Genomic DNA, 57,671 nt, shown 5'->3' on the forward strand with positions numbered 1-57,671 from the left:
ATAATCTCCCAATCTCTGTAGTTCATAGCTATTTTTGTCCTCTCTTTAACCAGATAGAGTTACTACTTTTCTTTTATTTTAATATAGGCGTCACAATCTTTGTTAAAAATATTAGGATAGAGTTTGTTGCGAAGTAATCTTCTTTTGTTCTACAGGGGAGGAAGAACCGGTTTAATGGTTTATCTAACACTATTAATTCTGATATTCAAATAAATAATAGAAAGAAATAAAAATTAAGTATTTCACTAAATGCTATAGTTCTAATACAGTTAATTTATTGTAGATGTTTTGTTTACGATAAATGGATTTTTAAACTGAGAAAAAGATTTTGAAATCGGATTCATAATTACGGAGCTTAAAAACATGTGCCATTATGCTTTTCTTGCTCATTGTTTGACAAATATGCTCTACCTTAGCTTTCGGTCTTTTCCAACAGCTAGGTGAGCAAATAACAATCAACGTCAAAATTAAATACTAAATGGTGGGCGAAAACAAAGTAAATAAAAGTTAATAGTAATGCCTTATTATTAAAAAATGTTAAAGGAGGGACACTTTTGATGATAGAGAAAAAAGTAATTGTCCAGCTTCAAAACGGCCTTCAGGCAAAAGCTGCTACACACTTTGTGCAGAAAGCATCTAACTTTGAAAGTGATATTACAATTGTTTTAAAAAATGGAAGATTTATTGTTGCAAAAAGCATAATGGGAGTTATGGCCTCTGCCATTAAGAAGGGAGAAGAATTTACATTGGTTGCTGACGGGAGTGAAGAACAAAAAAGTGTAACCATCTTAGAAACTTTTCTTTTGAATAAGGAATAACAGGGGCATAGATTCTACAGAATTTCAGATGCCTCCTTGATTTATAGAATAAGAACGTTTTCTTATTCTATTGGGTAAGGAGATATTTTTCATCATAAGGAAGGGTGGCTTTTTATGAAAGCAATTGTTGTAACTCAATTTGGAGGTCCAGACGTATTAACCTATACCGACATTGAGCAGCCTCAGGTTGATCCAGGTCAAGTGCTCATCAAAGTGGAAGCCTGCAGTGTGAACTTCAGTGATATTAAAATACGGCGGGGATCTAAAGGAAATGGCAAGGTGCCTTACGTGCCAGGAATTGATGCAGCAGGAGTCATTACAAAAGTAGGCGAAAATGTAAAGGGGTTCACCATCGGGCAAAGAGTAATAGCCTTTCCAAAAGGCGGAGCTTATGCTGAGTATGCAGTGGCGCCTGCAAATCTTACCTTCCCTATTTCAGAAAAGATTGATTTTTTGACGGCTGCATCGGCACCCATTGCTTCTTTTACGGCTTACCAGCTTTTAGCGGACGTTGCACGAATTCAGGCAGGGGAAACAGTCTTGGTACATGCAGCTGGCGGAGGTGTAGGGACAACGGCCATTCAATTAGCAAAGCTGCTAGGTGCAGGAAAGGTGATCGGTACCGTAAGCAGGGATGAAAAAGCAGACGTTGTTTTAGAAGCTGGAGCTGACCATGTCATTAATACATCAACAGAAGACTTTGCCAAAAAAACGCTCGAATTTACAAACGGTGCAGGAGTTGACATTGTTTTAGATTCCATTGCAGGAGACGTGACCGAAAAAAGCCTGGACTGCCTGGCCATGTTCGGAAGAATTGCACACTTTGGCAATGCCGGAGGAAAGAGCGGGTTGATCCAAACAAAAGACCTTCATGCGAGCTGCCGGTCTATACGCGGATTCAGCTTTGGGACTGTAAGAAAGCACAAGCCGGAACGCGTACAGCCTGTTGCCTCACAAATTATTCGTTATCTGGAAGAAGAGCGTTTAAACATGGTTGTTGGTCATACCTATAAACTGGCTGACGCAGCCAAAAGCCATGCGTTAATCGAAGAAAGAAAAAGCAAAGGGAAAATTATTTTAATTCCTCCTCATTCTGAATTAAATCAATCTCTAGAGCTTTAATAGTTTTCAAGGTTTAAGAAATTAATAAAAAGAGACCTAAAGAAATAGTGGACCGACAAAAACTTGAGAAATATAAATAAGCTATGTCTTTATGTTCCAATCATAAGAGAGAAGAATGGTAGAGATACAAAGATGACGAATCTTAAACAAGCTGCACTACAAATGCATTTAAGAAAAAAAGGGGAAAATTGAAATTCATTCTAAAGTCACCGTACAAAATATGAGTGATTTAAGTTTAGCTTATTCACCAGGCGTTGCAGAACCTTGTTTATAAATAAAAAAGGAGGACGACAAAATATATGACTATACAATGAAAGGAAACCTCGTAGCTGTTTGTGTCTAATGGTACAGCGGTGCTGGGCCATGGAAATATTGGCCCGAAAGCGTCCATGCCAGTAATGGAAGGAAAGGCTTTACTGTTTAAAGCATTTGCCGATGTAGATGCGTTCCCTATTTGATTGGACACAACAGACACTGATAAAATGATAGAAACTGTAAAGGTACTGGAACTGTCTTTTGGCAGTGTGAATCTGGAAGATATTGTAGCTCCTCAATGTTTTGACATTGAAGCCGGCTGCAGGAAATGTGTGAAATTCCTATATTTCATGATGTTCAGCATGGCACCGCGATACGGCTAGAATTCGTTCTTTTTGGCCTACTTATAAACAAGAGAGTATAAAGTTTGAATACTCTCTTGTTTTTTATTTAGAAATTGAATGGGCTGCTCTGTACGCCAGTAAGTTCATTTTTTCATTTTCATCATGATACGAGAAATAGCTGCCAGGGTTTTTCGTGAAACCTGCTATTTCCTTACTTGAGATAGTAAAATGATGATTCTGCAATTCTTCTTCCAAAAAGTAAGGTTGGAATGCCTTCAGGTTTGGTGTCGGATAGATGGATTGAATATTTTTTAATGACTTTGAATTCGCTTCATAAAAAACAGCATTCCCTATTATGCAGGAATTATTTTTTAGATATTGTTTTAAAATTTGAACAGGTGATTCCTTGTAAATTAAAGAGTACTGAGAAAAGGAGATACTATCAATAAAAATATCTATTGAATGATGTGTCAGTGGTAAGTGTAAATCGCTATTGACAATGTAAAGAACTGATAAATCCGGGTGAAGTTTTTCAATGCTTTGCTTTAATGTTTTAATCCATTCAAGAGAGTAGCACGTAAAAATATATGACGTATTTTTTTTAGAAAGGGAAGAGAGATATGTTGGTAACATCATTGAAATTTCAATGTTTGTTTCTAATACAATTTTATTTTCAATTAGTTGTTGTGTTAATTCGTTATACATCCATAATTTACTCTTTTCTAGTAAACTAATAAAATTAGGATTCCATTTTTTAAGATCAATTTCATAAATGGAATATTTAAAAGGGGACGCCTTCAGGTTGCTTGTGAACAGAATGCCTTTTTTGATTTCCGATTGATAGCCGCAGCTGCAAAACAGATTCCCTTCAAAGATCTGATTTCCCAGTATGGAAGCATTTTGTAAACTTAATCCACTTTGGCAATACGGGCAAGAAAGAATGGGGACAAAAAGCAATGGAACACCCTTATTCCTATTATCCTGTTCGAAATTCTCATATGTCTCGTTATTTATCTTTGTATCAATCGAATGAATCGCATTTAAAATTTGATTCTTCTCCTCGATTAATTGCATCTTTTTTTCAACGAGCAAGTTTCTAAAGTAGCTCATATTTCTATAATTCCCATTGTTCGTTATTCGTTTAAAAGATAAGATTTTATGAATTTCTTTTAACGAAAAACGATACAACTTAAGTTCATTAATCAAAGCCATGTCTTCAAGACAGATTGTATTCATCTGAAATTGTGTGTTTATTTTTTCGGGAATCAAAAGTCCTTTTTCAATATAATGTCTTACTGTATCAATCTAAACATCAAAGTTTTTGGCGAACTGTCCAATCTTCATAAAGATTCCTCCTGCTGATTCCGTTAAAGCAAAACGCGAACAATATATGTCCATCTATTAATAGCTTTAAAGCCTTGGTATTACTGAGTTTCTCAGTTGCCAAGGCTTTTTTTATTTTAATGAAAATGAAAGGGAAATGGCTGGCTGACCACATTTCAAACTATTTCATATTCAACTGGGCATAATCCGTGTATTTTAATATCCGTCTACACTTGTGATAACTACAGATAAGAAGGCAGGTAAAGCAACTTTCACTAAATTGTTTACAGCATAATCAATAGCCCTTACTCGTATTGAGTAGGTTTTTTTTTTTTTTTTTTTTGAAGCCTTGTTAAAGGTGTTGTTGAATTTCTTTATGAACTAAAAGGCGCAGATTAGTGGAATAAGAAAAGGCATTAAAAAAGCAAGCAAACAAAAAAATAGCATCTGAGTACTATAACGAATAAAAAGGCTCTGCTAACTGCAGAGCCTTTTGTTTAACATCATATTATTGATTTTAGCTATTAAATAATTGAAGCAATATTTTGTATGTTTTTTAAAGTTTCTAAGAATCTTTTATATTGTTCTTTGCCTATATCATTGATAATTCTTTCTTGTATTTGGAGCCAAATTGGATTTGCTTCTTTCAGTTTATTTATACCTAAATCGGTTATTGTTATAATTTTCGCTCTAGAATCATATTTATCTTTTGTAATGTTAACCAATCCATTTTTTTTTAAATTATTCACATTACGAGTAGCTGTTGTTTGATCAAGGAGCATAATTTCTCCTAATTTACTTATCGAAACGCCTTTGTGGCGGACGATGTTAACTAGCATAGAGTATTGAGTGATTTTTAAACCGGTAGATTGTAAAAATTTATCATATAACTGAGTAACTACTCTTGACGTTTTTCTAAGATTTGAACCAACACAAATTTGCAATAGATCTATATCATTATGTTCTCTACTCACAGAAATGTTCTCCTTTTATAGTTCATTCTTGACAGATTAAATAATACTTACTAACATTATATATGTATATACATGTATTTTAAAGTATTTTGTTAATGATATTGTTTATATTCGTATGTACTAATTAAAATGAAGGGAGGAAAACAATGTAGAGAAACTTTCGTATGATACATGTATATACATGTAAATTGAAGTGCTTTTTTAGTGGTTTGAGCATTGAAATTAGTTTATCACTTTAGGAGGAATCAAGTATGGGAAAGAGTCGTTATGAAAAGGGCTTAGACAAATTAATGGAATTTACTGTGAAAGATAACGAAGTAGCATCTACTCATTTGAAAATTACTGAAAACTTTAAAGATATAGCACCAGATGTAAGTAAATATATGATTGAGTTTACATATGGTGACATTTATACTCGTCCGGGGCTAGATAACAAGCAACGTGCCTTGGTCACAATTTCGTCTCTTGTAACCCTAGGAACGGAGCCACAGCTTGAATTGCATATTAATGCAGGATTAACAGCCGGATTGACTCCTGAAGAGATTATTGAAGTATTCATACAATTACTTTCATACACAGGTTTTCCTCGTGTTCTTAATGCAATAGAAGTAGCTAGAAAAGTATTCACTCAACGAGGTTTATCTGTTGAAACTCCAAATCATGATGATCTTGTCTAAGCACTACATGCTTTTTTAATAATTTTTAATTTTTGATAGTAGGTGGGGATAAAAGTGCCATTAAATGCAGGAGATATAATTACTTTTGAACGGACTTTTACAGTAGATGATGTTCATTTGTTTACAAGGGTTTCAGGTGATGAAGGTTCTCATCATCTCAACCCTGATGAACACGGAAGATTTATAATCCAGGGGTTATTGACTGCAACATTGCCTACAAAAGTAGGAGGAGATTATAACGTACTCGCTCGCACTATGAATTTTGAATTTTTAAGACCTGTTTTTACTGGGGATACAATAATTTGTGAAGTAACCATTGAAAAATTTGAAAACCAAGATAAAAGGACATCTATTGATGCATCATTTCTATGTATAAACCAGAATAACAAAGAAGTATTAAAAGGAAACTTTGCGGGAGTCATACTATAAACCTTAAATTTTTTTCTACAAGAATTTTTTTATATAGATAGGGAAACTTCGTACTATTGCTTTATTGTTCTTATAGCTGACTTAGATATTAAATTGTAATAGGAGTAATGTTATGAAGAGTGAGGAATTCGAATTGGATAGCCCCAAAAATTTGAAAGATTTAATCCGCACTTTCTCTGAGGAAAAAGAGGCACCAAGAATCGACCCTTACCTTTCAATTCAAATCGATAACATTGTAATGGTATTGAATGATCTGGGTCAATCCGAAGTTATATTTGAAAAGAACATAAGGAAGTTATTGGATTTGATAAATAGTGACGAAGTAAAAAGGTTTAAACTAGGGGTGGAGATTCTAGGAAAGATACTTGGTTTTGAAGCAATCCAGCCGAAGGGTGATGCAGTACTAGATGGAGTCTGGCGTCTAAGAGATAGATATTTAGGATTTGAAACTAATGTAGAGGGAATTTGTATAGCCCCTTTAGAAAGTGAAGCGTGCAGACGAATACATGGACATAAGAAATGGATACAGGAAAATGTACCCTTCCCAGATGGAGCAACTATTGATTTTATCATAATAAGCAAAAAAAATATGACTAGTGAGGACTCGTTGTCTCATGCAAACGACTTATTTCACATAAATACATCTGTTATTAGAGAAATAGCATTAAAGACAACAATTATGTTAAGGTGGATCCTATCAGTTTTTAGAAAAAACCAGAGACAAAAACAGGAGGATCAAATATATAAAATAATAACCTCGGAAAAGTTGACTTACCGAGACATTGAGGAATATTTTAAAACATAGCTCCTCGATGAGTTGTATTAATTAGATAAATAAAGATGTATAAAATTTAGGTAAAAAGAAATTAAATTAAATTCTTTTATACTATAGTAAATATAAATTTTCTTCTATTGTACTATAGGGGGCAATACTTGATTAGTGGTATTGCCTATTCTTATATCACATAGGGATCAGCATTCCTGTAATAACTGAATAACATTTTAGAGTTTGTGAATTAATGTACTTAAACTAACGGGTGCGCTACATTAAAACCTGTTTTCAAAGAAAATGGAACTGTTACTGCCGGAAATAGCAGTGGAAGAAATGATGGAGCAGCAACAGTAGTTCTAATGTCAGAGGAAGCCGCAATAAAACTTGGGAAAAAAACGAAAGCAAAAGTGATAGCTCAGGCTGCTTCTGGTGTAGATCCGAACTATATGGGTATTGGTCCGGTTCCGGCTACATTAAAGGCACTGAAAATGGCTAATTTACGTTTAGAAGACATCGATATAATTGAACTAAATGAAGCTTTTTCTGCACAATCTCTTGCGGTTATTAAAGAATTAAAAATGGATATAAATAAGGTGAATCCTAATGGTGGGGCTATTGCTATGGGACATCCAATTGGAGCAACAGGAGCGATATTAGTAACAAAGGCTCTCCATGAATTAGAACGGACAGGAAAACGTTATGGTCTAATCACGTTATGTATCGCAGGAGGATTAGGCAGTACAACAATCATTGAAAATACACAAATATAAAGAGAATGCCCTTTCAGCTTCAGCAACGAGTTTAGATATAACTATGGGAAGTCATAACGTAGTGATTGTAATTAAAAGACCAGTAACAGGCATTGCCATCAGTATAAGTCCAACGCCTTCAGGAGGATAATCGTTAAGCTAAAGAAGGGTAAGAAAAAATCTAAATCTTTTCTGCTTCTCTTTTTATAAATAACGATTAACAGAAAGATTGCAAAGTCATGCAACAAGTATTAATTTTTACATCTATTTTGGTGCCAATCGTAGCAGTGATGGTTCAGGTGGTTAAACAGACGGTTAATTTGAGGAGGTTCAGTTGCCTTTCCATTCACAGATATTGATATTGTATGAAGGTTATGGGCCTGGGCTTTCGCTGGACTAGGTTGAACTGGCTTTTATGAGTTAATTGCCAAGAGAAGAACTTCAAAAAAAGCTGCCCATTGGGTAGCTTTTTATTTTAATGCACTGTAAAACGTATATTGTATGCTTTTACAATTAACGTGGCAAGCTATTTAATGGTTATAAAGTAAAGAAGGAGTGAAGTATGCTTTTTCATATTTTTGTTGGTTTTATACTTCCTTGGGTCCTAGGGTTATATTTGTTTAGAAATCAAACAAGGCTTTTCATTATTTTTTATCCGTTTGGTTCAGCGACAAGTTTTCTAATAAATGAAATTGGATTTGCTTATTTTTGGAAGATGGATAAAGAAACTGGTGCAATTTTATATGATTTAGGCTTTTATCCTATAGCGTGTTGCTTATTTATTGCCAGCATACATTTTGAAAAAATGTCTGTTATAACAAACTTTTTAGTTTTTATATTAGGTACAAATTTCTTTGAATTAGTAATAGTCCTACTTGGTAAGTTAGAATATCGGAATGGGTGGAATATATATTGGTCTGCAGTCAGTTATTTACTGGCCTATTTAACAGTTTATGGTTATTATAAAATAGTACAGAAGTATTTTGCATTAAAAACACCCTAATGATTTAGGGAAATGATGAAACGCTTTAGGGCGTTTTTTTTGTTACCCAAATTGAGAAAAAAAAGGTGACGATGGAAATTGACGGTTGCATTGTAAACGTTATTGGATCGTTCAATTATAAACATGTTCAGGTATTAATTCAGTTGTGAAAGGATGGTAATGGGAAGCTAAAACTAAGGCTGCCATTGTCACTGTCCAAAGAGGTGTAAAAGGGAATCTTACATGGATCCTATAGGCTGCACTTTATTTGGAATGATTTAACCCTGGATCACTTGATTTTATCTTTGGAAAAGGTAATGAGTCGGCTTTATATAAGTTTCAGAAGGCACGTAGAATTTCTGCAGATACGAAAGCCGGTAAAGGCACCTCCACTGAATTGTTTGCTGCATAATAAAAAGCCCTTACTCGCTTTGAGTAGGGGCGTTTTATTTATATCTCTGTTTAAAGTACATTCACTTAACAAGTGCATATGATAATTTCAAAAACTGTGAAGGGTTGAGAAAGATGTATTATGTTCCTTATATCTATCCCTATCAATATCAAAATCCATATTACGTTAACGTACCAATGTATAACTATGTAAGAAATCCTGATTATTGGAGTGTTAATAATGCTAACCAATTGGGTTATTTACAATCATCAAACGGAAGAAATAATATGGAGGTAAAAGATCATGGACCAAAACCATTTGTGGTGAATATCAATGACGCTACGAAACAAAACAATACCTACCGTACCGCTTTATGGACAGGAAAACACTTGCAAGTTACATTAATGAGTCTTAAAGTTGGTGAAGATATTGGTTTAGAAATTCACCCTGACGTTGACCAATTTTTACGTATTGAACAAGGTCAAGGGGTTGTTCAAATGGGTAATAGACAGGATAATTTAAACTTCGTAAAAAACGTCTATGATGATTTTGCAATAATGATACCTGCTGGTACATGGCATAATGTAACCAATACAGGGAATATTCCGCTAAAACTTTATTCGATATATGCTCCTCCTAACCATCCATTTGGCACTGTTCATGTTACCAAAGCAGATGCAATGGCTGCAGAAGAAGGTCATCGGATATGGCAATAGATTAACTCTTAAAAAATACCCTTCTCCTTAACTTGGAAGGGATTTTTTTCTGATTTTAATGGGGACGTTCGTTCGTATGTAATGGATGTAAAGGATGGATTTTTCAGATGGGGACAATTCGTGTCAGAGATGGCAAGCAGCATTGATTATGCCAGAACATAAAGCCATAAATAAAAAAATAGCTGAGGTTGAGGGGAATTCAAAAGATTTGCAAGGATACTGTGTGTATATTCATCCTGTCACAAATTACGTATTCAAAAAAAAGATAGTTCCTTTCAGTATATTCAGTTTGGTGAATGCATTATTAGTGTAATCGTTGAGGAATAATAAAAGCCCTTACTCACTTGAGTAGGGGCTATTGTTAAGTTCCGTTAAAGGGTGTAGTTGAATTTTTGATTGCAAAAAACAAAAAATCTTCAAATTTTTTATTTGTATATTAAGAATTTTTTTGGGGATATGGCTGTATATAGAATCCATCTGTTTCTGACCATTCTCCATATAGGATATTCTCAAATGTTTTATAATTTCTTTTCTGAAGCTCTTCCAGAAGCCACTCTTTTGATTTTTTCATGGATTGAAGTTCTTCCTCTTTTATTTTGCCTTTCTCAATTACTAATATAGAAGGGGCTTCATCATCAGGATTGAGACCAAGCATATCTGGTGTGACGCTTCCTGCCTTAGTATAAAGATTTACACTGATCTCCCCAGCAGGCTCAAGATATAAATCACGCACTTCCCGGAGAGTAAACACACCCTGTTTCCGCAGCATGGTACGAATCTGTTCAAGATCCAGGTGATTTTTTTCCATTTGCTTTATATCAAATTTGCCATTGCGAATGATTAAAGAAGGGCGTCCTTTGAGCAGTTTCTTCATGCCATCTCTTTTTAGAGCGCAAACCTCTATGATATATATGGAAATTCCCCAAAGGCAAATTGCAAATAGAATCTGCCAAATCGACACTTTTTGGTCGTAAATACCTTCTTCTAGAATGCCGCCTAATACTAAAGCGTAAATAAAATCAAAAGGGGTCACCTGAGACATTTCTTTTTTTCCAAGAAGTCTTGTCACTGCCAGGAGACCAACCAGCCCAATTATCAGCTTCATTGCTATTTCCAGATAAATCATTATATCACCTCATTTTCTTTCTTTTCTTTCTCTCTCTCTCTCTCTCCCCTTTAAACGATCATCTAAACCAAATAGTCTTTCGAATACAAAAAACCCCTTCTCAATCGAGAGGGGCTTTTAAAATTATCTATATATTTCTTGAAGAAGACTTAGATTCTAATACAATAAAATACATAAGAAGAAGTGGAGGAGTAACTGAAGTTTTAACAATAATAACTATAAAAATCGATGTGAAATAGTCCGGTAATAGTAAAGTCTCTTGAAGACCAGTCGCAGTTATGATTAAAGCTACTTCATCTCTAGAAACCATGCCTGAGCCATTTATTAATGAGGAGTTACCTGGGAAGCCAGTTAGCTTAGCCCCTTATGCTACCCCGATTAATTTAGTTAAAGTAGCGACCAAAGATAAAATAATAATAAATCCTACTTGCTTTTTGCCCCCCCACTAAATGAAACATTCAAACCTTTGCTTAGAAAAATGAAGAACCTTGAAAACCTTGGCATCATTCGCCAAATACCCATGAACAGAAAAAAGGATATGATGCAAACAGCCAATGCCATCATCATCAATCTGTTAAAGGTAAAATGTCCGGCAAGGACCCTGTGATAGGGTCCAAGAAGTGTCTGGCCAATTATTTTAATCTGTTATATTCCTCATCTGTTACTGGTTCCATCCATTCCGGCGTACCTGCAGTAATTGCAATGTGTTCAAACCAGCTGTCTTTTGTAGCACCATGCCAGTGTTTTACACCATCATGGGTGACAATAACATCTCCGGCTTCTAAGAATTGAGCAAGTTTTCCTTCTTCTTGGTACCAACCTTCGCCACCAGTCACTAATAAAAGTTGAAACCCATTACGATGAATATGCCAGTTATTTCTACAACCTGGTTCAAAGGTTACGTTCCCAACACCAACATTTACTTTGGGATCTGCAATTAATGTCTTAAGATAACTTTGTCCGACAAAATATTGAGCAAATGCTTCATTTTTTTCGCCCACCGGGAAAATAACGCCATTTTTTACTTCTTCATGCTTTGCCATTTTACTACCTCCAATAACTTCATTTTTTTATAATAACCAACTTGAACAGTTGGTCGAATTATCACATTAATGGCTACATCAGATAGTTGCTCAATAGGAAAGGCAATTGCACCAGCAATGCGGTCAGCATCAATTGCGGATGGTTTCATCCAACACAGCTAAACACTTAATGTTTCTTGAACTGTATTTTTACCAATCCATTAGTTTTCCACCTCTGAAAAATTTTCCGTTTGGTCCTTCAGATCCGATTGTTGCTAACCATAAGAAAGACTCAGCTGCTTGCTTAGGTGTCGTTGGGGCAGATGGTCCACCCATCTCTGAGCTTACCCATCCTGGATCGACAGCGTTTATTTTAATATCACCTTTGACTTCTCCAGCAAGCAATTGTGTCAATCCGTTTAAGGCAAGCTTAGATAACTTATATGCTCCCACTCCTGGATATGACAATTGGCTCATCACGCCATATTCTGAGGAAACATTAATAATTCTGCCATAGCCGTGTTTTTCCATGATGGGAATAAAGGAACGGATTACATGGTAAACTCCAAAAAAATTGGTTTCCATTGTTTTCTCCAGAATGGAAGGGTCCATAGCCACTAACTTTTTATCCTCATCCAAATACACGCCTGCATTATTAATCAATACATCTAATCTTCCATATCGCTCATTTACAGTGATCGCGGCCTGAAGAATGCTTTCTTGATTGTCTACATCCATTACCAGAAAAGATACGTCTAAATCTGACTTCTTAAGTTTATTGGCAATTTTATGACCCATTATTGGATCTCGACTTGTCAAGATGACCATAAAACCTTCCAAAGCCAATTGTTTGACCAGCTCATATCCAATTCCTCGATTACCGCCAGTGACAAGTGCAACTTTTGTATCCTTTAACATTTTCCAATATCCTCCCTTTTTTGCCTGCTAATCATAGGCAAGCGTAGGTTATTGCACAATCTAGAAAAATGAAGGAATCAACCCTATTCCCCGAAGAATGTTTAAAAATATCATTTATCACGCTTTGTAGTAATTATTATTAGTTACATGACTAAGTATAAGGGTTAGAGTGGACTCTAATTCAAGGGGAGAATTTATAAATAATAAATAATTTTTTCTATTGGCTTATTGTTAACCTTGGCTGTTTTCGTAAAGATTGTTGTTTTTAAAACGAAACGATTTAAGGTTGATTGAAGCGCAAGTGCGAGACTCCTGCGGGAGCAGCGGGACAGGTGAGACCCCACAGGCGTTTACGCCGAGAGAGGCTCACCGCCAGCCCCGCGGAAAGCGAGCATCTGGAGGGGAAATTAACCACACCGCTTTACTTGGTAAATAGCAACAAAGTATGCGAAAACAGCCTTAACTTTAGATTTGGTCACTTTGTATCGTTAAATGAAGTGGGAGTAGAGCACATGCTGTGGTTTTGGAATAGCATTGCTTTATTGGCACAGTAAATATCATAAATAGAGCAACCGATCCTACAAATTAGGTTTGAAGGATCGGTTGTTCTATGTTAATTAAAATTCCCAATTTTATCGTTTTTATGAATATCTTCCGTTCCAGCCTCCAAGGCAGTTTTATAATAGTTACATTTAAGGTTTATTAGTTCCATAGTTTTGTTCATTTCTTCCAACTGTGCTTCTACAGCAGCTTTACGTTCTAAGAACATGTCATATCTTTGCTGTAGGGTGGAATCCCCATCAGTACACCAATCGATGAAATTTTTAATTTCTTTAATAGGCATCCCGGTGGATTTAAGACATTCAATGATTTTTAAAGCGTTAATGTCGGATTCCTTAAACAGTCGTGTTCCGTTAGGTGTTCGTTCTACAAAAGGCAAAAGTCCCTCCTTGTCGTAGTAACGTAAGGTATATGTTGTAAGGTTCAATTCTTTTGCAGCTTCACTAATAGAATATTTGTTCATTGTTTTCACTCCTATTCTCCTCGAGCATAAATTTCGAGTTAACTCTAAGGTGTGAAACGATTTTATCATGGGTATTGCTGAGTGTCAAAATCACCTTTAAATGAATTTTAAATACATAAATGTGTTATAGTCCTAAATTGCTAGCTGAATTGTCACCTGAACGAATGATAAAAAATATAAGTAAATGACTTGACTTAGAGTTAACTATAAGGATTAACATTGTTTTGCAAGAGAAAAGTGGAGGGATAGAAATGAAGGAAAGAGAGCTTTCAAACCTAATTTTTCATTTCTCCTCTAGTTACAAAGCATTCTCTTGAAAAATATATTTAATTGGAGGTTTTTAGATGGTAACTGCCAAAGCAAGAGCTGTCGACGGTCCTGACAGACCTTTTCGAGCAGCAGAAATTAAAAGACGTGACCTAGATTTACATGATGTTTTAATTGAGATTAAATTTGCAGGCATATGTCACTCAGACATCCATTCAGCGCACGGCGAATGGGGACCCGTTAACTATCCACTTGTCCCGGGACACGAGATTGCGGGAATCGTTACCGATGTAGGAACTGAGGTAACAAAGTATAAAGTCGGTGACCGAGTAGGGGTCGGATGTATGGTTGACTCCTGTGGAAAATGTGAGAACTGCCTTAAAGGGGAAGAACAATACTGCCTAAAAGGACATGTTCCAACTTACGCTGGTGTCGACAAATATGGTGAGCCTACACAAGGTGGTTATTCTACACATATCGTCGTAACCGAGGACTTTGTTGTAAGAATTCCTGATAACATTGAACTCGACGTCGCAGCACCACTACTTTGCGCAGGCATTACAACCTACTCACCATTAAACCATTGGGGAGCTGGTCCAGGCAAGAAAGTAGCGGTTGTTGGTTTGGGAGGTCTTGGCCATATGGCAGTCAAGATGGCACATGCTATGGGTGCAGATGTTACCGTTCTATCACAAACAATGAATAAAAAAGAGGACGGCTTGCAGTTTGGAGCAGACAACTACTATGCTACTAGCGACCGAGATACATTTGAGCAGCTTGCAGGATCTTTTGATTTAATCATCAACACAGTAAGTGCAAAGATCGATCTTGATGCGTATTTCTCCTTACTCACCCTCGATGGCACTATGGTGAATGTCGGTGCTCCTGGAGAGCCATTGTCCCTAAACGTGATATCACTTATCGCTCATCGTCGTTCATTTGCAGGTTCCGCGATTGGCGGCATTCGTGAAACTCAGGAAATGTTGGATTTCTGTGCAAAACATCATATTGCTCCTAAGATTGAAGTAATCTCTGCTGATCAAATTGATGAAGCATATGAGCGTGTCTTAGCATCAGATGTAAAGTATCGATTTGTTATTGACACTAGTACAATCTAAGTTGCTAAATTACTATCTAAACTGCCTGTAACGGTTGTTTGTAGTATCTCTAAAAAAATATTGAAGAAGAAGGCGATGGAAAAAATGTCACAGGCAGATAACTATATTTTTGAGTTAAGTAATAAAGTTACAAGAAAATCTGTTTCATACAAAAACAGGTTTGGAATCAAAATTGCAGCAGATCTTTACATGCCAAAGGATTCTGATGAGACAAAGAAACATGCAGGTATTATTATAGGTGCGCCTTATGGCGGTGTAAAAGAGCAGGGGTCTGGTATTTATGCCCAAAACATGGCAGAGCGTGGTTTTATAGCACTTACATTTGACCCATCGTACAACGGATACAGTGACGGTGAACCACGACACATTTCTTCTCCAGATCTATTCGTAGAAGATTTCAGTGCAGCCGTTGATTATTTAGGTACACGTCCATTTGTAGATAAGAATCAAATTGGAGCAATAGGTATGTGTGGTAGTGGTGGTTTTGCGATCAGTGCAGCTCAGGTAGATAGGCGCATCAAGGCTATAGCCACGGTGAGCATGTATGATATATCCCGTGTAGCAGCAAACGGCTGGAAGGATTCATTTACTGAAGAAGATCGCAACAGTATACTGGATGCAATAGCCGAGCAACGTTACGTGGATTTTGACTCAGGCCAGCCAACGCTCGCCCAGCGAGGAGCACCTATTGGATTTGACGAAAATACAGACCCTATTGGTCGCGAGTTTGGCGAGTTCTATTCTACGCCTCGTGGGTATCACCCGAACTCAATTACTCAATTTACCGTAACAAGCAGCATGTCATTTATGAACTTCCCTCTGCTTACACACATTAAATCGATTTCGCCGCGCCCGATTTTGTTTATCATTGGCGAGCACGCTCATTCACGATACTTTAGTGAAGATGCTTACGAATTGGCTGAGGAACCAAAAGAGCTGTACATCGTTCCAAATGCAGGACATGTTGATTTGTACGACAAGACAGATTTCATTCCTTTCGACATGTTGGAATCATTCTTTACCGAGAATTTAAAGTAATAAACTTAAACAAACGGGGGCGTTGGATCAGAAGGATCATGCCCCTGTTTGTTTAGGTTTCTCCTGGCACAAAATCAGTTTAATTTAAGTATATTTCTTCAAAAAGTTAATGAAGAAAGCGGATTTTCTTATCGGGAACCTTGTAATTGAACAAATTCATAATAGCAAGTAGTTTAGGACTTCTTAAGATAAGTTATATTGCTGTTATTATTGCAGCTTCCTCATTTAGCGGTATACCCCGTGTCAAACAAAATGCAATGCCAAAGGAGCTGTGTATAAATGGATAATAAGACTTCTAACAATTCTTTTAGGACTGCCTTGTTGTTAGCGATATTTTCAGCAATAGGGCCATTTACCGTTGATATGTATCTCTCATCGCTGCCCCAAATGATGAATGATTTTAATACAACGGCCTCTTTCATTCAGGCGAGCCTAACTGCCAGTTTGTCAGGGTTAGGTCTGGGGCAGCTTGTTGCAGGTCCTTTAAGCGATGTTCATGGAAGGCGTAAGCCTTTGTTGATTTCGATGCTGCTCTATTTTATTATTTCTATAGTATGTGCGTTTTCCCCAAGCATCGGTATATTTATTGTTTTGCGCTTCATTCAAGGATTTGTTGCTTCCGCAGGGCTTGTTATTTCTCGCGCGATTGTTCGTGATCGCTACAGTGGAGCAGAAATGGTCAAATTCATGGCACTGTTGACGATGATTAGTAATGTCGCTCCATTGATTTCCCCTACTGCTGGAAGCACGGTGACTACGTTCACTTCATGGATCGGTGTGTTTATTTTTCTAGGTTTTTTAGGGCTTTTTTTAACAGGCATATCCATAAGGGGAATAAAAGAAAGCTTGCCTGTTGAGCAGCGTGTTCCCAGCAATTTTAGGCAAATATTAAGAAACTATGGTTCCTTGCTTCGAGATCGGAACTTTATGGGGTATGCGCTTGTCAATGGCATATTGTTCTCTGGTGTATTCGCCTATGTTGCCGGCACTCCATTTATTTATCAAAATATGTATGGCATATCGCCTCAACTGTTTTCGGTTCTTTTTGCCTTAAATGGGCTTGGGATTATTCTGGGATCACAGCTTGTCAAACGACTGGCAGAGAGGATGGACGAACACCGAATCTTTCGGATTGGACTGATGTTAGCTTTCATCACTACCACTGTGATCTTGTTTGTCGTGCTAGTTCACGGACCTTTTGTTGCTTTGTTCATTGCAATCTTCTTATTCGCAGCAGCTATTGGAATGATTGGACCGGTTTCATTTACACTGGCTATGGAATCACAAGGGCATATTGCCGGGAGTGCGGCCGCCATATTAGGCTCGCTTCAATTTGCGTTAGGGGCTGTCACTTCCCCTTTAGTAGGTATCGCCGGAGAAAATTCCGCCGTACCCTTCGGAATAACAATTTTTTTGACAAGTATTCTGGCTGTTATCTCCTACGTTATCTTGGTGAAAAGGTCATCAACAGCTTCACAATATATGTAACTTTCAAACATCATGAAAAAGTATAAAGAAGGGAACAAAACTAATGAAATACGAATGGAGAAAACAAGAAAAGAATTTATATATTCCAAAACAAAAACCTGAACTAGTAACAATTCCAGAACAGAAATTTTTTTTGATAAAGGGAAAAGGAAATCCAAATGAGCATGTATTCGCTGAAAAGATAGGTGTTCTTTATTCATTGGCTTATGCGGTCAGAATGATGCCGAAGCAAGGATACACTCCAGATGGATATTTTGAATATACTGTATATCCATTAGAAGGAATTTGGGATTTAACAGAGGAGGGAAAGAAATTAGATACATTGAATAAAGATGAATTATTATATACTATCATGATTAGACAACCAGATTTCGTAACAAAAGAAATAGTAGAGAGAGCATTTGAAAATGTAGAAAAAAAGAAACCACATCCATTTCTAAATGATGCAAAGTTCGGTACCTTTCAAGATGGTTTATCTATCCAAATGCTTCATGTAGGTCCTTATGATGATGAACCTCAAAGTTTTGAATTAATGAATGAATTCATAAAAAATAATAATCTTGAAAGAACTTCATTACAACATAGAGAAATATATCTTTCAGATTTTAGAAAAGTTGAACCTGCAAAATTAAAAACCGTATTGAGATATAAGGTTAAGCCAATTGAATAGCATAATCTTTTAGCTCCTAACATGAATTCATTATTTAATGTAGGAAAGATGTTAAGTAGTGTACTTAAAGTTACAGGCATCAATAGGGTGCAAGAGACCATAAAAAATGAAGTGAACCTATATAGTTTTCCATAATCGGTTGTGATTGTGTTCGGGTGCTATGATAATATGGCTCATAGTTAAATGAGGGTGTAAAAGAGGAACTAAACAGCCCACCCCTATTTTGCATATTTTACCTATTGGAAACCATCTATTATTTGGGGTGCATTTCTTTGCAGGGAATTTGTCCCTTTTGTCAAATTAGTTAAACAAAGGGGATGAAAAAATGAATGATGATTATGAGAAAATCGGTATTTTATTATCCAATATGACAAACGAAGTAGTGTCGAGTAGAGTAAGGGTTAGAGCTATAGTAGAATTACTGGGTGAAAAAGGACTAATAACACGAGAAGAGTACGAAGAGAGGTTTAAAAAAGTTTTTGAACGAGATGCAATTTCGTATAGAAATGATCTATTGAAAGAAGTCAAAATTGATGAATAAAAGGAGAAGGCATCCATTAATTTGGGTGTTTTTTTATTAAAGCTAAGTTAAAGCCAAATCATCCATTGCAAAAACAAAAGTTAATTGTTAATCAACTGGAACAAATGGCTTCTTAACCGGTTTCTTTTTCTCATCGCTTCTATTTTCTTGATTTTTATTTTGCATCCTTGGACTACTTTGTTCATACCAGCGAGAAACTCAGCATCTATATCTTGCAAACTGTATGAACTGTCAGGAGCTTCGTACTTCGATACCAAATCATGTAGGGCGCTAATTAACGCATGTTCATCCTCTTGCAGTTCGCTTTTCTCCATTAACATGAACGGTCACATAATTCCATGTTGGTACTGCTTTATCCGTGTCATACCAAGATGGAGAGATATAACAATGTAGGCCATGAAATCTATACAATTTAGTCTTCTATAAGCTAACTTTCATTGAATTAGCTTTTCTCTGATACATCTCCGTTTTTTGATACGGGAGCATTCTTGCCTAATATAACAGAAAAGACAACAATCACTGCTATTACAAGAGTGAAAATTGTGATGGATTCATCTAGAAATACTGTTGCAAATAGAATCATCAAAAATGGTTGTAAATATTGAATCTGACTAACTCTTGCTATCCCGCCCAAAGCCATTCCGCTATACCAAGCAACATATGCTAGAAATTGACTAACCACTGCGAGATAAATAAAACTAATCCAAGCATGTATTGGTGCATGAAGCATTTCAGTTGTCAGATTCAGCCCAACTGGAATAATGAAAAATGGAGCACCGATCATAATTGCCCATGCAATCACTTGCCAGCTACCTAATTCTTTCGCTAAATCTCCCCCTTCTGCGTAACTAAGTCCGAGAATGATCACTGCTGCCAGTAAGGCTAAATCGGCTAATTGCAATTGGCCGAATCCAAGATGAAGTGCATACATAATTACCGCTAAAGAGCTGATCATACTTGAAATCCAGAATTTGAGAGATGGGATTTCACCTGCCCTAAATATAGCAAATCCGGCTGTCGCTAACGGTAACAGAGCCAATTCCACAGCTCCATGAGAAACAGGCAAGAATTCCATTGCCCAAGAAGTGAGGAGAGGAAATCCTAAAACTGCACCGAAGGCAACTATGAGTAGACGTTTGAATTGGCGAAGAGAAGGTAGTCTTTCCTTTCGAACAATCAGTACCACGGCTACTAAAATAGCGGCTACAACTGTTCGGCCTAATCCAACGATCGTCGTCCCAAAATATTCTACTGCAATACTTGTAGAAGGGAGTGTTAAGCTAAAACAAATGACCCCCACTAATCCCAAAAATAATCCGAATTTTTCTCTTGTTTCTTCCCGCATCTTCTCTAACCCCCCCATTTTTATATTTTGTACCACATCTGTACCGTTTTTTTAATTATATAAAATCAGTTTTGATATAATTAACATACTATGAGTACATTCAATAAAAATAAACCATTTTTTTACCTATCTGTCCTGGTACAGTTGAAAGGGGGACCATTAAATGAATTCAAAATATATGAAGATAATGGAAGTCATTAAGTCTCGGCTAGGAGATGGTTCGCTAATTGCAGGCGGTAAACTTCCTTCTGTTCGTCAGTTATCTGAGGATTTTTCATGTAGCAAAAATACGGTCATTAAAGCATACGTAGAACTTGAAAAAGAGCATTTAATTTATTCTGTTCCTAAAAGCGGCTACTATGTTGTGAATGAATACCAAAAAGCGACGGAAGAAAATGAGGTGATTGATTTTTTGTCTGCCGGTCCAGATAAAAATGTTATGCCCTATGTGGAATTTCAACATTGTATGAATCAAGCAATTGACCATTATAAAGAAGAGCTTTTTACATACTCTGATCAACAAGGACTTTACTCACTACGAGTACAGTTGGTGAAATATCTGCAAAATTTACAGGTTTTCACTCAACCAGAAAGATTAGTCGTTGTATCTGGCTCGCAGCAAGCCCTTAATTTATTAGTGTCCATGCCATTTCCAAATGGGAAAAACAATATTCTAATTGAACAGCCCACTTATTTTGGATTCATTGAGTCGATCAATCTGCATCAAACTACTACTTTTGGAATTGAATTATCAATGGAAGGGATTGATCTTGATCGTCTGGAATACATTTTTCGAAATAATGATATAAAATTTTTCTATATTATCCCGAGATTTCACAATCCACTTGGACATAGTTATACGAATGGCGAAAAGAAAAAAATCGTGGAGTTAGCTGAAAAATACGATGTATATATAGTGGAGGATGATATATTAGGAGACCTTGATCCAAATCCAAAATCAGATCCTTTATTTTCTTTTGATTCCTCTGGGAGAGTGATCTATATTAAAAGCCTTTCAAAAATTTTTCTCCCAGGGTTAAGGATTGGTACTGTCGTTCTTCCTGCATTAATGATTAACAATTTCATACGATATAAATTCAGTTCGGATTTTAATAGTTCAGCACTTTCTCAAGGCGCGCTAGAAATCTATTTAAAAAGCGGTATGTTTAATAGCCATCTGAAAAAAGTTAAAGAGGTATATAGGACTAAAATGCAAATCCTTCAAGAAGCATGTCAATTATTGCTGCCGGCCAATACTTCTTTTTCAAAACCGACTTCCGGATTCTACCTTTCCATCAGTTTGCCCGAAAATGTGAAAGCAAAACAGGTGGTCCATATGTTAAATGAGCAGCATATATATGTTGATGATGCCTCAAGGATGTATTTAGCAGAATATAAAAAGGAAAATCTCGTTCGATTATGCATCTCACAAGTGAACGAGAGTCAAATTAAACTAGGGGTAGAGCGATTGGCTCATTGTATTGCATTACTTGACAGTAGAAAAAAACATAATAAGCCACATAACTTTTTACTCATATAGTATTGGTGAGTTTTCCCTTAGAAATTTAGCACTGTTCTTTTTGAGTTCATAATGATAATAAACCTTTATGTGCTCCCATTTCATATAAGACAAGATGAAGGGGTAAAGCCTGTAGAATGATTGAAATATTCAGTATGTTTTCTATGAAGTTACTCTAATGATCCTGCAATAATATACTATATACCAATTGATTTTAAGATGTAATATATGGGTTACTTGAAAGGAGTTTTCCTCATGAATATTACATCTTTTTTAATTTACTGTTTTATTGTAACTTTTACACCAGGACCTACTAATATCGTGATATTATCCACAGTGCATAATATGGGGACAAAGAAGGCGATGGAATATACGTATGGAGCAACTATTGCTTTTGGATTATTACTTGTTATTTCTGCAATGCTAAATACTATGCTAGTAACGATATTACCCAAAATTTTGATCGTTATGCAGATAATCGGAAGCTTTTATATGTTCTATCTCGCTTATCAAATTTACAAAATGGATACATCAAAACCAACTGTAAACCAAAGTGCCACTTTTATATCAGGCTTCCTCATGCAGTTTTTAAATCCTAAGGTGGTTGTATTTACAATGACTGTAATTCCCAGCTTCATTATGCCACACTATACCGCAATGCCTGCAGTGATAATAAGTGTTGTTACTATAACCATTGTAGGGTTTTTAGCATTTATTACATGGGTTCTTTTCGGTACGCTCTTCAAGGCGTTTTTACAGAAGCATGAAAAGATTGTTAATGCCGTGATGGCATTATCTTTAGCTTATTCTGCTATAATGATTTGGTTGTAGATAAGGGGTGAGATGATTGGACAAATTTATCTATAAAAAATCTGCAGGTATTACGGCGTTGTCAGCCAGCATTACTGATTTTACGTATAAAAAGCACTCTCACAAAGAATATGCGATAGGTGTAACATTGCGTGGTATTCAACATTATAACTTGGATGGAAGTTTACAATTGTCATATCAAAATGGTGTTATGCTTTTTAATCCAGAACAGGCACATGACGGAATGGCACATGATAAGGCAGGTCTAGATTATGTTATGCTATATATTGAGCCACAATTGCTTTTAGAGGTTATTGAGAAAAAGGATTTAGTTCGATTTTCAACTCCCATTGTATATGATTATAGAATTGAAAAAAGAATATTAAATCTTTCTAATGCTATTTTAAGTGAAAAAGATGAGGCTTTGTGCAATGAATTACTCTTATCCCTCGCAGATAGCCTTATTCAAACTAATCTTTCTACAGACTGTAAGAAAGATAACGCTTCAATTAGAAAAGCAAAGGATATGTTTCATACCAATTTAGACAATGTACTTAAACTTGACGAGATATGTAAAGAGCTTAATTTATCTAAATTCCAGTTTATTAGATTATTCAAGGCGCATACTGGAATTTCACCATACCAATACTTTCTTAACTGCAAGATAGAACGTGCAAAGCAGCTAATAGAAAAAAACGGAGATATTTATTCAGCAGTTGCTGATTGTGGTTTTGTTGATTTACCCCATTTAAATAAACATTTTAAAAGCGTATATGGAATAACGGCATTTGAATATATGTCACATTTAAAATGAGGAGGGGGAAATTCAGACTAATTAACAAGGTACCAAAAATTACAGCATTTTTAATTAATGATTCCAAACTAGACGTTACCACGGCTATCTAAACTGAAAAACTTCAAGAAATATAATAAAACGTAGGGGATGTTATTACATTTGAACGGACATTCACTAAAGAGGATGTTGAATTGTTCACAAAAGTATCATGGGATGAGGGGAATCACCATATTACTCCCGATGAACAGGGGAGACTTGTTATTCAAGGGTTGTTGACTGCTTGTTTACCAACAAAAGTTGGTGGAGAAAACAATGTACTGGCTCGTACCATGAATTTTGAGTTTATTAAACCAGTTTTTACAGGAGATACAATAATATGTGAAGTAACGATCGAAAAATTTGAGAAGAAAGATAATGGTAGAATATCTATTTTGGCAACTTTCCTATGCACAAACCAGAATGAGGAACAAGTATTAAGAGGAAGCTTTGCGGGAGTCATACTATAACCGTATATACTTAGCTGCTTAATTTTATTCTGATTATTGTTTTTGAACTGGTTCTATAGCGCCTACCCCGCAGGTAGCAGCATGGGTGACTGAGATGCAAAACTACACAGGGTACAAATTGGGGGCGACTGTCATTATCGGTGTACAATTCGCTAGATATAACAGTGAACATAAGTGTAAATTCAAATGATGATATAGTTACTATATTTTGATTATTCAGATAAGTGATTATTTAAGGAGGAATAGCGATTATTAGGTTATTACCTTAGTTTTCAATGAGTTTTAGTAATTTTAAAGCATCCTGTCGAGGATGTTTTTTTATTGGAATATTTACACAATGATAAAAACTGTGATGTTAATTCCTGTAGATTGACAATAAAGGTGATCCATTTACAAAGTCATTTAATTAAAGCTGTTTAAGCCTATTTTGCCTGCCTATTTGTTAAGCATGAATGCATCTTCCATTCAGGTAGGTCTAGTCACATCATTATTTACGATAGGTGCTGTTTTAATCAGGCCTTTTGTAGGTTACTATTTAATTGATAACCAGAGGAAAAGTCTGGCCATTTGTGCAAGTGCAGCTTTAATGATCATTACGATACTATATCCGTTTCTTAATATTATATGGCTTCTTCTATTGTTACGGCTTTTCCATGGTGCTGCGTGGGGTGTATCAACCACAGCTAATAGTACAATAGTAGTGGATTTGATTCCTAAGAAACGCTTAGGAGAAGGAATAGGGTATTTTTCTATATCCACAACGGTCGGAGCTATCGTTGCACCGAGTATAGGTATTCTTATCTATGACTCTTATTCCTTCGATATTTTGATATGGTCATCAGCAGTACTGAGCTTATTGGCAATAATTGCGCTTCAATTTGTATCTTCACCTATTAATGTAAAGTGTAAGAAGAAACCATTTCGCTTTTTGGATATGATTTATGAAAAAGAAGTATGGTTCCCAGCATTACTGACGGTTATTACAACACTAGGTTTTGGGGCTATCATTACATTTTTGGTTCTTTTTGGAAAACAAAAGGGAGTAGATCATATTTTTCTATTCTTCCTTATCAATGCAACTGTCTCAACTTTACTACGTCCGTTTACAGGGAAATGGTATTACAAAAAAGGGCCTTGGTCTATTATCATTATGTCAGCTGTGTTAGGATTTTTTTCACTTGTTATCCTGTCTTATACGTCAAATGATTCTCAACTTATCATTGCGGCGATTTTATTTGGGGCAGGTTATGGAACTGTTATGCCATGTTTACAAACATGGACTGTTCAAAAGGTAAGTGAAGAAAAAAGAGGAGCAGCCAACGCAACCTTTTTTTCCAGTTTTGACGTTGGTGTTGGAGTTAGCGCATTTGTTTTAGGAATTTTAGCTGAATGGATCAGTTTAGCGATGATCTTCAGGTTTGTTAGTCTAAGTTTTATTGTTGTTGCGGTTTTAGTCTATAAGGATTATATAAATGAAAAGTATGGCATGAATAAATCGATCTAAAACAAATCCACCTCTATTTTAATAGAGGTGGATTTGTTTGCTGGAATTATAATACCAAACGGCTATAACTGGAATACATCTAGTTCTACTCGTACTCCTTATAAGGGATGTATAAAAAAGCAGCTAATGACCTAGCCAGCAGGACAAGTGTTAAAAATCAACGATTCCTCTTTTATTTGACCGATTATACAGAAATTTTCTTGCCAGTAGAGGTGCTTTGATTTACGAATCTCAAGCTTCAAAGCTCATATCAAATTTCCCAGGTGCGAAGTTTAAGTTATAATAGTAAAAAACATCCGTCAATATAAGCTGGATGATATAAGCTTCTTGATTGAAATACATATAAAGGATTGGTGAATGAGAATGGCAATAGTTGATGTAACGGTTATTCCTGTCGGTACACAAACTCCAAGTGTAAGCAGTTATGTGGCAGATATTCAAAGAGTATTAAAGCAATATGAAAATAAGGGAGAAATCCGTTTTCAACTGACTCCCATGAATACAATCATTGAAGGCGAGCTGCCTAAATTGTTTGAAGTGATCCAAGCGATGCACGAAGTACCGTTTGAAAAAGGTCTTGCTAGAGTTTGTACGAATATCCGAATCGATGACCGTCGTGATAAAGAACGCAGGATGGAAGACAAAGTAAAGCGAGTGAATGGCTTGCTTGAGGAATAGTGAAATGTATGGAAGGGCATAAGGTCAAGATAATGGTTCATAGCTGTTTGGAACCAGGGGAATCCTTAAGAGACTTCATGCGGAAACTTTCTCGGTGTAGTGAGCAATTATACAAACACCTCGAATTTCGTCGATATATTGCTGTTTTCGGAGATATATCTTGAATTTCGTCGATATATTGTGTTTTTCGGAGATATATCCTGAATTTCGTTGATATATCGCTGTTCTTCGCTGTTCTTCTGGGATATATCCCGAGTTTCGTTGATGATTTTCAATTAAAGTCAATGTATTAATAGCTTTAAAGCCTTGGTATTACTGATTCCTCAGTTCCCAAGGCTTTTTTATCATTATTTAATGAAGGGAGCTAACTGGCTGACCGCATTTCATACATTTCCATATTATATCTTGCATAGGAGATTAGGTAGTGATATAAATAGGGCTCCAAAAAAGATATAAACAGTTTAATTTATAAACGTTCGCCATAAAGCTCTTTTTCTTCATTTGGATGAAAAAGAGTGAATCCTTTTGAACAATACACAAACCTTCTATCTATCTCGAATCCAGCCTTATTCAAAATTTCAACTGTCCCATGTGAACCAGTCCCGGCATACCCGCAACTACAACCAGATAGGTGTAGCTCATTTCCTTTTTTGTCTATAAGGATGAGATCGCTATCGAGCAAAATATTATCTTTATTCATTTCTTTAGTAATTTTAGCAATTTTAAAACGATCAAAATGATCTTTAACTGCTTCGAATAATGCAATACTTTTATTGGTAATACCGCGGTCTTCGCCGTAATCTTTTATGACGAATACTTCCCGCTCATATGATTTCTTATATAGATGGTACTTTTGGTAAGTGACGTCATTAATTTTATAAATAAGTGGACTTTCACTATCCATTTTTTGATTAAACATTGCACCCCTCCTAAATAGTTAGTTTATTAAGTTTATTAGGAGAAAAAGAGATTAGTACTAAGAATCTGATATGAGGCAAAGTTTTTTCATTTTTAATTTTCGTTATGGAATTAATAGGAATGATCATGATGTCTAGAAGGGTGTGAATGGGGCTGTAATTTTCATGATAATTTCAACTATAGCAGTAATATTTACAGAGATAAAATTAGTTTCCTCAAATGAATGATAAGGGCAAATAAGACAATATAAATAGAACCATTGATAGTTAAAAGAGTGGTCTATAAGCTGTTGCGTAATTATTAAGCCAAAAAGGGCAAGAAGAAATCTAATTCTTTCCTACTTCTCTTTTTATAAATACCGACTAAAAGATAGATTGCAATTACATTGATAATAATAAATAAAATTAAATCAATAACATCATATCCATTCATAGATGAAGGGTTATAAACTCCAGGCAGTGAAAACACTGTAAGAGCAACCAGTACCCAAAAAGTTATCCGGTATCTTTTCTTTTGTTTGCCAGTTATTGTTCCTGTCTGTAAAGCCATGACAAGTTTGTTAATATTCCAAATATACATTACTGTCTCCTTTTGTAGATTATCAGACTAATTATAGAGTAGGGTCTACGTAAAAACCATCTTTATTAAAATTCCCTGTCCATACTCATTACATCTTTCGAAACATAAAAAAATCCGGATAATGGACACTTTTTTATGTGTGTCCAATATCCGGAGTATAAATCAGGTGTATACTATAGCTCTTCTTTATTAACATGGGTAGAGTAGTTTTGTTCACTTTGTTTTTTTTCCATATATTTTTTTCCCCACTCTCCCATAATGTCCAATACTGGGATAAAGCTTTTCCCTTGAGGAGTTAGTGAGTATTCTACTTTAGGAGGAACTTCTTTATACACTTCTCTGTGAACCATACCATCCTCTTCCAATTCTCTCAGTTGTTTTGTCAATATTCCTTTTGAAATGCCCGGTAACAATCTTTGAAGTTCGTTAAATCTTTTTGTTTGACGACTTATGTACCATAAAATAACGATTTTCCATCTTCCGGCAATTACATTTTGAGTAAGTGTCAAAGAGCATATTTCTTCTTGTTCTTCAGGAGGCGGTTCTCCTTGAAAATTAAATCGAGCCATTGATTGTATTTTCCCTCTCTCTCATAATGGTCCTATTTTTGTGACTATGTCATAAAAAAATGCCTACTTTTATAATTGTGGCTGTGGATATAGTATATACCTGTGCTTAATAATTCAACAAGTACACGTATAAGTGAAGGGAGGGTATATCAAGTTATTTTACTATGTTGATCGAATTATTAAGATTGCTATTATCGACTTACTAACACGAAAAAATTAATCGGGGGAAAAAGATGAAAATATTAGTTACTGGCGCAACTGGAAAATTAGGATTAAAAGTTATAGAAACTTTATTAAAAACTGTACCGGCAAGTCAATTGGCAGTTAGTGTTCGAAATCTAGAAAAAGCAGAAGGATTACGAGCTCGGGGAGTAGAAGTTCGATATGGAGATTTTGGTCAGCCAGAAACATTAGATTCTGCCTTTTCAGGAATTGATCGGCTTTTAATTATATCCACTGTTGGGGATGATGAAACAGTAATTAGACAGCATGCTAATGCCGTGGCTGCTGCGCAACGTAATCAAGTTAAATTCATTGCTTATACTAGCGTAACAAATGCAAGTGAAAGTAACTTATTCCTTGCCCCAGCTCATAGAGCTAGGGAAGAAGCTATTTTGAAAACAGGTATTCCAAACTCGTTTTTACGAAATAATTGGTATTTGGAAAATGAAATTGGGAGTATACAAGGTGTTATGGCAGGAGCACCTTGGATTACATCTGCAGGAACAGGAAAGGTGGGTTGGGCACTTCAACAAGATTATGCGGAGGCAGCAGCAAATGTCTTAACCGGGAGCGGACACAATAATACAGTTTACGAGCTTTCCGGCAAGCTTATGACTCAAGAGGAATTAACATCTGCTCTTGGAACTGTCTTAGGAAAAGAAGTACCTGTACAACAAGTCGATGATGCTGCGTATACAGATATTTTGAAAGGTGCAGAGGTGCCAGAAACCTACATTTCTATGCTCGTTAACATGCAAAAAGGCATTAGAGATGGTGAATTAGAAATACCGAGTAACGATTTGGAAATATTACTTGGTCGCCCTTCTACACCAATAAAAGAGGCTTTGAGCCAAATTATTACTCGAAGTTCCAAGAAAAATAAGTTTAATCAAAAATGACCATTCACATGTAATGGAGGTCATTCCTTCCTAATAATGTGAACTACAGAGTGAAGTAGTTGGATCAATAAGCTTATATGAATCTGGATTTCTTTTCATTGCTTCATTAAAGGGTACTTTAATGCAATGCATATTAACATCACAAAATGCATTCCCTTTTTTAATAATGTACGTCTTGAAAACCATAATATCCCCTCATTCGCAGAATGGATTGTTACGTCTATCCATTGGTTAGGTGTTTCAGACTGTAGACAAACTCGATGAAGATCAAGTTTGTCCACAGTTTTTACGAGGGTTTGAAAAACTTCGAACGCCGATTGGATCGTAAGGCACTCGCTTTCCACGAGCGGTCCGGGAGCCTCCTCGACGCGCTTTTCCCGCAGTAGTCTCGCACATCCGCTTCAATCGACTTTGTTTTGAAATTTAGATTGAGAACTGGATTGTTTTAGGAGTCGTCACAAAATTGCAGCAAAAAAGATATGTATGCCACATACTAACAGAAAGCAGTTTTATTAAGTAGGTGACACATGATGCAGAAGAATATGACAACCCCTCTTTGACATAACATTAAGGAAAAAGATAAGGGTGTGACAATGCTGAGTAGGAAGAAAAACGACCAAATCGTTATTTATATAATTAAAGGCTCAACAATTAAAAGGTTTTTAATCCTAGATCTAATTATTGGATCAGGAATTTTTTATGTGGTCAAGTTCATTTCTTCAAGCGTATTAATAGCGAGTGCGAGCAGTTTTATTGGAACAGAAGGAATTAAAAAGGCACCAAAAGTTCTAAAAAATGCAATTGGATTAATAACCTAAGGCCTGGAAATTGGGAATGAATCCTGACCTTACTAGTTGCATATTCGAAAAATAAGGATGTAAGTTAATGGGGTTTGAATCAGATAGAAGGAACTGGATTTCATGAATGATTTTGAATTTATCAAAGCTGCCAAGAAAATTCACAGCAAATTGCCATTTAAATATAGTTCAATATGATCGACCTTAAGATTAGTCAAACTGGATTTAAACAGATTGTGTGTAGGATGAAATGGGCAGTTACGAACGTATACATCTATAATGATTCATATTAATTAGGAGGGAATCATGACAAAGCCTCAAAAAGTGAAACCTTATTTAACTACACGTAGTTTGCTGCCTGAAAATCAGGAAACACCGATTCAATTCATCAATAATGATAGTATGGAAAACCAATTATTTTATAGAAGGAACCATTTTTCTTATCCGACTCTTACTTATTCAAACTATTGGCTCCCTATAAATGGGTTAGTATCCGTTCCTTTACTTCTGTCAATGCAAGATATTCTTCAATACCCATCAAAAACGCTGGAAGTTGTCCTTGAATGCTCGGGAGACAAGCGTAATCTATTCGAACCTAAAATATTTGGGGAACAATGGGGAAAGGGAGCCATTAGCCAAGGGAGGTGGAAAGGTGTACCATTAAGGACCTTACTTGAACTATCTGGACTAGGTGAAGGGGCTAAAGAAGTTGTCGTGGAGGGTTATGATTATGGAAATAGGACCGATCTAGAAGAGGTTTACACCTACACCAGGAGTTTGCCTATCGAGAAAGCACTGCATCCGGATACCATTGTCGCATATGAGTATAATAATCGGCCGATTCCTTTTAAACATGGTTATCCACTGAGGTTAATAGTTCCACAGTGGTATGCAATGGCATCTGTTAAGTGGATAAAGCAGATAATTGTTATTAATTCAAAATTCAATGGGCCCTTTCAAACAATTGATTATGTGTATTATCCAAATGAAGACAATGATCAAAATGCATTTCCAGTCACTACAATAAACATCAATTCGACTATCCAAAAACCGCTGGATATGGACATTATAAATACTGGCAAGCATGTAATAAAAGGGATTGCATGGACAGGAAAAGGAGTTATTACAAAGGTGGAAATTAGTATAGATGATGGCTATACATGGAGAAAAGCTGATATATTACCTTTTAAGAATATTGGTTATGGATGGGTTAGCTGGTCATTCGAATGGACTATATTAGAAAAAGGTGGGTATACGATTAAATCCAGGGCAACAGATTCATTTGGTCAAATTCAACCTAATTTACCTTTTTGGAATAAAAAAGGTTATGGGTATAATGCCATTGAGAAAATTAAGGTTAAGGTAGAATAACTTTAATTTTAATTTAAGGAAAAGAAAACGGCTGAAGAAACTTTTGTTACCCTGATAGTAGTAATCAAGTAGAAATATAAGTTATCCAATCGAGTTCAGAGATAGGAGAAAAATCAGCCCTGATTATCTTTTCATGGATTAAATCGATTTATTTAATCCATGAAAAAAATTACAAGGAACGTAAAATATCATTAAAGAACTAAAGGATAATATAGTTCCATAATATGTTAATCGACCAACGCGTTAGGCTAGCATGGGGAAGTTGAGTAGTATATACAATACATTACAGTAACCTCCGTAATGAAAATTGACATTGTGTAACCTGCCCCGGCAGTTTCTAGTAGGGTATTGCCTGTGAATCTTATTCCTAAACAAACCATCTCAATGAGCGGATGAGTCCTTTAAAACGAATCCAGCGATGAAATGCCTTGGTATCATCAACAATATTCGTAAGGTATCATGTGATAAGGAATCAAAAATAAAACGGATACTCATTTAATCCTGTGCCGAAAAGATCGAATTCAGGATTTTTTGACTGAGTTATTGGAGGGGCGTCGGATTGTTCATTAGGTGAGCTGATAGCAGCTTCACCTTCAACTGACTCTACAGAGGTTTCGTAATTCTCTTTATTCAATGGGTTATCAAGCATACTCATAATCATCTCCTTTTTCATCAGATTAACGTAATTATTAATTCCCTATATATTTTAATTTTATGCTAAAAAATATGGTTATGACTGGAATGCGTTGATCCTGTTAAGACCTTGTAAGCAATCGTGTCGTGCGCGGTAATCCGTTCCAAACTCTAAGAGTTACTCCCACTTTGGAAGGTAAAATAGTTATTTCGAAAGCAATAACTTTACTAAACACCATTAAAGACCTAAGAATTAGTTGAGCAAAACCCTCCAGATATTATTCAGAATTTCAAAAAGGAAAATTACGATTTTGCTTTGATCCATGCATCTATAATGAGTTGGAAAAATATTCGGTTAGAACATATTCATGACGTCATATATGTATTGCAGTGGGTAAAAATCCACCTTTTTATTCTTTGTTAAAGACTAATATACGTTAGTGATGATAAAAGTAATGATGTAATAATAATGGCAATAAGTGGCCGTATTGCTTTGGTACGTAATTCTTTCAAGCTAATATTTAATCCTAATCCGGTCATTGACATTGTTAACATAAATGATGTGAAGTCTGCAATATCAGACATCACTTTTTGTGATACCATTACCTTATTACCAATGATATAGCTTCCCACAAAACTCATAACGATAAAGCCAATTAAAAACCATGGAAACTCGAATCTTGCCTCCCCTTCTATTTTTCCTTTCTTTTTCATCCAAAGCATGAGGATAAAGCAAACCGGAATTAATAGGAATACTCGTGTAAGTTTGGCAAGTAATGCGTGAGCAAGAGCATCCTGGCCTGCCGGGGCAGCAGCTAAAGCAACATGGCCTATCTCATGTAGGCTGATTCCAACCCAATTTCCGTAGTTCATAGGACCAATAGATAAAAAAGGATATATTAACGTATAGATAATTGAAAACACTGTGCCGACTAATGCGATGATGCCTACTCCCATAGCCGTATCTTCATCTTTTGCTTTGATAATTGGCGATACGGCCGCGATGGCAGCCGCACCACAAATGCCTGTGCCGACACTTAATAATAAAGAAAGATTAAAATCTGCCTTCAGCCATTTTGCAATGATCATAAGAATAACAATTGAAAAAATGATCGTTATTGTCCCTCTTAGCAATAGAGGGAAACCCTGATGAAATATCACAATCATGTTAAGCTTTAATCCATAAAGTATGATGGCAAATCTCAATAGTTTTTTTGATGAAAATTGAATACCAGTACGTAATTTTTCCGGATATCCAAAAACCTGTCTATAGACCACAGCTAGTAAAATGGCACACGCAAGAGGTCCAATATGATTTAGACCTGGCAACGCTGCCAAAATAAAACCTAATACGGCGATGATGAATGTAAAACCAATTCCAGAAATCAAAGAAACATTTAGCTTTTTTGCCGCTTTTTTCTGCTCATTTGGACTGGGAGTTATTAACGCTTTTTGTTCCAATGTTTTTCAACCCCTTATTGGATTATTTGTAATTTATCGTAACTAATGATTTACAATAAGGAAAATAAATGATTATTATAGTCATAATAAGTAAATAAGATAGTTAGAAGGGGAACATATGGATCAACTATTATCTGTATTTATATCTGTAGCTGATAAAAGAAACTTTTCCAGAGCAGCGGAAGAGCTTCATATGACTCAGCCTGCAGTCAGCCAGCAAATTCAACAATTGGAAAAACATATAGGTTCGAAGCTGCTTCTGCGAACAAATAAATCTGTCCAGCTAACTAAAGCAGGGGAAATAGTCTATTTACATGCTAAAGAAATAACAGGTTTGTATAAACGAATGTCCATGTTAGTGAATGAATTAAATAACGAGCCAACAGGACCATTAAAAATTGGTGCCAGCTATACCTTTGGAGAGTATGTATTACCACATATACTTGCAAGAATGAATAACCTATTTCCTAATATCTTCCCTTCGGTACAGATTGGCAACACAAGGGATATTGCCAAAGCAATCACAAGTCATGAGATCGATGTAGGAATTGTAGAGGGGGAAATTTCTCTTAGAAATATATATATAAAATCCGTTTCCACCGACCAAATGTATATCGTGGCAGGGGGTAAATATCCAATTTATTTCAATAAGGAAGTTTCACTAAGACAGGTAGAACAAGAGAATTGGATTGTCCGTGAAAAAGGTTCTGGTACAAGAGAGGCAACAGAAACATTATTTCAATCTTTACAAATTCGTCCTACCAAGCTAATGGAGTTCGGCAGTACACAACTTATAAAAGAAGCAGTTGAAGCCGGGCTTGGCATTAGTTACTTATCTGAACTTGCTGTTAAAAAAGAAAGAATGCTTGGTACCATTCAAGTATTAAATGTCAAAGGGACACCGATAAAAAGAAATTTTTCAGTTATAACAGAATCTGTGGAATTGCATACGAAATCTATGAACTTATTTATTGAGTTAATAGAAAATTATCTAAAGAACCAATTATTGCAATAGCACTATTTTATAAATTAATCAAAAAAGACAAAGCTCTTTACTAGGGCTTTGTCTTTTTATTTGGCTCTTTTCGTAAAGATGTTGTTTTTAAAACGAAACGATTTAAGGTTGATTGGAGCGCAAGTGCGAGACTCCTGCGGGAGCAGCGGGACAGGTGAGACCCCACAGGCGTTTACGCCGAGGAGGCTCACCGCCCGCCCCGCGGAAAGCGAGCATCTGGAGGGGAAATCAACCACACCGCTTTACTTGGTAAATAGCAAAAAAGTATGCGAAAACAGCCTTTATTTAGAAGTTGATGCAGAGATCATAAAGTAGCCCTCCTGTAATCTTGAATTTCCTTCTTGATATTATTAATACTTACATACAAATTAAAATCTTTAATTTTATTTAATTATTATTTATGAGTATACTTAAAATGTAATAATATTTAAAAAATTCAAAATAGTAGGTATTCAAAGCCTCCTATGTGAGAAAAGGGGTGGAATTCATTTAATGGGCTATAACTTAAACGAAAATCTAAAAAGAAGCGCAAGTAATTTCCCAGAAAGTATCGCTTATATCTTTAGAGATAAAAGTGATACTTATCAAGAATTAAATCAGAAGGTGGATCGATTTGCTGCTGGTCTGTTTGTACATGGAATTAGGAAGGGAGATGGAGTGGCTCTTATTTTAGGAAATAGCCCTGAATTTCTCATTGCGTTCTACGGCATTTTACGGCTTGGTGCATTCGTTGTTCCGATTAACCCTTTGTATACCCAAGGGGAAATCAACTACTTTTTAGACAATAGTCAAGCCAAAGCGGTCATTGCTCATGTATCTGTAGAACCGAAGTTATCAGAAGTAAAAAAGCAATTGGAAAATCTGAAGCTTGTGGTTTATACCGAAGCCAATGATCAGGAATCGACATGGGAGCATCTCATGGAAACAAGCATTAATGTTTACGAAAGCCCTTACATTGATGAGGAAGACCTTGCAGTCATTCTATACACATCAGGAACAACCGGGAAACCAAAGGGTGCAATGTTAACGCATCGGAATTTGGGTTCAAATGCGGACTCCATTTCAAAATTACTGGAACTCGATGTTAATGATCGTATCGTAGCTGTTCTGCCAATGTTCCATGTATTCTGTATGACAGTTTGTCTGAATGCGCCAATTGCTTGTGGGGCAACAGTCCTGATTCAGCCTAAATTCAGCCCTCATGACGTGGTCAGCACCATTCGAGAAAAAAAAGCAACCGTGTTTGCTGGAGTACCTACGATGTACAGTTTTATCAACCAATTGCCTGAAGCGATCGCGGAGGATTGCCAATCTATCCGCATGTGTATCTCTGGAGGTGCCTCGATTCCGGCAGAGCTGCTGCATAAATTTGAAAACAAGTTTAATGTTTCTATCTTGGAAGGATATGGGCTTTCGGAAACTGCCCCTCTCGTCGCTATTAATCCTTTAAAAGGGACTCGCAAACCAGGTTCTATCGGCTTGAATATTCCAGCTGTCCAAAGCAAAGTTGTAGATGAGTTCGGAAAAGAATTGCCGAGAGGAGAAGTCGGAGAATTAGTTGTTCAAGGGCCAAATGTAATGAAGGGATATTTGGGGATGCCGGAAGCTACTTCAGCTGCTTTTAATGACGGGTGGTTTTACACTGGTGATCTCGCAACAATGGATGAAGAAGGATACATCTATATTGTTGACCGAAAGAAGGACATTATTATTGTTGGAGGTTACAATGTATATCCTCGTGAAGTGGAGGAAGTCCTGTATCAACATCCTGCTGTGGTAGAGGCGGCCGTAATCGGAATTCCAGATGGGGATTACGGAGAAAGCGTTAAAGCTTTTGTCGCAGTTAAGGATGAGCAGATCACCATGAATGACATTATTCAATTCTGTCAGGATAAGCTGGTGAAATACAAGCTTCCTAAACGAGTGGAATTCTTTAAAGAGCTGCCTAAGAACTCAACAGGGAAGATTTTGCGCAGAGAGTTAAGAGAATTGACTGAAGTGAAGTAAGAAATGAACCAACTTATTAAAGGGGGATTAACTATGTCAACCATTTTAAAGGAAAAAGTTAAAGGGCAAGTTGCGTGGAAAGGCACTGACCTGGCTAAAGATGATTCATGGGTTTATCATTTGTCTGAAAAAACGATTGCCTCGCTTGAGAACGCTTTAGTGCATGTTAAACAAAAGGGTTTAAAAGCACCTGATTTTAACAAAGAAGATTTTCCGATTCCTGATATTTATGAAGAAATCGTTTACTTTGTTGAAGAGCTGGAGAATGGGAGAGGGTTTCTATTAATTCGTGGATTACCCATTGAAAGGTATACAGATGAAGAAGTCAGCATCATTTACTGGGGTCTCGGACTTCACATGGGCATTCCGGTTTCGCAAAACGCAAATGGTGACCTCTTAGGGCACGTCAAAGATCAAGGTTTTAGCTTAGAAAATTCTAATGTGCGTGGTTACCAAACGAAACTGCATCTTCCATTTCATGCTGATGGATCTGATGTTGTTGGATTATTAAGCCTGCGAAAAGGGAAATCTGGAGGTCACAGCAGTATCATCAGTTCGATGACTGTTTACAATGAAATTCTGGAGAAGAACCCGGAATATCTAGGAGTTCTCTGTCGTCCATTTTACTTTGATCGTCGTGGGGAGGAAGCGCCGGGAGAACCTCCAGTATTTACATCATCAATCTTTAATTATTATGAAGGAAAACTGAGCTGTAGATATGTCCGTTTATTTATCGAATCAGCCCAAGCAAAAACAGGCATCCAATTGTCAAAAGTGGAAATTGAAGCATTAGACTTACTGGATTCACTCCTTCATGATGAGAATTTACATTATAACATGATGTTGGAGCCAGGTGATATGCAGTTCGTCAATAATTATACGATTCTTCACTCACGTACTCAATACGAAGACTATGAAGAGCCGGAACGCAAACGGCATCTTTTAAGATTATGGTTAACGATGCCAAATGGCCGGGAAATTTCCCCGGAATTCGCGATGTTTATTGATGAAAATACGGGTAAACCAGGTCGCGGCGGCGTACCGCAACGTAAAACAACATCTGGCGGTATTGTAGAAACCCTGAATTGATTTTTTATAAAACGTATAGTGAGAACGAGTGGGAACACCTTTTCAGAGGTCAGAAAAAGGTGTTCCTTATATAGGAAAACGTGGGGGATTTACATGACAAGCACTCCAAAATATTCTTGGATTATCTTATTATTTCTAGTTCTTAGTGGGATGATCAACCAAGTGGATAAAATAATCATTGGTTTGGTTTCCGTTCCTTTAATGAAAGAGTTACATTTAAGTCCTTCGCAATGGGGAGTCGTAGGAAGTTCTTTCTTTTGGTTCTTTACCTTCTCCTCTATTATTCTTGGCGGCATGGCCGATTCGAAAAACACGAAAAAAATGTTAACATGGATGTCGTTGATTTGGTTGATAGTTCAATTTCTCACCCCTTTCGTTAGCAGTTTGTCTATGCTTTTGTTAACCAGAATGATTTTGGGAGCTGGTGAAGGTCCTGCACCCGCTCTATCCACGGCAATCATGGGAAAGTGGTTCCCGAAACATAGGCACGGCATCGGCTTTGGTGCGGTTCTATTAGGAACGACAGGGGGATCTGCGATCGCTTCACCATTATTAATCTCCTTGATTGATCATTATGGATGGAGATCTGCATTTATAGCGATGGGGATTCTGGGACTGATCGTGCTGGTTTTATGGATGATTTTCGGTAAAGAAAGTCCTCAGGAAATCGGCTGGCCGTCGATACAGCAAAAGGAGCAGCAATCATCGAGCCTCTCTAGAGTTTCTTGGAGTCAGTTTCTTCCGCATCTATTATCTAAAAATTTTATTCTAATCGTTTTGTGCGGGGGGTGTGCCTATTGGTTATTGTCCGTACAAGCGGTATGGCTTCCAGCCTATTTTACCAAAATTCAACATTTTAATGGTCAAACACTAAAATTAGCCGTGTCTTTACCTTTTCTTTTTGCAGCCTTTTTCCAATTAGGATTTGCCATTCTATCAGATAGGCTCTATCGTAAAACCAGAGATATTCGTAAAGCACGAATAAATCTTGCCGGTATAACGATGATGTTATCCGCTCTATGCTTATACTTAGCAAATGCCGCGAATTCCACGGCGATGTCCATATTGTTCTTCACCCTTGCCCCGGGATTTGCGTATGTCATTCTTTCACTCGCACCCGCAATGTTGATGGAGTTTTTTTCTCCCCAGAATATTGGAAAGGCACAAGGGACGTTCATTGCACTTGCGAGTACTACAAGTATTATTGCTCCACTCGTATTTGGCTATCTTATTCAAAATGCAGCGACTGAGGCTATCGGATACGGATATGCATTTAAAGCCTCTTCTTTAGGGATGCTCATTATCGGATTATTGTTTTGGATCGGTGTACGTCCCGCAAAGGAAAGCCACACAATAATTGAAACAGATGAGCAAGTGAGTATTTAAGGGATATAATCGTAGATTGAAAGATTCTTAGTAAGATAATATTAATCTAACTTAATTATAAGTTACAGATGTTGATTTCATTTTATTAATAAAAGTGTACCACGACTAGTGAATTCTGAATATTCGTTCAATTATAGCGGTTTAACAAGTATAAAGGAGGAATATGTATGTCAGTTATTTTAAAGGAAAAAATTCAAGGGCGTTCAGCTTGGAAAGGTATCGAACTAGCAAAAGATAATTCATGGATTTATTATTTGTCAGAGAAAACCCTTGCAGCTCTTGACAAGGCTGTATTACATGTTCAACAAAAAGGGTTAAAGGCACCAAATTTTAACAAGGAGGATTTCCTAATTCCTGATCTCGCTGATGAAATTGCCTATTTTGTTGACGAGCTGGAGAAAGGGAGAGGCTTTCTATTGATTCGTGGATTACCAATGGATCAATATACTGACGATGAAGCTAGTATCATTTACTGGGGTCTTGGACTTCACTTGGGCCTACCGATCACCCAAGGAAAAAAGGGTGAACTCTTAGGGCATATCAAAAACATGGGTAAAGACTTTAATGATAATACAACAGTAAGAGGTTACCAAACGAATGTAAGACTTGACTATCACACAGATCTCGCTGATGTTGTCGGATTACTATGTCTTCGTAAAGCGAAATCTGGCGGTTTAAGCAGCATCGCTAGTGCGATGTCTATCTATAATGAAATTCTGGATAATCACCCAGAGTACCTTGAAATTCTCTATCGTCCATTCGCCCATGATCTTCGTGGGGAAGAAGCACCAGGCCAATCTCCAGTAGTTCCATCACCAATCTTTAGCTATTACGATGGTAAATTAAGCTGCAGGTATATGCGTCAATATGTCGAATCAGCACAAACGAAAACAGGTATCTCTTTGTCGAAAGAGGAAATCGAAGCATTTAATTTTATAGATTCCCTTACTGCTGATAAAAACTTTCATATTGATATGATGATGGAACCGGGTGATATGCAATTCGTTAATAATTATACCGTTTTTCATTCACGTACACTATTTGTAGATTATGAAGAAGATGACCGCAAACGTCATTTATTAAGATTGTGGCTCATGATGCCAAATGGCCGAAAAATTGCACCAGGCTTCGAGTTTTATATAGGAGAAGCACCTGTAATTAGATAAAAACCGGTGGTAATAAAAATTACCAATATTTCTTTTATGGTGATTTTATTCAAAGAAAATGATGAATAAAATCACCATTTTATGTTTTTATTTTGAAGTGAGAGTTTCGTGACAGGACTAATGGCTTCGCATATAGACTGGGTAATTTAAAAATAACCTGAAGTGAGGATGATGTTTTTTGGCAAATTTAGATCCGCAAGCAGAAAAATATTTACAAGCATATAATCATCTGCCACCTATTCATACTATGGATCATAATTCAGTAAGAGAGATGCTTTCTAAAGCACCGCGTCCTGCTGTAAAATTAGAACCGCTTTCAAAAGTTGAAGATTTCATGATTCCGGTAAGCCAGGATGAGACAATCAAATGTAGGGTATATATACCGGAAGGGCAAGGTCCTTTCCCTCTATTTATTTACTACCATGGTGGAGGATGGGTTCTAGGAGACATTGAATCAACGGATGCAAGCTGCCGAATGATAGCGAATCGAACGGGTAGTATTGTTGTATCCGTAAACTATCGTCTTTCTCCAGAGTATAAGTTTCCGACACCAGTTGAAGACGCCTATTCTGCATTGCAATGGGTTTTTGAAAAAGGGACTTCATTTAACGGAGAAGTTTCTCGATTGGTCGTTGGAGGGGATAGCGTAGGTGGAAATCTTGCGACTGTAGTTACGATGATGGCGAGAAACAAAAAAGGTCCAAACATCAATGCACAGGTCTTAATCTATCCTGCGACAAATCTCGAGTTCAATACGGAATCCCATCGAACCTTTGCAAAAGGATTTGGTCTTGATCGCGAGCAGTTGATTTGGTTCCGAAATCATTATTTAAGGAATAATGACGACAGGTGTAATGAGTATGCTTCCCCCTTGCTCGCTCAAGATTTAAGTGGTCTCCCGCCAGCACTTGTTATTACAGCGGAAAATGATGTACTTAGGGATGAAGGAATGGCCTATGCTGAACGACTGAAAGATTTTGGTGTTCAAGTTGAATATGAATGTGAACCGGGGATGGTCCACGGTTTTTTTGCACAAATGGCCATTTTCTCAAAGAACATAGAATTGACTGTTTCTAAGATCGAGAAGTTCTTGAGTTCTTTAAAATATACAATAGGGATAGATTGAAAGTAAATGTTCTAAATGAAGCGAGCCTCAGATTTTAGTGAGGCTCGCTTTTTAAAATAACCTATTTAATTTTTAAATGGAGATTATTGATAATCAACGAAACAGTAACAAAAGCAACCCTAGGCATTTAGTAATAAACGGTATTTCCGATTCCACCGGTTACCGAAATGACATCGCCAGTTATCGATGCTGCCAAAGGTGAGGCTAGGAAGGTAACGACATAAGCAATTTCCTCTGGTGTAATCAAGCGGCCGAGGGCATTCATTGATGCTGCCTGGCGTATAGTTTCCTCATTAGTGACACGGCCTCTAAATGTTTCCGTATCGACAATCCCTGGATAAACAGCATTGACAGTAATTCCGTGCTTTCCTAATTCTATTGATGCGGATTTTGTCATATGGACAACAGATGCATTACGAGGACCGGAACTAAAATAATTGCCGCCAATTCTAGCTGCCAGACCACTAATATTGATAATACGTCCCCAATTATTTTGGATCATATAAGGAGCAACAGCCCGGACACAACGAAAATAGCCCATATACTTTTCTTCAAAATCTTTCAAGATAAGTTCATCTTTAATGCTGTTAAAGTCCTCTGGTTCATGGCCCCCGACACGGGCTCCACTGTTGATTAAAATATCAATGCTTCCCATTTCTGCTGCTGATTTTTCAACTAAATTTAGGATGGAGTCAGGATCATTAGTATCTGCCACGATCGGATAAATATTTCTGTTGGTTTCTTTGGACAATTCGTCTGCTGCATTCTTTAGTGAAGATTCGTTTCTTGAACAAATCGTACAATCCACACCTTCCAAAGCCAACTGACGGGCAATGGCTTTGCCAATCCCCCTGCTTCCTCCAACGATAAGTGCTTTTTTTTCAGATAATTTCAATTCCATTGTTCAACCTCCTGTTTCGAATTAACTTGTATTAGACTCTGATCGAAAGTGATTTATTGGAATATTTAATCATTTCTATCTTTGATTTTATCTATAAATGATAATTATATAAAATTAAAGATATTAAATTGCACTTAAGTTTTATTAATATAATAATGTTTGTTGTAAAATTGCCATGTATAATGGAGTTGTATTTTCCATTTATTAGTAGAGTTTATTTGCAAATTAAAAATTTTAATTTTATTTAACTGAAAATTATGAATATAATTAACGGAATAACATTTATTACAGTCAGAAGCTATTTAAAGCGCTTCCATGAAAATAGAGGGGGGAACAAGGAACATCATTTATTAAGGAATAATTGTTTGTAAAAGGGTTTGAAGATAGTGGCAGTCGCTTTTAAGTAGGATAACAGCCCAGACTTTTTCATTAGGTACTATAGTTAAAATTGAAATAGAAAACGAAGGAGGATTCTCGGTGCCGTCTATTTTAAAGGAAAAAATTCAAGGACCAGTAGCTTGGAAAGGTATTGATTTAGCTAAAGATGATTCATGGATTTATTATTTGTCAGAGAAAACGATCGCAGTTCTTGAAAGCGCTTTATTCTATGTGAAACAAAAAGGGTTAAAGGCACCTGATTTTAACAAGGAGGACTTTCCAATTCCGGATCTTTCTGACGAAATAGCCTACTTTATAGACGAGCTGGAAAATGGGAGAGGATTTCTATTTATTCGTGGCTTACCAATTGAAAAGTATACCGATGAAGAAGCAAGCATCATTTACTGGGGTCTCGGAGTCCACCTGGGCATCCCGGTAACGCAAAATGCAAAAGGTGATCTATTAGGACATGTTGTTGACCAAGGTCTCGACATTAATGATTCAAATGTACGTGGTTACCAAACGAATGCTTATCTTCCCTTTCACCCAGATGGATCTGACGTAGTCGGATTATTAAGTCTTCGAAAAGCTAAATCTGGCGGTTACAGTAGTATCGTAAGTTCCATAGCGGTTTACAATGAAATTCTGGATAGGTACCCAGAGTATCTTGGAATTCTCTATCTTCCATATTACTTGGATCGTCGCGGTGAGGAAACACCTGGTGAATCGCCTGTTTATTCATCACCAATATTTAGTTATTACGAAGGTAAATTAAGCTGCAGATATAACCGCGGATATGTCGAATCGGCACAAGCGAAAACAGGTAGATATTTGTCAAAAGTTGAAACTGAAGCATATGACTTAATAGATTCCCTTCTATATGATGAAAAAATGCATATTGATATGATGATGGAACCGGGTGATATGCAATTTGTTAATAATTATACTGTTCTTCATTCACGTACTGTATATGAAGACTATGAAGAACCCGAGCGCAAACGTCATTTATTAAGATTGTGGCTCACGATGCCAAATGGGAGAGAAATTGCGCCAAACTTCGCGATGTTCATTGATGAGAAAACAGGGAAAGCGGGTCGCGGCGGTATTCCGGTACGTGAAAAAACAGCTGGGGGTATTGCAGAAAAAAAGAGGTAATGTGTTTTATAAATATAAAGAGTTCAGACGAGGTTAAGAATGGAAGGTTTTACCTTTAGAAACTATTAAAGCACCAATTGATTCATGTTAACGGAATAGAAGGGGCGATTATTAATTTGAAAACACCTAAATATTCTTGGATCATATTATTAATTCTTGTAGCTTCCGGCATGATCAACCAGGTTGATAAAATTATCATTGGTTTGGTTTCTGTTCCTCTCATGGAAGAGTTACATTTAAGTCCTTCACAATGGGGAATTGTCGGCAGTTCGTTCTTTTGGTTCTTTACCTTTTCCTCTTTCATTCTAGGAGGAATGGCCGATTCAAGAAATACGAAAAAAATGTTTACTTGGATCTCGTTTGTATGGTTGATTGTTCAATTTACCACACCTTTTGTTTCCAGTCTGTCTTTGCTAGTAATGACAAGAATGGTCTTGGGAGCAGGAGAAGGTCCTGCCGTTGCTATATCAACTTCAATAATAGGAAAATGGTTCCCTAAACATAGACATGGTATAGGCTTTGGCGCTGTCCTCTTTGGTGCAACAATCGGGCCCGCGATTGCTTCGCCATTATTAATCTCCTTGATCAATGGATATGGGTGGAGATCTGCTTTTATAGCAATGGGGATTGTTGGACTAATGGTGCTAGTTTTATGGTTGATTCTTGGTAAAGAAAGCCCAAAAGAAATCGGTTCGTATGCTTTTGATCAAGAAGATGAGCACTCAGTAATTTCTTCTAATGTTTCTTGGCGTCAGTTTCTTCCGTATCTTTTATCTAAAAATTTTATTTTTACCGTTTTGTGTGCAGGGTGTGCCTATTGGTTATTGTCAGTTCAAGCGATATGGTTTCCTGCATATTTTACCGAAATTCAACATTTTGATGGGAAAATGTTAAAACTTGCAGTGTCTTTACCTTTTCTTTTTGCTGCCATTTGCCAAATTGTATTTGCCTTGTTATCGGATAGGCTTTATCGCAAAACAGGAGATATTCGTAAAGCACGAATAAATGTTGCAGGGATTACGATGGTGCTATCCGCTATTTGTTTATTTCTTGCAAATGCCTTTAATTCTAGTGCTATCTCCATTCTATTCTTCATCCTTGCTCCGGGTCTTGCGGTTGTTATTCTTTCACTCGCACCAGCCATATTAATGGAATTCTTTTCTCCCAAAAACATTGGAAAGGCTCAAGGGGCCTATGTTGCTCTATCAAGTTCAGCAAGCATCATTGCTCCGCTCATATTCGGGTATTTTATCCAGTATGCAGCAACTGAGGCAATTGGATATGGTTATGGCTTCCAAGTAACTTCTATGGTCATGTTCGTAATCGGATTATTGTTTTGGAACATTGTCCGTCCCGCGAAACGAAGTCAAACAACGGTAAAACCTGAGGAACAAGTTATTGTATAAAAATCATTATAGGTGAATCAAGGAGGGAAATAAACTATGTGTAAAAATGAAAAGGCCGTTTCTGAGATGGACTGTTGTGTATTGTGTCATGAAGAATTAGCTATTATGGAGCAAAATCGGAGTAAGTGCTGGAGTTGTCAGGATAAGATATCCGAGACTTACGCTGATGATCATATTGAAGTGGATGATTAAGTATATTAAAGTTTAATTTTAATTAATTGATACTTATGAGTGTAATTTATACTTTAAAAAATTCTGATAATTAAGTTAATTATGCAGGGAGTGAAAATATTGGCTGTGCAAGGAAAGTTAAACTCAACATTTCTTGAAGCGATTCAAGATATTAAAGATGGTGCAACCATCATTGTTGGTGGGTTTGGTCTGACGGGAATTCCGGAGAATCTAATTCTAGCATTGCGTGAAAAAGGGACAAAAGACCTAACGATTGTCAGTAACAATTGTGGGGTGGATGATTGGGGATTGGGTTTACTGCTTGCCAATAAACAGATTAAGAAAATGGTGGCAAGCTATGTAGGTGAGAATAAGATCTTTGAAAAGCAATTTTTAAGTGGGGAATTGGAAGTAGAGCTTGTTCCCCAGGGTACACTGGCGGAAAGAATTCGGGCAGGAGGAGCTGGCATCCCTGGATTCTATACGCCGACTGGCGTGGGTACACCGATTGCAGAGGGCAAAGAGCACCGATTATTTAATGGAAGAACGCATATTCTTGAAGAAGGAATTGTTGGGGATTTTGCCTTCGTCAAGGCATGGAAAGGTGAACCGTTAGGAAATCTTGTTTACCGGAAGACAGCGAGGAATTTTAATCCACTAGCAGCAACGGCAGGCAGGATAACGATCGCCGAAGTGGAGCAAATGGTTGAAGTAGGTGATCTTGATCCGGATGAGATTCATACACCTGGGGTTTATGTCCAAAGGATATTGGAAGGTGAAAATTATGTAAAAAGAATTGAACGCCGTACCGTCATACCTACTAAACTTACCTTTAAAGGGTAACTTACCGCAAAAATTACTATGCAATTTTTCAGGAGGATTAACAGTATGGATACCAGGACAAAAATCATTAAGCGTGCGGTTCTAGAGATTCAAAATGGTATGAACGTGAATCTAGGAATTGGAATGCCTACTTTACTTGCGAACGAAATACCGAAAGAATTACATGTATTATTGCAATCTGAAAATGGGTTGCTTGGCATCGGACCTTATCCAGTTGAAGGGATGGAAGATCCTGATCTTATTAACGCAGGGAAAGAAACGGTTACAGCGATAATCGGTGGATCTTTCTTTGACAGTGCTGAGTCCTTTGCTATGATTCGTGGGGGACACATTGATCTGGCTATCCTGGGAGGTATGGAGGTTTCCGAACAAGGTGACTTGGCGAATTGGATGATCCCGGGAAAATTGGTCAAAGGGATGGGTGGTGCGATGGATCTTGTCCATGGTGCCAAAAGAATTGTGGTTATAATGGAGCACACCAATAAATACAATGAATCCAAAATCAAAAAAAGCTGTTCCCTTCCATTGACAGGTCAAAAGGTTGTAAATCGGCTGATTACTGACTTGGCTGTATTTGATTTTACTCACGAGGGAATGATTCTCACGGAAACTCAAGAAGGTGTTTCACTTGATGAAGTGATAGAAAAGACGGAGGCTTCTTTTACGATCAGCGCCAATTTGACATGTGGTAAAGGGGATCGCCAAAAGACATCTATTACAAGGAAAAGAGATAACACTGCTCATTCCTGTTAGGGGAGAGATATAGATATTTAAAAAGAGAAGCTTTTTCGCCCACCTTGGAACGAAGAACCTTCTCTTTTTTTTCTTTTTTAATTCTTAATTATTTCTGATTTTAAATAATGAATATATTTGTTGGCAAAAGTGGACAAATGTTTATTCTCTGATCGAACTAACCCTAAAGAAATATTTACAGTCGGATGATAGACCAAATCAATTGGAACGATATCGCCATTAATGATAAGGGGATAGTTTTTCATTACGAAATCAGGAGCAAATGTAATTGCCAAGTTTTCATTGATCGCTTGGAGAACTCCATCCATATTATTTGAAGTAAATAAGATTTTCAAGGGCTTATATTTATGAAAGAAATCTTGTACAAAATACTGCATGAATTCACCCTTATATGTAACGAGAGTTTGATCAAGAATATCTTGGGGAGTTATAGTGCCAAGAATGGCTAAGGGAGAATGCTTAGAAACATATACTTTCTGCTTTCCTTCGATTAATGCTTCAAAAGCTATTCCTTCCATGTTTATGTTCAAATCACTTGAATACGTAATAAGTCCAATGTCAGTCTTATGCTGTCGAACATCTTCAATTACAGCAGATCCACTTTTATCGGAAACCTCCAAATTCACGTGTGGATAATCATGTCTAAATAATGCAATCGCTTTTACCAGGAACGTCATCAATCCGGGTAATGACGATATTTTTAGTTCCCCCACTTCCGTGGAATTCAATAAGTTAGCAGTCACTTTTATTTCCTCAAGTTTTTTTTGTACTTCATAGGCGAGTTTCAGAATGATTCTTCCTTCATCGGTTGGGACAGCACCATGTCCCCGTGACCGCTTAAGAACTTTTATCCCCAGCTCCTTTTCCAGGTTGGTTATGGACTGGCTGATGTTGGATTGAGTCACATGGAGATTCTGTGCTGCGATGGACAGAGAACTGTATTTTGCGACTTCTACGATATATAGTAATTGTTCAATATTCATGACCATTCTCCTTTTTAATATTAGTAATACTTACTTGCCACATTAAAATCTTTAATTTTATTTAATTATAATTTATTAGTATAATCAATATCAATAATATTTAAAAATCTTTGAATATTCTAAAAATGGGAGGAGAACTAGAATGTCAATAAACCAATTGTTTGATTTAAATGGTAAGACAGCAATCGTTACCGGAGGAGGCAGCGGGTTAGGGCGTGTAATGGCACTGGCGTTGGCAGAAGCCGGAGCAAACGTTGTAGTATGTTCACGGCGTTTAGAGGTTTGCGAAGCAGTTGTAAAAGAAATCGAGGCGTTAGGAAGACAGGCACTTGTTCTATCAGTGGATGTCACAGATCGGGAATCTGTCGTTCAAGGTGTGGAGAAAGCGGTTTCTCATTTTGGGAAAATCGAAATTTTAGTCAATAGCAGCGGAACAGTTTTTGAGTCTCCTGCTACGGATATGCCTTTAGAACAATGGCAAGCTATGCTGGATACAAATGTGACAGGAACATTCTTAATGTGTCAGGAAGTTGGAAAACATATGATTAATAACGAATACGGTAAAATCATTAATATTTCTTCTAGTATAGGCTTTAAAGGTGTTGATCCGGAAGCTGTAGATTCTGTCGGATATACAACCAGTAAGGGTGCAGTAATGACTTTAACGAAGGATCTTGCAGTTAAGTGGGGCCGACATGGAGTGTACGTAAATTCAATTGCCCCTGGAGTTTTCACAACAGGAATGAATAACCCAGAAATACCGGGAACACTTGTACACAAAGCAGGCCCTTTCATTGCCTCACAAGTTCCAGTTAGAAGATTAGGCAGTGACAATGATGTGGTAGGTGCACTCCTTTACCTTGCTTCAGCAGCATCTGATTATTGTACTGGACATATTTTGACGCTTGATGGTGGACTTGGTGCTAAGTAAATTTGATTCAAATAACGTGATTTCGTAAATTAATCATACTTAATTGCAATTAAAAAATATCAATTTTACTTAACTGATAATTACAAATATACTGAAATTAATAAATTCAAACTAGTTATTTTGCTTACTGATCCAAAGCGATAACAATATGTGGATTTATTAAATATTTATTGGAAGAGGGGATTTTAAGTGAGTAATTTAAAAGATGTAAAAGAAGTAGAAGTATTTCATGCAGGGAATGTTAGCGTAGATGAATTGCCTTGGATTCCATATTTTGGAGATTCTAAATTTAAATTGCTTAAAGCCAACCCTGTGACAGGACAGACGATTACTTTATTAAGTGTTCCTGCGAAAATGCAGCTTCCTGCCCATTTCCATCCTGGAACAGTCATTGTATATACCGTCCAAGGGACTTGGAGATATCTCGAGGAGCCTTGGATCTCCAAACCTGGTGATATGGTTTATGAGCCTGCAGGTTCCAAACATACGCCGACAGCTGTAGGGGATGAAGATGTTATCACCTTCAATATTGTAGAAGGAACATTAGACTATTTGGGTGAAGAAGGAGAAATTCTTGCCAGAGACAATTGGGAAACATTCCTGAAAAGATACTATGAACATTGCGCGGCTGAAGGAATTGAACCTATTGATGTGACTAAATTTTGATAGTTAGAATCATAAAAAATGGAGAAGTCGGCGTCCACATGACGAAGAGGCTTCTCTTTTTTCTGAGCTTTTTCTTTTCTAATATTAGTAATAATAATTTATAAATTAATTTTTTTAATTTTATTTTATTAAAACTTATAAGTATAATCATTAATATAATAATTTTTCTATAATTTCTAATATTCAAACTTAACAGATAATAATGTTGGGAGGAATAATGATAAATGACAGTAGAGACGGTTTTGATTACTGGTGCTACAAAAGGGATCGGATATGAATTCACAAAAGTTTTTGCAGAGCATTGTTATAACTTGGTATTAGTTGCCAGAGATTCGGCGTTGTTGGAACAACAAGCCGAGAGTCTGAAAAAGGAATATGGCGTGCAAGTGAATACTTTTGCCGGCGATTTGAGTAGCCATACAACGGTAGAGAGCTTGTACCGATACTTGAAAAGCGAAGGAATCGAAATCAATATTTTGATTAATAATGCTGGAGCTGGCGGATTAGGGTTGATGACGGAATTGGATATTCAAAAAGAAATGGAATGCCTACAGCTCAACATGATCTCGCTCACGTATTTAACTAGACTTATTGTGGGTGACATGAAACGAAAGCAAGGTAAAATTTTAAACGTGGCTTCAACAGCAGCCTTTCAGCCAACTCCACGGATGTCGATGTATGGGGCCAGCAAATCTTACGTCTTATTCTTTACGGAAGCAATTGCGGAAGAACTTAAAGGAACCGGAGTTCAAGCTTCTGTATTATGTCCCCCTTCTACCAAAACGCCGCTCACGCAAGGGTTGGCTTCAACAAGAACAAAAATTTTCATTAAGAACTTAATTGAACCGGAAGCTGTTGCCAAGTGCGGATTTGAAGGGTTAATGAAGAATAAAACTGTTATCATTCCAGGCTTTAAAAATAAACTCATGGCTAAATCTGTGGGATTGCTGCCGAGGAAATGGGTAACCATCTATACCCGAAAGCTTATCGAACAAAAAGTGTAAATAGCATTATTGTCCTGTCCTTGAAAGGGTTGGAGTTTTTAAAAGTATTATCTTTATAGATTTAAGATGGAAATAGCTTACATAGTTTTTCAGAGGATATCTTGTTAGGAATAACAAAATCAAAAAAGGGGACTAATGATGAATTTTTTATTATCTAAGGAACATCAAATGATGCAAAAAATGGTGCGAGAGTTTGCTCTAAACGAATGTGAACCTACTGCTGCTCAACGTGATGAAGAGGAATACTTTGATATCAAGATTTGGCAAAAGATGGCGGAACTTGGTTTATGCGGCATTCCTTGGCCAGAAGAGTACGGAGGTGCAGGTGCCGATTACTTGAGTTATGTGATTACGGTGGAGGAATTGTCACGGGTGGACGCTTCAATTGGGACCACGCTTTCCGCACATACATCGTTAGCCGGATGGCCGATTTTCAAGTTTGGAACGGAACATCAAAAGCAAAAATATTTGCGGGCCATGGCGGAAGGAAAAAACATGGGTGCGTATTGCTTGACGGAATCTGGATCCGGATCTGATGCCAGTGGAATGCGAACAACAGCCGTTCTAGAAGGAGATGAATGGGTCTTGAACGGATCGAAGGTTTTTATCACCAACGGAGGCTATGCCGACACTTATATCGTTTTCGCACAGACCAACTCGGCACTAAAGCATAAAGGCATTTCGGCGTTTATTGTGGAAAAGGGCTTTCCGGGTTTCTCTGTAGGAAAGAAGGAAAAAAAGCTGGGCATTCGCTCTTCCGCCACGACTGAGGTCATTTTTGGGGACTGCCGCGTTCCAAAGGACAATCTTTTGGGCCAAGTGGGGGAAGGGTTCCAAATTGCCATGATGACTCTTGACGGCGGTCGGAACGGAATCGCTTCCCAAGCTGTTGGAATCGCTCAAGGAGCATTTGATAATGCTGTAGCATTTGCAAAGGATCGCGTCCAATTTGGCAAACCGATTAGCTCACTCCAAGCTATTCAATTCAAATTAGCCGATATGGCTACAAAAATCGAAGCTGCCCGTTTATTGACGTATCAGGCAGCATGGCGTGAGGATCAAGGAATTCCTTACGGACTTCAATCTGCAATGTCCAAACTATTTGCTGGAGACACCGCCATGGAAGTAGCGGTGGAGGCCGTTCAAGTATTCGGCGGATATGGATACACAAGGGAATACCCGGTTGAACGTTATATGAGAGATGCTAAAATCACCCAAATCTATGAAGGGACGCAAGAGATTCAGCGTCTTGTTATTGCCGGAAATCTGCTTAAAGCATAGAAAAAACTCAAAATTAACGAAAACAGGAATGTATCCCGAATCCCTATCTTTCAAGTAGCGGACTAAGGTATTGTTGGGATTTGTTTGAGGTGATCCGCTTATAAAGAAAGAAATTAAAAAAGTTCTAGTAAATTCTTTAAAAAAACCGGGATAGAACATGTTTTTCTCCTGATTCATGAGTGCATCCCTTCTTAATAAAAATCTGCTCTAAATGAAGTGATTGATAGACAATAATAAACTTTTGGAAAGGAAATGTATATGTTTAAAAAGGTTCTTATTGCTAATCGAGGAGAAATTGCTGTCCGTGTGATTAGGGCTTGTAAGGAAATGGGGATATCTACGGTCGCTGTATATTCTGAAGCAGATCGTGAAGCTCTGCATGTACGTCTTGCAGATGAAGCCTATTGCATTGGACCACACCTATCATCTAAGAGCTACTTGAATATGAAAAATCTATTAATTGTGGCTCAACTATCTTATGCAGATGCTATCCATCCTGGCTACGGATTTTTAGCGGAAAGTGCAGAATTTGCCAATATGTGTATTGAGAACGATATCATTTTTATTGGACCATCACCTGAGGCAATCAGTAAGATGGGGGCGAAAGCGGTAGCCAGAGAAATGATGGAAGCCGCGGGTGTACCAATTGTTCCAGGTACGGATGGAATTATTGAAGATATTGACGAAGCTGTGGTTACAGCAAGAGGTATCGGGTATCCCGTTATTGTTAAAGCCACTGCTGGTGGTGGTGGAAAAGGGATGCGGGTTGCTGAATGCGAGGAAGAGTTAAAAAATGCGATTTCAATGGCGCAGCAAGAAGCAGCTACAGCTTTTGGTAATGCAGGTGTTTATTTAGAAAAGTACATTGAAGAGCCTCGACACATCGAAATCCAAATTATGGGTGATTCCTTTGGCAATGTCGTGCACTTAGGGGAACGTGATTGCTCAATCCAGAGACGCCATCAAAAGCTAATTGAAGAAGCGCCATCCCCTGCACTTGATGAAGAACTAAGAACGAAAATGGGAGAGGCGGCATTGAAAGCAGCGAAGGCCGTACAATATTCAGGGGCAGGCACAATTGAATTTTTACTAGATAAACATAAAAATTTTTACTTTATGGAAATGAATACCCGTATTCAAGTTGAACACCCAGTTACAGAACTTATAACAGGAGTAGACTTAATCAAAGAACAATTACTTGTTGCCTCAGGTCATAGGCTATCTGTCAAACAAGAAGATATTCATATCAATGGTTGGGCGATCGAATGCCGGATTAATGCAGAAAATCCTGATAAAAAATTTATGCCATCCCCTGGGAAAATTGGATTATACCTACCTCCAGGTGGATTTGGAATCCGAGTCGATAGCGCAGTTTATCCAGAATATACGATCTCACCATTTTATGATTCGATGATTGCCAAATTAATCGTACATGGAAAAAATCGTGAAGAAGCAATTGCAAGAATGAAGCGAGCCTTAAGCGAGTTCGTCATTGAAGGAATTGATACTACAATCGCTTTCCACCTTCGCTTATTAGAACATCCGGATTTTAAAGCTGGTAATTTTAACACGAAATTTTTAGAGATGAATGATTTAACGGTTTCCACTAAGTAACTAGTGATGATTTGAAGTATGCAGTGGCACGGTGGAAAAACAATTTTTTGTAATTGGTGATGAGAATGACCGGATAATCGGGACTGCACCTATGGGGGAAATTTCATAGATCCTAAGAAACCTAAAATGAGTAAAGAAAAAATAACAGAAATTAAATGATAGAAGGAGTGTTTCCTCATGTTTAAAATGAATGACATTAAAGAATTAATTCGAGCAGTGGACCGTTCTACAATTGGAGAATTAACGATTAAAGGTGAAAATGATCAGCAAATAACAATTAGTAAACAAATGAATGTCGGTCAAGTAGCGCTTATCGAAGAAACACAAGTCCCAGCGGCTATTGCTGTCGCACCTGTGAAAGTGGAAGCCGCCCCCGTTCAAAAGCAGGAAGAAATACAAGCACCATCGACAAATACTGAGGACACATCGGTTCATAAAATTACTTCCCCAATGGTGGGTACATTTTATGGGGCTCCATCACCTGATTCTGATGCCTATGTAAAAGTGGGAGATCAAATAAAAGAAGACACGGTGCTTTGTATTGTTGAAGCCATGAAGCTTATGAATGAGCTTGAAGCAGAAGTTAGTGGTGAAATTGTTGAAATCTTTGTAAAAAATGGTCAGCTTGTTGAATACGGCCAGCCCTTGTTCCTCGTAAAAACAGCATAAGCAATAAAATTTAAACACTGATAGGAGAGGACTCACAGCATGGATATGTTCGATAAAATCGAGATCATGGAAGAGCGACGGGAAAAAGTGAAGCTGGGGGGCGGTTATGCACGGATTGATGCCCAGCATGATCGCGGGAAGCTAACTGCCAGAGAGCGTATCGAAATATTAGTAGATGAAGGGACATTCGTGGAAATAAACCCATTCATAGAAAATCGCGGCCTTGAATATGGATCCGGAGAGGCTCCGGGAGAAGGGGTTGTTACAGGGTACGGTAAGGTTGGTGGGTGCCTTATTTTCCTTTTTGCTCAAGATTTTACTGTTTTCGGCGGAGCCCTTGGCGAAATGCATGCGACGAAGATTACCAAAATCATGGATTTAGCAGCAGAAAATGGAGCACCTATAATCGGATTAAATGACTCAGGTGGAGCACGAATTCAAGAAGGTGTTTTATCACTAGACGGATATGGACACATTTTCTATCGAAACTCCATTTATTCAGGCGTAATTCCACAAATTTCAGTGATAATGGGACCATGTGCCGGGGGGGCTGTTTATTCCCCTGCGATTACAGATTTCGTTTTCATGGTAGAAAAGACAAGTCAAATGTTTATTACAGGCCCAAAGGTAATTGAGTCGGTAACGGGAGCAAAGATTAACAGTGAGGATTTAGGTGGTGCGTCCGTTCATTCCACAATAAGTGGAAATGCCCATTTTACCGGACCAACAGAAGAAGACGTTTTAAACGAAGTCAGGAGATTAATTGGCTACTTGCCATCAAACTATGAAGAAAAGCCACCCTACAAAGAGCCGGTAAATAAAATCCCGTTAGATGAAAGAATCGATGAACTTCTTGATGTTGTCCCGATTGATGGAACGAAGGTTTATGACGTGCGTAAGGTGATTCATTTAATTGTCGATGATCAAGATTTCATGGAAGTTCAGCCCAAATTCGCTAAAAACATTGTCGTTGGCTTTGGCCGTATAAACGGCGATACAGTCGGTATAATCGCAAATAATCCGAAGATGATGGCTGGTGGTCTTGATATTGATTCATCTGACAAATGTGCTCGCTTCATCCGATTCTGTGATTGCTTTAAGATTCCATTAATTACATTTGAAGACGTGAGTGGCTTTATCCCGGGAATTCAACAAGAGCATGGCGGGATTATCCGGCATGGAGCGAAAATTTTATATGCCTATTCGGAAGCTTTGGTTCCCAAAATTACAGTGATTCTTCGAAAAGCATATGGTGGGGCTTACGTTGCCCTAAACAGTAAAGCAACCGGGGCAGACTTAGTATTTGCTTGGCCTAACGCAGAAATTGCGGTTATGGGACCAGCCGGAGCGGCCAATATCATTTTTGCAAAAGAGATTAATGAAAGTACAGATCCGGAGGCCTTTAGGCAAGAAAAAATCAACGAATATCGCGAACGGTTTGCCAATCCTTACGTCGCATCAGCTAATGGCATTGTTGATGATGTAATTGACCCGAGGGATACAAGAAAAAGTATCGCTAGTGCATTGGAAATGCTAAAAAACAAGAAGAAAGCATTACCTAAGAAAAGGCATGGAAATATCCCTTTATAAACTTTTTTTTAATGGTTTTTCAACTCCCTATATTAAATAAAGAAATGAAAAAGATGTTTCCATCCATCAAATCGAATCAAACAATCTTCAAGAAAGGAGAATGAATTATGAGTCATGTTTATATTTTAGGCGGATCCAGGACGCCGTTCGGGAGTTTTGGAGGGGTATTAAAGGATGTTTCTGCTATCGATCTTGGGGTGATTGCAAGTAAAGGAGCCATTGAAAAAAGTAATATTTCAGTTGAAGAGGTTGAGCATGTTTTTGCAGGGAATGTGATACATACTTCGAAAAATGCCTCCTACCTATCCAGGCATATTGCTTTGAAAGCTGGGATTCCGGTAGAGAGCCCCGCTTTAACTCTCAATCGTTTATGCGGTTCTGGATTGCAAGCGGTCGTATCGGCAGCTCAGTCGATCCTTTTAAAGGATGCTGAAGTCGCCCTAGCCTTGGGAACCGAAAATATGAGCCAATCTCCTCACGTATTACGAGATGTCCGCTTTGGTACGGGTTTAAAGTCTCCAGAGATGGACGACATGCTTTGGGCGACTTTGAGCGATGAATATATAGGGTGTGGGATGGGAGTAACAGCGGAAACGCTTGCTGAAAAATATGAACTAACCCGAGACGATCAAGATAGTTTTGCTGTCCAATCACACCAAAAATCAGCAAAGGCCCAACTGACGGGGCGATTTCAACAAGAGATTTCCCCTGTCACGATATTCACCAAAAAAGGAAAGGAAATAACCATTTTAGAAGACGAACATATTCGCCATAATACTTCAATTGAAGGATTAGCGAAACTGAAACCAACTTTTAAAAAGGATGGGACCGTAACGGCAGGTAATGCCAGTGGTATTAATGATGGGGCAGCTGCCTTAATACTTGGAAGTGAATCCTTCCTTCAAACCAATCACAATGTGAAGCCATTGGCAAGAATCATATCCTGGGGGATTGCGGGGGTAGAGCCAAATATTATGGGCATTGGACCAGTTCCTGCTAGTCAATTAGCTTTACGGAAAGCAGGACTCAATATTAAAGATATCGATTTGTTCGAAATCAATGAAGCATTCTCTGCCCAGTATCTTGCAGTAGAGAGGGAGCTTGGGTTGAATCGGGAAAAAGTTAACGTAAATGGTGGAGCAATCGCATTAGGTCATCCAGTTGGGGCTAGTGGAGCTAGAATAATATATTCATTGGCACTAGAGTTAAGGAATCGAGGAAAGAAGTATGGATTAGCCTCCCTCTGTATTGGAGGAGGACAAGGAATCTCAGTAATCATTGAGGCTCTTTGAACATGTGAATCTTTTATGGAAGTAAGCATAATAGGAAAGCAGACAATAGCTAGGAAGTTATTATAATATTTTTGAGTCTGAAAAGAGCAAATACATTGCTCTTTTTCTTATTTTGGCCAAACTTTGCGAACATGACATATTTGCTACCCTAAACTATCAACTTTAAAAGATAATCGGAATTAGATAGGTGGGGGAACTAAGTTGTTTTTACCTACCAAACCCAGTTGGTAATTTTAAACGCCCTAAATGGCATTTAAAACCGTAGACTAAAGTGGGTCTATATAAAAGTTAAAACAATAATGTTGATTGGATCGCCCGCGGAAAGCGAGTCCCTAGAGGAAACGTTCAAATTGTACAAACCGTTAAAAAGCTGTAGACAAACTCGATTATCGAGTTCGCCTACAGGCTGAAACGCTCTAAATGGCGTTTTGTTAATGGTAGGGTTTATCTACAAGATTTCTTGAATCTTTAAATATACAACACACAAAACTTCAGATTTACCTTTTGAAAGGAGCATTTAGCTCCTAATCTAATTTGAAATGTAAGATGTGGGAATTCCAACCTTAGGAATATGGTGCCCTCTATTTTTCCCCGGTCTATTCCGTTGTAGTCTCCAATTCACTATTAACCCGATATATCTTTCTAGGTCTTCCTTTAGCAGTAGGTGCTTCTTCACCAATTATTTCGGCAATCTCCTGCTCGACTAAACCATTAAGAATTCGCCGTGCGTTCCGGGGGGTCATTTTTAACCATTCTGCAAGAATTGATGCTGTTATAGAGTGGTTCCCCGTTCTTTTTTGTACAGACAAAATCTTGTTAAGTGTTGTAATCGTGACTCCACACTGTTTAAGTTTTTCACTGATTTCCTTATTCT

Annotated in this window: 56 protein-coding genes and 3 pseudogenes (2 of these 59 cut by a window edge); 41 read left to right on the forward strand and 18 right to left on the reverse strand. The window is 37.3% G+C overall.

Translation table 11 applies throughout. The features are described from left to right. A protein-coding gene (locus BW986_RS14595) for a LysR family transcriptional regulator (protein WP_076368609.1) crosses the window boundary here: on the reverse strand, positions 1 to 26 show its 5' end (the start). It extends 838 nt beyond the left edge of the window; only the first 26 of its 864 coding nucleotides appear in the window; its start codon is at positions 24 to 26; the stop codon falls past the left edge of the window. 531 nt (positions 27 to 557) lie between these two features. Here BW986_RS14595 and BW986_RS14600 point away from each other — a divergent pair. The 3 genes and pseudogenes from BW986_RS14600 to BW986_RS14610 all read left to right on the forward strand — a co-directional run. Then, the gene (locus tag BW986_RS14600; protein ID WP_076368610.1) at positions 558 to 818 is read left to right on the forward strand and encodes an HPr family phosphocarrier protein; all 261 of its coding nucleotides are present in this window, start codon (positions 558 to 560) and stop codon (positions 816 to 818) included. A 114-nt stretch (positions 819 to 932) separates the two neighbouring features. Further along, complete coding sequence (locus BW986_RS14605; protein WP_076368611.1) at positions 933 to 1,940, forward strand: quinone oxidoreductase family protein; 1,008 nt, start codon at positions 933 to 935, stop codon at positions 1,938 to 1,940. Positions 1,941 to 2,072: 132 nt separating this feature from the next. Further along, positions 2,073 to 2,571 (forward strand): annotated as a pseudogene (locus BW986_RS14610) (NAD(P)-dependent malic enzyme); the annotation flags it as partial. A 70-nt stretch (positions 2,572 to 2,641) separates the two neighbouring features. On the opposite strand, the gene BW986_RS14615 reads toward BW986_RS14610, so the two are convergent. Together BW986_RS14615 and BW986_RS14620 are read right to left on the reverse strand one after the other, a co-directional pair. Further along, positions 2,642 to 3,649: a hypothetical protein gene (locus BW986_RS14615; protein WP_142244624.1), complete on the reverse strand. Its 1,008-nt coding sequence runs from the start codon at positions 3,647 to 3,649 to the stop codon at positions 2,642 to 2,644. Positions 3,650 to 4,386: 737 nt separating this feature from the next. Next, positions 4,387 to 4,836: a MarR family winged helix-turn-helix transcriptional regulator gene (locus tag BW986_RS14620; RefSeq protein WP_076368612.1), complete on the reverse strand. Its 450-nt coding sequence runs from the start codon at positions 4,834 to 4,836 to the stop codon at positions 4,387 to 4,389. 251 nt (positions 4,837 to 5,087) lie between these two features. Here BW986_RS14620 and BW986_RS14625 point away from each other — a divergent pair, with 251 nt between their 5' ends. From BW986_RS14625 to BW986_RS14655, 7 genes and pseudogenes are all read left to right on the forward strand, one after another. After that, positions 5,088 to 5,513 carry a carboxymuconolactone decarboxylase family protein gene (locus BW986_RS14625; RefSeq protein WP_076368613.1) on the forward strand — a complete coding sequence of 142 codons (426 nt, stop codon included), beginning with the start codon at positions 5,088 to 5,090 and terminating at the stop codon, positions 5,511 to 5,513. Between the two features lie 54 nt (positions 5,514 to 5,567). Next, a complete protein-coding gene (locus BW986_RS14630; protein ID WP_076368614.1) occupies positions 5,568 to 5,942 on the forward strand; it encodes a hotdog domain-containing protein in 375 nt (124 codons plus the stop codon). Positions 5,943 to 6,054: 112 nt separating this feature from the next. Then, complete coding sequence (locus tag BW986_RS14635; RefSeq protein ID WP_076368615.1) at positions 6,055 to 6,747, forward strand: hypothetical protein; 693 nt, start codon at positions 6,055 to 6,057, stop codon at positions 6,745 to 6,747. A 239-nt stretch (positions 6,748 to 6,986) separates the two neighbouring features. Next, positions 6,987 to 7,484, forward strand: a pseudogene (locus BW986_RS14640) (thiolase family protein); the annotation flags it as partial. Between the two features lie 541 nt (positions 7,485 to 8,025). Further along, entirely contained in the window at positions 8,026 to 8,466 is a 441-nt protein-coding gene (locus BW986_RS14645) for a hypothetical protein (RefSeq protein WP_076368616.1), read from the forward strand. 504 nt (positions 8,467 to 8,970) lie between these two features. Next, positions 8,971 to 9,552, forward strand: a complete 582-nt coding sequence (locus BW986_RS14650; RefSeq protein WP_076368617.1) for a cupin domain-containing protein — start codon at positions 8,971 to 8,973, stop codon at positions 9,550 to 9,552. A gap of 94 nt (positions 9,553 to 9,646) precedes the next feature. Then, positions 9,647 to 9,865, forward strand: coding sequence for a hypothetical protein (locus BW986_RS14655; RefSeq protein ID WP_076368618.1), 219 nt, complete (start codon positions 9,647 to 9,649; stop codon positions 9,863 to 9,865). 123 nt (positions 9,866 to 9,988) lie between these two features. On the opposite strand, the gene BW986_RS14660 is transcribed toward BW986_RS14655, so the two are convergent. From BW986_RS14660 to BW986_RS14680, 5 genes are all read right to left on the reverse strand, one after another. Next, entirely contained in the window at positions 9,989 to 10,678 is a 690-nt protein-coding gene (locus tag BW986_RS14660; RefSeq protein WP_081395632.1) for a DUF421 domain-containing protein, read from the reverse strand. Positions 10,679 to 11,310: 632 nt separating this feature from the next. Beyond that, entirely contained in the window at positions 11,311 to 11,721 is a 411-nt protein-coding gene (locus BW986_RS14670) for a cupin domain-containing protein (protein ID WP_076368620.1), read from the reverse strand. Then, positions 11,700 to 11,870: a hypothetical protein gene (locus BW986_RS30255; RefSeq protein ID WP_179086079.1), complete on the reverse strand. Its 171-nt coding sequence runs from the start codon at positions 11,868 to 11,870 to the stop codon at positions 11,700 to 11,702. The genes BW986_RS14670 and BW986_RS30255 overlap by 22 nt, the downstream gene beginning before the upstream one ends. Before the next feature lie 40 nt (positions 11,871 to 11,910). Next, positions 11,911 to 12,618, reverse strand: a complete 708-nt coding sequence (locus BW986_RS14675; RefSeq protein ID WP_076368621.1) for an SDR family NAD(P)-dependent oxidoreductase — start codon at positions 12,616 to 12,618, stop codon at positions 11,911 to 11,913. Positions 12,619 to 13,231: 613 nt separating this feature from the next. Then, positions 13,232 to 13,642, reverse strand: coding sequence for a MerR family transcriptional regulator (locus tag BW986_RS14680; RefSeq protein ID WP_076368622.1), 411 nt, complete (start codon positions 13,640 to 13,642; stop codon positions 13,232 to 13,234). Positions 13,643 to 13,986: 344 nt separating this feature from the next. Between BW986_RS14680 and BW986_RS14685 the strand changes: the two genes are divergently transcribed. From BW986_RS14685 to BW986_RS14705, 5 genes are all read left to right on the forward strand, one after another. Continuing rightward, complete coding sequence (locus tag BW986_RS14685) at positions 13,987 to 15,027, forward strand: NAD(P)-dependent alcohol dehydrogenase (RefSeq protein ID WP_076368623.1); 1,041 nt, start codon at positions 13,987 to 13,989, stop codon at positions 15,025 to 15,027. Between the two features lie 75 nt (positions 15,028 to 15,102). After that, positions 15,103 to 16,065 (forward strand): alpha/beta hydrolase, encoded by a 963-nt coding sequence (locus tag BW986_RS14690; RefSeq protein ID WP_076368624.1) that lies wholly within the window; start codon positions 15,103 to 15,105, stop codon positions 16,063 to 16,065. Positions 16,066 to 16,344: 279 nt separating this feature from the next. Further along, a complete protein-coding gene (locus BW986_RS14695) occupies positions 16,345 to 17,553 on the forward strand; it encodes a multidrug effflux MFS transporter (RefSeq protein WP_076368625.1) in 1,209 nt (402 codons plus the stop codon). Positions 17,554 to 17,596: 43 nt separating this feature from the next. After that, positions 17,597 to 18,223, forward strand: coding sequence for a GyrI-like domain-containing protein (locus BW986_RS14700; RefSeq protein ID WP_076368626.1), 627 nt, complete (start codon positions 17,597 to 17,599; stop codon positions 18,221 to 18,223). A gap of 325 nt (positions 18,224 to 18,548) precedes the next feature. Continuing rightward, on the forward strand, positions 18,549 to 18,764 hold the full coding sequence (locus BW986_RS14705) for a hypothetical protein (protein WP_076368627.1): 216 nt from the start codon (positions 18,549 to 18,551) through the stop codon (positions 18,762 to 18,764). An 89-nt stretch (positions 18,765 to 18,853) separates the two neighbouring features. Here BW986_RS14705 and BW986_RS29295 read toward each other — a convergent pair. Beyond that, positions 18,854 to 19,184 (reverse strand): annotated as a pseudogene (locus BW986_RS29295) (FMN-binding negative transcriptional regulator); the annotation flags it as partial. A gap of 22 nt (positions 19,185 to 19,206) precedes the next feature. Next, positions 19,207 to 20,109, reverse strand: a complete 903-nt coding sequence (locus tag BW986_RS14715) for a DMT family transporter (protein ID WP_076368628.1) — start codon at positions 20,107 to 20,109, stop codon at positions 19,207 to 19,209. Between the two features lie 163 nt (positions 20,110 to 20,272). Here BW986_RS14715 and BW986_RS14720 point away from each other — a divergent pair, with 163 nt between their 5' ends. The 6 genes from BW986_RS14720 (at position 20,273) to BW986_RS14745 (ending at position 25,922) form a co-directional block, all read left to right on the forward strand. Then, positions 20,273 to 21,649 carry an aminotransferase-like domain-containing protein gene (locus BW986_RS14720; RefSeq protein ID WP_076368629.1) on the forward strand — a complete coding sequence of 459 codons (1,377 nt, stop codon included), beginning with the start codon at positions 20,273 to 20,275 and terminating at the stop codon, positions 21,647 to 21,649. A gap of 234 nt (positions 21,650 to 21,883) precedes the next feature. Beyond that, complete coding sequence (locus BW986_RS14725) at positions 21,884 to 22,459, forward strand: LysE family translocator (protein WP_076368630.1); 576 nt, start codon at positions 21,884 to 21,886, stop codon at positions 22,457 to 22,459. 16 nt (positions 22,460 to 22,475) lie between these two features. Then, positions 22,476 to 23,252 (forward strand): AraC family transcriptional regulator, encoded by a 777-nt coding sequence (locus tag BW986_RS14730; RefSeq protein WP_076368631.1) that lies wholly within the window; start codon positions 22,476 to 22,478, stop codon positions 23,250 to 23,252. A gap of 134 nt (positions 23,253 to 23,386) precedes the next feature. Then, a complete protein-coding gene (locus tag BW986_RS14735) occupies positions 23,387 to 23,740 on the forward strand; it encodes an FAS1-like dehydratase domain-containing protein (RefSeq protein ID WP_076368632.1) in 354 nt (117 codons plus the stop codon). 412 nt (positions 23,741 to 24,152) lie between these two features. Further along, positions 24,153 to 25,244, forward strand: coding sequence for an MFS transporter (locus tag BW986_RS14740; RefSeq protein ID WP_142244626.1), 1,092 nt, complete (start codon positions 24,153 to 24,155; stop codon positions 25,242 to 25,244). 363 nt (positions 25,245 to 25,607) lie between these two features. Further along, positions 25,608 to 25,922, forward strand: coding sequence for an MTH1187 family thiamine-binding protein (locus BW986_RS14745; RefSeq protein WP_076368633.1), 315 nt, complete (start codon positions 25,608 to 25,610; stop codon positions 25,920 to 25,922). Between the two features lie 466 nt (positions 25,923 to 26,388). Here BW986_RS14745 and BW986_RS14750 read toward each other — a convergent pair whose 3' ends face one another. From BW986_RS14750 to BW986_RS14760, 3 genes are all read right to left on the reverse strand, one after another. After that, positions 26,389 to 26,841 (reverse strand): hypothetical protein, encoded by a 453-nt coding sequence (locus BW986_RS14750; RefSeq protein ID WP_076368634.1) that lies wholly within the window; start codon positions 26,839 to 26,841, stop codon positions 26,389 to 26,391. 299 nt (positions 26,842 to 27,140) lie between these two features. Further along, on the reverse strand, positions 27,141 to 27,419 hold the full coding sequence (locus BW986_RS14755; protein ID WP_076368635.1) for a hypothetical protein: 279 nt from the start codon (positions 27,417 to 27,419) through the stop codon (positions 27,141 to 27,143). A 173-nt stretch (positions 27,420 to 27,592) separates the two neighbouring features. Continuing rightward, positions 27,593 to 27,988, reverse strand: coding sequence for a winged helix-turn-helix transcriptional regulator (locus BW986_RS14760; protein ID WP_076368636.1), 396 nt, complete (start codon positions 27,986 to 27,988; stop codon positions 27,593 to 27,595). Positions 27,989 to 28,221: 233 nt separating this feature from the next. Here BW986_RS14760 and BW986_RS14765 point away from each other — a divergent pair, with 233 nt between their 5' ends. Both BW986_RS14765 and BW986_RS14780 read left to right on the forward strand, forming a co-directional pair. Further along, positions 28,222 to 29,109: an SDR family oxidoreductase gene (locus tag BW986_RS14765; RefSeq protein WP_076368637.1), complete on the forward strand. Its 888-nt coding sequence runs from the start codon at positions 28,222 to 28,224 to the stop codon at positions 29,107 to 29,109. Between the two features lie 1,103 nt (positions 29,110 to 30,212). Beyond that, the gene (locus BW986_RS14780) at positions 30,213 to 31,277 is read left to right on the forward strand and encodes a sulfite oxidase (protein WP_076368640.1); all 1,065 of its coding nucleotides are present in this window, start codon (positions 30,213 to 30,215) and stop codon (positions 31,275 to 31,277) included. Between the two features lie 472 nt (positions 31,278 to 31,749). Here BW986_RS14780 and BW986_RS14785 read toward each other — a convergent pair whose 3' ends face one another. Beyond that, a complete protein-coding gene (locus tag BW986_RS14785) occupies positions 31,750 to 31,932 on the reverse strand; it encodes a hypothetical protein (protein WP_076368641.1) in 183 nt (60 codons plus the stop codon). A gap of 398 nt (positions 31,933 to 32,330) precedes the next feature. Then, a complete protein-coding gene (locus tag BW986_RS14790; protein ID WP_076368642.1) occupies positions 32,331 to 33,371 on the reverse strand; it encodes a YeiH family protein in 1,041 nt (346 codons plus the stop codon). A 118-nt stretch (positions 33,372 to 33,489) separates the two neighbouring features. Here BW986_RS14790 and BW986_RS14795 point away from each other — a divergent pair, with 118 nt between their 5' ends. The 6 genes from BW986_RS14795 (at position 33,490) to BW986_RS14820 (ending at position 41,160) form a co-directional block, all read left to right on the forward strand. Then, positions 33,490 to 34,386 carry a LysR family transcriptional regulator gene (locus BW986_RS14795; protein ID WP_076368643.1) on the forward strand — a complete coding sequence of 299 codons (897 nt, stop codon included), beginning with the start codon at positions 33,490 to 33,492 and terminating at the stop codon, positions 34,384 to 34,386. A 492-nt stretch (positions 34,387 to 34,878) separates the two neighbouring features. Beyond that, a complete protein-coding gene (locus tag BW986_RS14800; protein ID WP_076368644.1) occupies positions 34,879 to 36,393 on the forward strand; it encodes a long-chain-fatty-acid--CoA ligase in 1,515 nt (504 codons plus the stop codon). 33 nt (positions 36,394 to 36,426) lie between these two features. Then, positions 36,427 to 37,482, forward strand: coding sequence for a TauD/TfdA family dioxygenase (locus tag BW986_RS14805; RefSeq protein WP_076368645.1), 1,056 nt, complete (start codon positions 36,427 to 36,429; stop codon positions 37,480 to 37,482). Between the two features lie 93 nt (positions 37,483 to 37,575). Next, on the forward strand, positions 37,576 to 38,868 hold the full coding sequence (locus BW986_RS14810; protein ID WP_076368646.1) for an MFS transporter: 1,293 nt from the start codon (positions 37,576 to 37,578) through the stop codon (positions 38,866 to 38,868). A gap of 167 nt (positions 38,869 to 39,035) precedes the next feature. Beyond that, positions 39,036 to 40,034: a TauD/TfdA family dioxygenase gene (locus BW986_RS14815; protein ID WP_076368647.1), complete on the forward strand. Its 999-nt coding sequence runs from the start codon at positions 39,036 to 39,038 to the stop codon at positions 40,032 to 40,034. A 178-nt stretch (positions 40,035 to 40,212) separates the two neighbouring features. Next, positions 40,213 to 41,160 (forward strand): alpha/beta hydrolase, encoded by a 948-nt coding sequence (locus BW986_RS14820; protein WP_076368648.1) that lies wholly within the window; start codon positions 40,213 to 40,215, stop codon positions 41,158 to 41,160. Between the two features lie 127 nt (positions 41,161 to 41,287). Here the strand turns inward: BW986_RS14820 and BW986_RS14825 are convergent, their stop codons facing one another. Further along, positions 41,288 to 42,061: an SDR family NAD(P)-dependent oxidoreductase gene (locus BW986_RS14825; RefSeq protein ID WP_076368649.1), complete on the reverse strand. Its 774-nt coding sequence runs from the start codon at positions 42,059 to 42,061 to the stop codon at positions 41,288 to 41,290. 477 nt (positions 42,062 to 42,538) lie between these two features. Here BW986_RS14825 and BW986_RS14830 point away from each other — a divergent pair, with 477 nt between their 5' ends. From BW986_RS14830 to BW986_RS14845, 4 genes are all read left to right on the forward strand, one after another. Then, complete coding sequence (locus tag BW986_RS14830; RefSeq protein WP_076368650.1) at positions 42,539 to 43,594, forward strand: TauD/TfdA family dioxygenase; 1,056 nt, start codon at positions 42,539 to 42,541, stop codon at positions 43,592 to 43,594. 116 nt (positions 43,595 to 43,710) lie between these two features. Further along, a complete protein-coding gene (locus BW986_RS14835) occupies positions 43,711 to 45,000 on the forward strand; it encodes an MFS transporter (protein ID WP_076368651.1) in 1,290 nt (429 codons plus the stop codon). 297 nt (positions 45,001 to 45,297) lie between these two features. Further along, on the forward strand, positions 45,298 to 46,014 hold the full coding sequence (locus tag BW986_RS14840) for a CoA transferase subunit A (RefSeq protein ID WP_397222482.1): 717 nt from the start codon (positions 45,298 to 45,300) through the stop codon (positions 46,012 to 46,014). Between the two features lie 45 nt (positions 46,015 to 46,059). Next, the gene (locus BW986_RS14845) at positions 46,060 to 46,767 is read left to right on the forward strand and encodes a 3-oxoacid CoA-transferase subunit B (protein ID WP_076368653.1); all 708 of its coding nucleotides are present in this window, start codon (positions 46,060 to 46,062) and stop codon (positions 46,765 to 46,767) included. Positions 46,768 to 46,844: 77 nt separating this feature from the next. Here the strand turns inward: BW986_RS14845 and BW986_RS14850 are convergent, their stop codons facing one another. Continuing rightward, positions 46,845 to 47,750 carry a LysR family transcriptional regulator gene (locus tag BW986_RS14850; RefSeq protein WP_076368654.1) on the reverse strand — a complete coding sequence of 302 codons (906 nt, stop codon included), beginning with the start codon at positions 47,748 to 47,750 and terminating at the stop codon, positions 46,845 to 46,847. 142 nt (positions 47,751 to 47,892) lie between these two features. Between BW986_RS14850 and BW986_RS14855 the strand changes: the two genes are divergently transcribed. The 8 genes from BW986_RS14855 (at position 47,893) to BW986_RS14890 (ending at position 56,797) form a co-directional block, all read left to right on the forward strand. Next, on the forward strand, positions 47,893 to 48,681 hold the full coding sequence (locus BW986_RS14855; protein ID WP_076368655.1) for an SDR family NAD(P)-dependent oxidoreductase: 789 nt from the start codon (positions 47,893 to 47,895) through the stop codon (positions 48,679 to 48,681). 189 nt (positions 48,682 to 48,870) lie between these two features. Further along, a complete protein-coding gene (locus BW986_RS14860; RefSeq protein ID WP_076368656.1) occupies positions 48,871 to 49,347 on the forward strand; it encodes a 2,4'-dihydroxyacetophenone dioxygenase family protein in 477 nt (158 codons plus the stop codon). Positions 49,348 to 49,571: 224 nt separating this feature from the next. Continuing rightward, positions 49,572 to 50,351, forward strand: coding sequence for an SDR family NAD(P)-dependent oxidoreductase (locus tag BW986_RS14865; protein WP_076368657.1), 780 nt, complete (start codon positions 49,572 to 49,574; stop codon positions 50,349 to 50,351). Positions 50,352 to 50,489: 138 nt separating this feature from the next. Next, positions 50,490 to 51,632 (forward strand): acyl-CoA dehydrogenase, encoded by a 1,143-nt coding sequence (locus BW986_RS14870; RefSeq protein ID WP_076368658.1) that lies wholly within the window; start codon positions 50,490 to 50,492, stop codon positions 51,630 to 51,632. Positions 51,633 to 51,890: 258 nt separating this feature from the next. Next, a complete protein-coding gene (gene accC / locus BW986_RS14875) occupies positions 51,891 to 53,246 on the forward strand; it encodes an acetyl-CoA carboxylase biotin carboxylase subunit (protein WP_076368659.1) in 1,356 nt (451 codons plus the stop codon). A 177-nt stretch (positions 53,247 to 53,423) separates the two neighbouring features. Further along, positions 53,424 to 53,915: an acetyl-CoA carboxylase biotin carboxyl carrier protein gene (gene accB, locus BW986_RS14880; protein ID WP_076368660.1), complete on the forward strand. Its 492-nt coding sequence runs from the start codon at positions 53,424 to 53,426 to the stop codon at positions 53,913 to 53,915. Between the two features lie 39 nt (positions 53,916 to 53,954). Next, entirely contained in the window at positions 53,955 to 55,505 is a 1,551-nt protein-coding gene (locus BW986_RS14885) for an acyl-CoA carboxylase subunit beta (RefSeq protein WP_076368661.1), read from the forward strand. 107 nt (positions 55,506 to 55,612) lie between these two features. After that, on the forward strand, positions 55,613 to 56,797 hold the full coding sequence (locus tag BW986_RS14890) for an acetyl-CoA C-acetyltransferase (RefSeq protein ID WP_076368662.1): 1,185 nt from the start codon (positions 55,613 to 55,615) through the stop codon (positions 56,795 to 56,797). A gap of 596 nt (positions 56,798 to 57,393) precedes the next feature. Here the strand turns inward: BW986_RS14890 and BW986_RS14895 are convergent. Next, positions 57,394 to 57,671, reverse strand: the 3' portion of a protein-coding gene (locus tag BW986_RS14895; protein ID WP_076368663.1) for a helix-turn-helix domain-containing protein. It continues 1,042 nt past the right edge of the window; only the last 278 of its 1,320 coding nucleotides appear in the window; its start codon lies beyond the right edge, outside the window — the gene reads right to left on this strand; the stop codon is at positions 57,394 to 57,396.

The organism is Peribacillus simplex, assembly GCF_900156045.1.
Taxonomy (GTDB): Bacteria; Bacillota; Bacilli; order Bacillales; family DSM-1321; genus Peribacillus; species Peribacillus simplex_D.

Excerpts from the sequence above, each read along its gene's own strand:
- BW986_RS14600 (WP_076368610.1), top strand. The coding sequence starts at position 558 with ATGATAGAGAAAAAAGTAATTGTCCAGCTTCAAAACGGCCTTCAGGCA.
- BW986_RS14605 (WP_076368611.1), top strand. The coding sequence starts at position 933 with ATGAAAGCAATTGTTGTAACTCAATTTGGAGGTCCAGACGTATTAACC.
- BW986_RS14615 (WP_142244624.1), bottom strand. The coding sequence starts at position 3,649 with ATGAGCTACTTTAGAAACTTGCTCGTTGAAAAAAAGATGCAATTAATC.
- BW986_RS14625 (WP_076368613.1), top strand. The coding sequence starts at position 5,088 with ATGGGAAAGAGTCGTTATGAAAAGGGCTTAGACAAATTAATGGAATTT.
- BW986_RS14635 (WP_076368615.1), top strand. The coding sequence starts at position 6,055 with ATGAAGAGTGAGGAATTCGAATTGGATAGCCCCAAAAATTTGAAAGAT.
- BW986_RS14645 (WP_076368616.1), top strand. The coding sequence starts at position 8,026 with ATGCTTTTTCATATTTTTGTTGGTTTTATACTTCCTTGGGTCCTAGGG.
- BW986_RS14650 (WP_076368617.1), top strand. The coding sequence starts at position 8,971 with ATGTATTATGTTCCTTATATCTATCCCTATCAATATCAAAATCCATAT.
- BW986_RS14655 (WP_076368618.1), top strand. The coding sequence starts at position 9,647 with ATGGATTTTTCAGATGGGGACAATTCGTGTCAGAGATGGCAAGCAGCA.
- BW986_RS14660 (WP_081395632.1), bottom strand. The coding sequence starts at position 10,678 with ATGATTTATCTGGAAATAGCAATGAAGCTGATAATTGGGCTGGTTGGT.
- BW986_RS14670 (WP_076368620.1), bottom strand. The coding sequence starts at position 11,721 with ATGGCAAAGCATGAAGAAGTAAAAAATGGCGTTATTTTCCCGGTGGGC.
- BW986_RS30255 (WP_179086079.1), bottom strand. The coding sequence starts at position 11,870 with ATGAAACCATCCGCAATTGATGCTGACCGCATTGCTGGTGCAATTGCC.
- BW986_RS14675 (WP_076368621.1), bottom strand. The coding sequence starts at position 12,618 with ATGTTAAAGGATACAAAAGTTGCACTTGTCACTGGCGGTAATCGAGGA.
- BW986_RS14680 (WP_076368622.1), bottom strand. The coding sequence starts at position 13,642 with ATGAACAAATATTCTATTAGTGAAGCTGCAAAAGAATTGAACCTTACA.
- BW986_RS14685 (WP_076368623.1), top strand. The coding sequence starts at position 13,987 with ATGGTAACTGCCAAAGCAAGAGCTGTCGACGGTCCTGACAGACCTTTT.
- BW986_RS14690 (WP_076368624.1), top strand. The coding sequence starts at position 15,103 with ATGGAAAAAATGTCACAGGCAGATAACTATATTTTTGAGTTAAGTAAT.
- BW986_RS14695 (WP_076368625.1), top strand. The coding sequence starts at position 16,345 with ATGGATAATAAGACTTCTAACAATTCTTTTAGGACTGCCTTGTTGTTA.
- BW986_RS14700 (WP_076368626.1), top strand. The coding sequence starts at position 17,597 with ATGAAATACGAATGGAGAAAACAAGAAAAGAATTTATATATTCCAAAA.
- BW986_RS14705 (WP_076368627.1), top strand. The coding sequence starts at position 18,549 with ATGAATGATGATTATGAGAAAATCGGTATTTTATTATCCAATATGACA.
- BW986_RS14715 (WP_076368628.1), bottom strand. The coding sequence starts at position 20,109 with ATGCGGGAAGAAACAAGAGAAAAATTCGGATTATTTTTGGGATTAGTG.
- BW986_RS14720 (WP_076368629.1), top strand. The coding sequence starts at position 20,273 with ATGAATTCAAAATATATGAAGATAATGGAAGTCATTAAGTCTCGGCTA.
- BW986_RS14725 (WP_076368630.1), top strand. The coding sequence starts at position 21,884 with ATGAATATTACATCTTTTTTAATTTACTGTTTTATTGTAACTTTTACA.
- BW986_RS14745 (WP_076368633.1), top strand. The coding sequence starts at position 25,608 with ATGGCAATAGTTGATGTAACGGTTATTCCTGTCGGTACACAAACTCCA.
- BW986_RS14750 (WP_076368634.1), bottom strand. The coding sequence starts at position 26,841 with ATGTTTAATCAAAAAATGGATAGTGAAAGTCCACTTATTTATAAAATT.
- BW986_RS14755 (WP_076368635.1), bottom strand. The coding sequence starts at position 27,419 with ATGTATATTTGGAATATTAACAAACTTGTCATGGCTTTACAGACAGGA.
- BW986_RS14760 (WP_076368636.1), bottom strand. The coding sequence starts at position 27,988 with ATGGCTCGATTTAATTTTCAAGGAGAACCGCCTCCTGAAGAACAAGAA.
- BW986_RS14765 (WP_076368637.1), top strand. The coding sequence starts at position 28,222 with ATGAAAATATTAGTTACTGGCGCAACTGGAAAATTAGGATTAAAAGTT.
- BW986_RS14780 (WP_076368640.1), top strand. The coding sequence starts at position 30,213 with ATGACAAAGCCTCAAAAAGTGAAACCTTATTTAACTACACGTAGTTTG.
- BW986_RS14785 (WP_076368641.1), bottom strand. The coding sequence starts at position 31,932 with ATGAGTATGCTTGATAACCCATTGAATAAAGAGAATTACGAAACCTCT.
- BW986_RS14795 (WP_076368643.1), top strand. The coding sequence starts at position 33,490 with ATGGATCAACTATTATCTGTATTTATATCTGTAGCTGATAAAAGAAAC.
- BW986_RS14800 (WP_076368644.1), top strand. The coding sequence starts at position 34,879 with ATGGGCTATAACTTAAACGAAAATCTAAAAAGAAGCGCAAGTAATTTC.
- BW986_RS14805 (WP_076368645.1), top strand. The coding sequence starts at position 36,427 with ATGTCAACCATTTTAAAGGAAAAAGTTAAAGGGCAAGTTGCGTGGAAA.
- BW986_RS14810 (WP_076368646.1), top strand. The coding sequence starts at position 37,576 with ATGACAAGCACTCCAAAATATTCTTGGATTATCTTATTATTTCTAGTT.
- BW986_RS14815 (WP_076368647.1), top strand. The coding sequence starts at position 39,036 with ATGTCAGTTATTTTAAAGGAAAAAATTCAAGGGCGTTCAGCTTGGAAA.
- BW986_RS14825 (WP_076368649.1), bottom strand. The coding sequence starts at position 42,061 with ATGGAATTGAAATTATCTGAAAAAAAAGCACTTATCGTTGGAGGAAGC.
- BW986_RS14845 (WP_076368653.1), top strand. The coding sequence starts at position 46,060 with ATGGATACCAGGACAAAAATCATTAAGCGTGCGGTTCTAGAGATTCAA.
- BW986_RS14850 (WP_076368654.1), bottom strand. The coding sequence starts at position 47,750 with ATGAATATTGAACAATTACTATATATCGTAGAAGTCGCAAAATACAGT.
- BW986_RS14855 (WP_076368655.1), top strand. The coding sequence starts at position 47,893 with ATGTCAATAAACCAATTGTTTGATTTAAATGGTAAGACAGCAATCGTT.
- BW986_RS14865 (WP_076368657.1), top strand. The coding sequence starts at position 49,572 with ATGACAGTAGAGACGGTTTTGATTACTGGTGCTACAAAAGGGATCGGA.
- BW986_RS14870 (WP_076368658.1), top strand. The coding sequence starts at position 50,490 with ATGAATTTTTTATTATCTAAGGAACATCAAATGATGCAAAAAATGGTG.
- accC (WP_076368659.1), top strand. The coding sequence starts at position 51,891 with ATGTTTAAAAAGGTTCTTATTGCTAATCGAGGAGAAATTGCTGTCCGT.
- accB (WP_076368660.1), top strand. The coding sequence starts at position 53,424 with ATGTTTAAAATGAATGACATTAAAGAATTAATTCGAGCAGTGGACCGT.
- BW986_RS14885 (WP_076368661.1), top strand. The coding sequence starts at position 53,955 with ATGGATATGTTCGATAAAATCGAGATCATGGAAGAGCGACGGGAAAAA.
- BW986_RS14890 (WP_076368662.1), top strand. The coding sequence starts at position 55,613 with ATGAGTCATGTTTATATTTTAGGCGGATCCAGGACGCCGTTCGGGAGT.